We start from the raw sequence: 55697 nt of genomic DNA on the forward strand, positions 1-55697 counted from the left end.
CCAGGGTCAGGGCGCTAAGGGCGATACTGGCAAGTTTCAGGGCCTGGCGTCGCAGCATGTCAGTCACCGTCGTTGGCATTGAAGCCCAGCTGAATGTTCAACGCTTTGCAGCTCGCCTTCGTGCAGGCGGTGAACCACGTTGAGGCTGTCGTAGATATCGTTCAAGGTCTGCTTGCCAGCGTCGTCCGCAAGCAGCTCGCCAAGGGGCTTGTCGTTGGCGGCCAGCAGCTTCAGCGCGTTGGCATAGGCGGCGTCGATCTTGTCGGCGAGGGCGCTCTGGTCCTTGCTGAGCAGGCCGCGCAAGCCGCGGTTGTCGACCCCGACCCAGACCGCCTGGGCGGCTTTCAGGCTGGCTTCCAGGCTCTTCATCGAAGAGTGGCTGCGCCAGGCTTCGGCCTGCAGCGGCTGGGCGATGCCCTTGCTCTGGCGGCCCATCGGTGCGCCGAGCTTTTTCTTCAGGGTGTCCAGTGCGGTGACCTGGGCGCGGAGCAGATCGGCGATCGCCTCGTGCGAGTCAGCATAGCGCTGGTTGGGGAACTTGGTCATCTGCGAAAGCATGCCGTCGGTGCTGTTCCAGCCCTTGAGGATCTCTTCGGCGAGGGCCTTCTGGTGTTCGCTGATGGCCACCAGCAGCGGGCAGTAGCGGGCCTTCTGCTCAGGGGTGGCGATGTCCGGCTTGCTGTCGAAGAGGATGTACTCGTAGGCCGACAGACCGCGCACGACGACGCTGGACTTGCCCAGGGTCTCGTTGTCGATCGGCTTGTCGCCGTTGACCAGTTGCTCGACCTGACGGCCGACCAGGTTTTTCTTGTCGGGCCAGAACTGTACCTGCCACGGGCGGTTGCCTTCGGCCAGCGGGCCGACCAGCAGAGGCTGCAGCTCGGCCCAGGCTTTTTGCGCGTTGAGGAAGTCGGCGCGAGCGGCGTCCAGGGTGGTTTTGCCTTCACAGTAGGACAGGGCGCTGGCGGCCAGCTGGCGGTCAGCTTCGACCCAGCGGCTGTAGGTCGGCAAGATCACCTGCTTGGCGATTGCCGCCGAGGTGACGGCCTGCGGGTCTTGCGGCGAGCAAGCACCGAGGGCGATTGCGGCGAGGCTGGTGAACAACAGTTTGGGTCGGAACATGCCCGGCTCCTTGCGCGTTAAAGTGAATTCAGAAAAGCCAGCAACGCGGCGCGTTGCTCGCATTGAAGGTCAAGACCTGGTCGCGCGCCGCCTGCGCTTCGCCGCCATGCCAGAGCACGGCTTCGAGCAGGTTGCGGGCGCGCCCATCGTGCAGTAACTGAGTGTGGCCGCTGACCGTTTCGGTCAGGCCCAGGCCCCACAGCGGCGCTGTGCGCCAGTCCTGGCCACCGGCGGCGAACTCGCTGCGTTGGTCGGCCAGGCCGGGGCCCATGTCATGCAACAGCAGGTCGCTGTAGGGGCGAATCAGCTGGTTGGCCAGCTCCGGCTCGACGCCTGCGCTGGCCGTGGTGAACTGCGGCGTGTGGCAGCCCTGGCAGCCGGCCTGGAAAAACAGGTTCTTGCCGGCCAGCACCTGTGGTGCGTCGACGTTGCGGCGGGCCGGCACGGCCAGGTTGCGGGTATAGAAGGTGACCAGGCGCAGATATTGTCGCTGACCTCTTTCTCGCCGTCGGCGCCGTCACCGTTGGGCGCGGCCAGGCAATCGGTCTGGGCCAGGGTGCAGTCGTCATGGGGCTTGAGCGTGCTGGTCAGGCCCATGTCGCCGGCAAAGGCATGCACGTTCTGCTGGTTGACGTTGGGCTGCCCGGCTTTCCAGCCGAAGCGGCCGAGCACGGTCTTACCCTGGGCGTCATCCCAGACCTGATTGGCGCGCCCACGAATGCCGTCGCCGTCGCGATCGTCCGGGTCGGCGTTGGCCAGAATCGCCGCTTCGGGGATTGCCTCAAGCAAACCCAGGCCGATCATCGGCGGCGCGATCCGCGCCGAGAAACGCGTGTCGGGGTGCAGCGGGCCGTAGCCGAGCTGGGTGATCTGCAATTGCGGCGGCGCAATTCCACCGTGTGGCCGTCGGCGAAGGGTACGGTCTCGCTGCTGTAGCTGACGCGGACCTTGCCCTCGGGCTTGATGCCGGGATGGCCATGTCCTGCAACTGCGTGCCGTAGACCGGCTCCGGGACCACGCCCAGGCGTTCGATTTCCTTGGCGTAGGCGGGCTGGTCGGGGATCGACAGCCTTACCAGCATCGACACTGCGTTGCTGTCGTCGAGTTCCGGCGGGTGCCCGCGGCCGTCGCGGACGTGGCAGTTCTGGCAGGCGTTGGTGTTGAACAACGGGCCGAGCCCGTCACGCGCTGTGGTGGTCGCCGGAGCGATTACCCACGGGTTGCGGAAAAAGCTGTTGCCCACGGCAAAGTCCAGCCGCCGTTCGGGGCTGAGGTTGGCAGAGGGTAGGGAGAAGGCCTGGCGATCGCTGCGCAGGACGGTTGCCTTGCCACCGGACAGGGCCTCGCCTGGTTCGGCCTGAGTGAAACGCGGGGCGTCGTCACAGGCGACCAGAACAGCGGCCAGCAGCAGGGGGCTTAGGCGGAGCAAGGACATCAACAATCCTGGGCTTGGGCAGAAAAACCGGCGTGCAAGCTTAGCAGGACGGGATTGTTTGAATAAGAGCAATTTGCAATTACTGGATGAAATCGTTGTCAGGTTGCTGCTGCAATTGGGGCCGCAAAGCGGCCCCAATAGAGTAGGTTTACAGCCCGAATCAGAACTCGTGATCAGCAGTATCCGGATTCAGGTTGGCAATCCCCAACTTGCCCGCGGCCTGCTCGATCGCACCGGTCTGCTTGACCAGCGAAGCAATCGCATCACGCACGATCTGTTGCCGGCAGCATTGTCGGCAGCGATCAGCTGATCGTAGTGCTCACCCTTGAGGGCATGATCGACGATCACCTGGATCTTGGCCCTCGGTGGCCTCCAGGTCAGCTTTCAAGGTGGCGTCGGTAGCCGGGTCAACCTTGGCCACCAGCGACGACAGGCTCGGGCCGGTCAGCTTGCTGCCGTCGGCGCGGGTGTACTCGCCCAGGTAGACGTTACGAATACCCTTGGCATCGTAGAAGTGCGAGTAGTGGGTGTTGTCGCTGAAGCGTCGTGTTCGTCTTCCGGCGAGTTGGCTTCCAGCGAAACCTTCATGCGCTCGCCCGCCAGTTCACCCAGCGACAAGCTGCCCATGCCGAACAGCATCTTGCGCACGCCGGTCGTTGACCGGCTCCGCTTCCAGGGTGGCGCGGTAGTTGTCGGCAACGGTTTGGTGCCCAGTTGCCGACCATCTCTTCGAGTCTTTGACCAGCAGGTCGGTGACCGCCTTGAGATAGGCACGGCGACGGTCGTTGTGGCCACCGGTGGCGCCAGCGCCTTCCAGGTAGTCAGACGCCGGACGGTTGCCCGCACCTGGGCCGGTGCCGTTCAGGTCCTGGCCCCAGAGCAGGAATTCGATTGCGTTGGTAACCGGTTGCGACGTTGGCCTCGGAGCCGCCCAGCTCATTCAGGCTGGCGATTTCTCCGGGGTCAGGTCCTTGACGTCGATCTTGTCTTCGCCAACCTGGATTTCGGTGTTGGCAATGATGTTGGCGCTGGCGGCAGGGTTTGCCCAGCGCATGCTCGTAGCTCTTGTCGACGTAGTCGATCAGGCCTTCGTCCAGTGGCCAGGCGTTAACCTGACCTTCCCAGTCATCGATAATGTGTTGCCGAAGCGGAACACTTCGCTCTGCAGGTACGGCACGCGGGCAGCGACCCAGGCATCCTTGGCGGCTTGGCAGGGTTTCGTCGTTAGGCGTGGCGAGGAACGCGTCGATCGCGCTTTGCAGGGTCTTGGCGGTGCTCAGCGAGTCGCTGTAGACGGCCGAGACGAGCTCTGCATAGTGCTTGACCACGCCTTGCCAGCCGCCTCGTCGATCGCCCGGCCGGTCGCGGCGGTGGTGCTGGCGGCAGCAGGTGCCTGGGCTTGCGGAGCGGCGGCCTTGTCATTTTTGCCTTCGCCGCAACCGGCGAGGGCGATAGCGATGGCCAGCAGACTGGCGGAGGCCAGAGGCATACGATCATTGTTGGTTTCCTGCGTGGTGGTTTGGACGTGTGCCGTGGCACGCGAAACCGTGACATCATGCGAAAGATTTGCATTGCTGTAAAGGGGGGGGCAGTGAATTCATGAAAATGCCCGCGGTGGGGCATTTTCCTGTTCTGGCGGGGTTTACAGCACTGAGACCTGATTGCGCTGGGCCTGCTTGAGGTAGGCAGTCAGCTCGCGCGCGACAGCGGCTTGCTGTAGTGATAGCCCTGCCCTCATGGCAGCCCTGGGCAATGATGTAGGTCTCCTGCTCGGCGGTTTCCACGCCTTCGGCGATGACCTGCATGCCAGGCTCTTGCCGAGCTGGATGATGGCGCGAACGATGGTGGCGTCATCGTCGTCATCGAGCAGGTCCTGGACAAAACTCTTGTCGATCTTGATCTTGTCCAGCGGCAGCGATTTCAGGTAGCTGAGCGAAGAATAACAGTGCCGAAGTCGTCAATCGCAATCAGCGCACCTGAGCGACGCAGGCTCAGCAGGTGCTGGGCGCGGTGCTGATGTCTTCCATCAGGCCGGTTTCGGTGACTTCCAGCTCAAGGCTGCGTGGCGGCAGGCGATAGGCCTGCAGCAGGTTGTTGACCACCGCGGCAGCTCGTTGTGGTGCAGTTGCACGGTCGACAGGTTGACCGCCATGCGCAGCTCGCCAAAGCCCTGATCATGCCATTCGCGCAGTTGCCGGCAGGCCTGGTCGAGGACCCATTCGCCGATCGGGATGATGTGGCCATTCTGCTCGGCCAGCGGGATGAACTGGTCGGGCGGGACCATGCCCAGCTGCGGATGCTGCCAGCGCAGCAGGGCCTCGACGCCGACTACGCTGTGGTCGCGGTAGCTGATCTGCGGCTGATAAACCAGGTACAGCTGGTTGCGCGGCAGGGCTTCGCGCAGGTCCTTTTCCAGTTCGCGGCGTCGGCGCATTTCGCTGTCGACGCTGGCGATGTAGAACTGGTAGCGATTGCGCGAGCGCGCCTTGGCCAGAGTCATGGTCTGCTCGGCCTTTTGCAGGAGCTTTTCGGTGCTGTCGCCGTCCTCCGGGAACAGGGTGATGCCGATGGTCGCGCGCAGGCGGATTTCCTGCTGCTCGAGGGCAAACGGCGCCTCCAGGTCGTCGAGGATGCTCTGGGCCAGCTCGGCCGCCTCGTAAGGCTGCTCGATGTCGGCCTGGACTAGCGCAAACTGGTCGCCGCCCAGCCGGGCCAGGGCGCCGAGGCGGCCACTGTGTGCGCGCAGACGGTCGGCGAGGGCCAGCAGCAACTGGTCACCGACCTGATAACCGAATTGTTCGTTGATGCCTTTGAAGTCATCCAGACCTACGCACAGCACCGCCACTCGGCGCTGCAGGCGGCCGCCATCGACGAGGATCTTATCCAGTTGCTGCTGCAATTGCTGGCGGTTGGGCAAGCCGGTCAGAAAGTCATACTGAGCCATACGTTGCAGGCTGTTCTCGGCTTCATGGCGCAGGTGGGTATTGCGCTCGATCGAGGCCAGCACTGGTTGGCGGTGTTGACCCACAAACCCAGTTCATTCTTTTCGTGGCCTTTGACCACGGAATCTGATGCTGGCTGGGCCGATCAGGGTTGATCTGGGTAAGGTGCTCGATGATCTTCGACAGCGGCTTGGTCAGCAGCCAGTGGTAGACCAGGTACAGCACCAGGCCCATGGCCAGCGCTCGTAGTACACCGGAGATGAAGATGATCACGGCGTTGATCAGGAATTCTTTGCCATAGGCGGCAGTGTCGAGGTGATGCTGAGGTCGCCGTAATACTCGCTGTAGGGGCGCGGCCGACCAGTTGCGTGGTGTAGGTGCGTTCCTGACCGAGCAACAGATCGGTCAGCCAGCGCATCGACATGTCGCGCAGCGGTCGCGATTTCTCTGCGAGCATGGTTTCGTTGGGGTGGCCGATCGAGGCCATGCGCACCGAGTCATCCTGGAACAGGCTTCCATGACCTGCATGCCCATTTCCCGGTCGAGGCTGTAACCGCCTGCGTCGACGGGTCACGGAACATGTCGAGGATGCGCTGGGCATCGCTGTTCACCGCCTGACGCGTCTTGTAGGTGTCGTAGACGATCTGCGCACAGCTAAGGACGACGCCAACCGCTAGCGCCGACAGCAGCACTACCCTGAGCAACTTGACCGATAAGCTGTTCCGCAATTGCAGCTTCAATGGGATTCCTTAATCCATGCGCATGCCATTATTTTGCCAGTAGTTGTGGCAAGACACTATCGACCCTTGTTGCATGCTACTGTATCGGTTGCGCAGGCTTGCTACTTTAGTGCTATACGCAACTTTCCCAGAGATTTGATGTTAGCGCGCTATGCGGGCGGATCAAGCTGGATTTGCAGCGGTGCGAGCGGGCATAAAAAAACCCGGCGAGTGCCGGGTTTTTTTTGTGCCAAAGCGAAGTCGATCAGGCCTTGAAGGTCTGGCCTTCGAACTGCTCGGCAACGAACTTCCAGTTGACCAGGTTCCAGAACGCCTCGACATACTTAGGACGGACGTTGCGGTAGTCGATGTAGTAAGCGTGCTCCCAGACGTCGCAGGTCAGCAGCGGAGTGTCGCCGTTGGTCAGCGGGTTGCCGGCGCCGATGGTGCTGGCCAGTGCCAGGGAACCGTCAGCTTTCTTCACCAGCCAGCCCCAACCGGAACCGAAGGTGCCGACCGAAGTCTTGGTGAACTCTTCCTTGAACTTGTCGAACGAACCGAAAGCGGCGTTGATGGCCTCGGCCAGTGCGCCAGTCGGTTGGCCGCCGGCGTTTGGTGCCAGGCAGTTCCAGTAGAAGGTGTGGTTCCAGACCTGAGCGGCGTTGTTGAAGATGCCACCCGAAGAGGTCTTGACGATCTCTTCCAGGGTCTTGCCTTCGAATTCGGTGCCTGGGACCAGGTTGTTCAGGTTCACGACATAGGTGTTGTGGTGCTTGTCGTGGTGATACTCCAGGGTTTCCTTGGAGATGTGCGGCTGCAGGGCATCATGGGCGTACGGCAGCGGCGGCAATTCAAAAGCCATGGTGGATCTCCTGATTCAGGTCTAATTCGCGGTTTGCGCAAGGCCGATCACGGGCGGCCCGAGGTACGTCGGCGAGTTTGTACTCTTTGCGACGCAAGCCTTGGATCATATCACCAGCCCCGCGCATAACCACGCAACAACTATAGGGACAAATAGTTGCAGCGCCGGCGCCAGTGGCATTCAGCCCAGAATCAGCTGCGCGGCCACCGCAAACATCATCACTGCCACCATCAGGTCGAGCAGGCGCCAGGTCGCCGGCCGTGCCAGCCACGGTGCCAGCCAGGCTGCGCCGAGGGCGAGGGTGAAGAACCACACCAGTGAGGCGCTGGCCGCCCCTGCTACGTAAGCGCTGGGCACGGTTTGCTGGGCGCCCAGGGAGCCGATCAGCAGCACCGTATCCAGGTACACATGGGGGTTGAGCAGGGTCACTGCCAAGGCGCTGAGCAGCACCGCCCGGCGCGAGCGGGAGCCCTGGCCTTGCTCCTGCTCCAGGCTTTGTTTGGAGCAGGCCCGTTGCAAGGCCTTGGCCCCGTACCAGATCAAGAACGCCGCGCCGCCCCAACGCGCAGCAGCCAGCAACGTCGGGTTCTGCGCCAGCACCGTGGCCAGTCCGAACACTCCGGCGGCAACCAGCAGGGCGTCGCAGACCACGCAGAGGATGGCCACCGGCAGATGGTGTTCACGGCGCAGGCTCTGCGCCAGGACAAACGCGTTTTGCGTGCCGATGGCCATGATCAGGCCAAAGGCAACCAGCATGCCGTTCGTATAACTTTGCCACATAGCGCAGACACTCCACTGCCACCAACCGATTGGCTGGCGCTGATTGCTTGATCGAATGCTGGTCATTGTGCCGATCTGCGTTGTATAAGAAAACCAATAAAGCTGATCAGGCATTAGAGAAATCGATGTTCGACTACAAGCTCCTGGCGGCCCTGGCGGCGGTCATCGAACAAGGCGGTTTCGAGCGCGCAGCACAAGTGCTTGGCCTGTCGCAATCGGCCGTGTCGCAGCGGATCAAGCTGCTCGAAGCGCGGGTCGGCCAGCCGGTACTGGTGCGCGCCATGCCGCCGAGCCCGACCGAAGTCGGCCGGCAACTGCTCAACCATGTGCAGCAGGTGCGCCTGCTCGAGCGTGACCTGCAGCGCCAGGTGCCGGCGCTGGACGAAGGCGGTATGCCGAACGTCTGCGCATTGCGCTCAATGCCGATAGCCTGGCGACCTGGTGGGCCGGTGCGGTGGGCGCGTTTTGCGCCGAACAGCCGGTGTTGCTGGACCTGGTAGTCGAGGATCAGGACGTCGGCCTCAAGCGCATGCGCGCCGGTGAGGTTGCGGCTTGCCTGTGTGGCAGCGAGCGCCCGGTGGCCGGCGCGCGCAGCCAGCCACTGGGCGCCATGCGCTATCGCGCCTTGGCAAGCCCGGCATTCATGGCCCGGCATTTTCCGCAGGGCTTCGACGCCAGCCGGCTGGCGCGGACCCCGGCGATCGTGTTCGGCCCGGATGACTTCCTTCAGCACCGTTATCTCGCATCGCTAGGCATTGCCGATGGATTTTTGCATCACCTGTGCCCGTCCTCGGAGGGCTTTCTGCGCATGACCGAAGCCGGCCTGGGCTGGGGCCTGGTGCCGGAGCGGCAGGTGACTGCGCAGCTGCAGTGTGGCGAACTGGTGGAAATCTGCGCCGATACTCCGATCGATGTGCCGCTGTACTGGCATCATTGGCGCAATGGCGGGCAACTGCTCGCCCAATTGACCGAGCACCTGCGCCAAATGGCGCCAGGTTGGCTAGTGCCGTTGTAGCCGGTCGCGACGTCAACTGCATCTGAAATCTGGCAAGGCGGAGTGTTACATGCGAATTCTGGTCACCGGCGCGAGCGGCTTTATCGGCGGGCGCTTTGCGCGTTTTGCCCTGGAGCAGGGCCTTGAGGTCCGGGTCAACGGGCGGCGTGCCGAAGGCGTGGAGCATTTGGTCAAGCGCGGCGCGCAGTTCATCCCGGGTGACCTCGGTGATGCCGAGCTGGCCCGGCGTCTGTGCCAGGGCGTCGATGCCGTGGTGCATTGCGCGGGCATGACCGGCGCCTGGGGGCGCTACCAGGATTTCCATCAGGGCAATGTGGTGGTCACCGAAAACGTCGTTGAAGGCTGCCTCAAGGAACATGTGCGCCGGCTGGTACACCTGTCGTCGCCGTCGATCTACTTCAATGGCCGCTCCCGCCTGAATGTGCAGGAACAGCAGCTGCCGCGGCGCATGCATGACCATTACGCCACGACCAAATTTCTCGCCGAGCAGAAGGTCTTCGGCGCGCAGGAGTTCGGCCTCGAAGTGCTCGCCCTGCGCCCACGGCTGGTCACCGGGGCCGGCGATGCGAACATCTTCCCGCGCTTGCTGCAGATGCAGCGCAAGCGCCGCCTGGCGATCATCGGCAACGGCCTGAACATGGCCGACTTCACCAGTGTGCACAACCTCAACGAAGCGTTGCTCAGCGCACTCTTTGCAGATGATGAGGCGCTCGGCCAGGCCTACAACATCAGTAACGGCCAGCCGCTGCCGCTGTGGGATGTGGTCAATTACGTCATGCGTCAGATGCAGTTGCCGCAGGTCACCCGCTACCGCTCCTACGGCCTGGGTTACAGCCTGGCAGCACTCAACGAAGCGGCGTGCATGCTCTGGCCTGGCCGCCCGCAGCCAACCTTGTCACGCCTGGGTATGCAGGTCATGAGCAAGGACTTCACCCTCGACATCAGTCGGGCCCGGCAGCATCTGGATTACCGGCCTCAGGTCAGCCTGTGGAGCGCGCTCGACGAGTTCTGCGGCTGGTGGAAGAACGTCCCGCACAACCGCTGAAGCGCGCGCCTTGATGATGGTCATCAACGTAACGCGCTGGCGGTTTATACTGTGTCTCTTTGCTATGACTGTGGTTGAAAGCCCCCATGCGTAACGATCTTCGCGACGACTTCGACGACGTGCCAACATTGCGTGCCGGCACCCGAGATGACGATGAACTGCTCCCCGAGCACGTGGCGCGCAGCCGCCAGAAAGCCGCACGGCCGACCAACACCGCGCCGCTCTGGGCTTTGCTGGTGGCCTCGTTCATCGCCCTGGCCGGGCTCGGCTGGTGGAGCTTCCAGCAGATTTCGCTGATGGAGCAGCAACTGGTCGCGACCCAGGAGAGCTTTGCCCGCATCAGCGAGGAAGCCGCCGGCCGGCTGCAAGCGATCAGCGGCAAGGTCGAAGCCAGCGATGCCAGCGTCAACACCGGCAGCGAAGCCTTGAAACTGCAGATTCGCCAGTTGCAGGCCAGCCTGGCCGAGCAGGGCAAGCAGCAGCAGGGCGTGGCCGGTCAGGCCGGCGACCTCGGCAAGCGTCTGGAACAGGTGCTGGCCGATACCCGCGACCAGCAAAAAGCTGTAACTGAATTGCAGACCCAATTGCAGGCGCAGTTGAAGGCGGTGAATGCCGAGTTGGCGGCGCTGAAGGCGGGCCAGCTGGATGGCGGCAAGCTCGACAACGAGCTCAAGAGCCTGAACAGCGAGATTGCCGCGCTGAAGAAGCAGGGCAACCCGAGCGCGGCGATCAGCAGTCTGGAGCAGGACGTGCTGGTGCTGAAGAGCCAGATCGACAATCGCCCCGCAGCAGCGGCCAGCAGCGGTGCCTCGGTGCAGGAATTCGACGCTTTCAGGGGGCAGACCACGCGCAGCCTGAACACCCTGCAGAACCAGGTGCAGAACCTGCAACAGCAGATCAACGCCCGGCCATAGCCGTAATGCTGATGGGGGGCCGCGCAAGGCGGCCCCATTCATCTGCTTACAGCCGTGGATAGTCGATATAGCCCACCGCGCCACCGCCATAGAACCCCTCCGGCCGCGCCTCGTTCAACGGCGCATCGGCGGCCAAACGTGCTGGCAGGTCCGGGTTGGCAATGAACGGCACGCCAAACGCCACGGCATCGGCCAGGCCACCGGCAAGGGCAGCGTTGGCGCTGGCCTTGTCGAAGCGTTCGTTGACGATGTACGGCCCACCGAATGCTTGCTTGATCTGCGCGCCGAGGCTGTCGTCGGCGAGTTTTTCCCGCGAGCAGATAAACGCGATACCGCGTTTGCCCAGTTCGCGGGCGACGTAGGTGAAGGTCTCGGCGCGGTCAGCATCGCCCATGTCATGGGCATCGGCGCGTGGCGCCAGGTGCATGCCGACGCGCTGGGCGCCCCACACTTCGATCACCGCATCGGTCACCTCCAGCAGCAGCCGGGCACGGTTCTCCAGTGAACCGCCGTAGTTGTCGTTGCGCTGGTTGGTGCTGCTTTGCAGAAACTGATCCAGCAGGTAGCCGTTGGCGCCATGAATCTCGACGCCATCAAAGCCCGCCGCCTTGGCGTTCTCGGCACCGATCCTATAGGCCTCGACAATGTCGGCGATCTCTTCGCTTTCCAGTGCCCGCGGGGTTGGGTAGTCGGCCAGCGGACGCACCAGGCTGACATGGCCCTTGGGCTGGATCGCGCTGGGCGCAACCGGCAGTTCACCGTTGAGGTAGCTGGGGTGGGAGATGCGCCCGACGTGCCACAGCTGCAGGAAGATCCGCCCGCCGGCAGCATGCACTGCCTTGGTCAGGCTGTGCCAGCCGCGCACCTGGTCGTTGGACCAGATGCCGGGGGTGTCCGGGTAGCCAACGCCCATTGGCGTCACCGAAGTCGCCTCACTGAGAATCAGCCCGGCGCTGGCGCGCTGCACGTAGTACTCGGTCATCAGCGCATTGGGCACGCGGCCTTCGTCGGCGCGGCAGCGGGTCAGCGGCGCCATGATGATGCGGTTGGGCAACTGCAGGTCACCCAGCAGCAGTGGATCGAATAGCGTAGTCATCGGTTCAGCCTCGCAAAGGTTCAGTTGCCAGCGGTGGCCAGCTCGGCATCGTTGCCGCGCTGGTTGAAAGTGATGAGGGTGACGATCAGGGCCAACAGCGCCAGGGCTGCGGCGGCCAGTGGTACGCGGGTCAGGCCCAGACCATGGGCGATCACGCTACCGCCGACCCAGGCGCCGAGGGCGTTGCCCAGGTTGAAGGCGCCGATGTTCAAGGTCGACACCAGGTTCGGTGCAGCCTTGCCGTAGGTGACCACGTTGACCTGTAGTGCCGGCACGGCGGCAAAGGCAGCTGTGGCCCACAGGAACAGGGTGATTTCAGCGGGGATCACGGCGCTGCTGGTCCAGCTGAACACCGTCGAGATCACCGCCATGGCCACAAACACGCCAATCAGAGTTGCGCCCAGACGGCGGTCGGCGAGCTTGCCGCCGATGATGTTGCCCAGGGTCAGGCCAAGGCCGATCAGCAGCAAGGTCCAGGTCACGCCGCTGGGCGAAACCCCGGTGACATCACCCAACAGCGGCGCGACATAAGTGAACAGGGCGAACATCGAGGCCGAGAACAGCACGGTCATGCTCAGCGACAACCAGATACCGGCCCCTTTCAGCGCGGCCAGTTCAGCGCGCATGTCGACCGCCTCCTCGTCATGTTGCAGCGGCAGGTAGCGGATCAGGCCGATCAGCGCGATCACACCGATCACGGTCACTGCCCAGAAGGTCGAACGCCAGCCGGCGACCTGGCCCAGCGCAGTCCCCAGCGGCACGCCGAGCACGTTGGCCAGGGTCAGGCCGGTGAACATCAAGGCTACGGCGGAGGCACGGCGATTGGCCGGTACCAGGCTGGCGGCGACCACCGAACCGATGCCGAAGAAGGCCCCATGGCACAGCGCGGTGACTACACGGGCGAACATCAACAGGTTGTAGTCAGCGGCGACGGCGCACAGCAGGTTGCCGACGATGAACACGCCCATCAGCGTGACCAGCGCGGCCTTGCGTGGCAGGCGGGCGGTGGCCAGGGCCATGAACGGTGCGCCGATGGCGACGCCCAGGGCATAGCCGGTAACCAGCCAGCCAGCACCAGGGATGGACACGCCGAGGTCGCTCGCCACTTCGGGCAGCAGGCCCATGATGACGAATTCGGTGGTGCCGATGGCGAAGGCGCTCAGCGCCAGCATCAAGAGTGGAAGGGGCATCGCTGAATCCTCGTCAGAGCGTTTCGCTCAGTTGCTTGAGAAACGCCTGGATCGCGTCCTCGTTGCGTTTGAAAAAGTGCCACTGGCCGATTTTCTGGCTGCTGATCAGGCCTGCGCGTTGCAGGGTGGCGAGGTGGGCCGACACGGTGGATTGCGAGAGGCCGCAGCGTTGGTCGATCTGGCCGGCGCAGACACCGTGCTCGATGCTGTGCTGTTGATCGGGGAACTGGGTGGCCGGGTCCTTGAGCCAGCCGAGGATTTCGCGGCGGACTGGGTGGGACAGGGCTTTGATGGTTTCGTCGAGGTCCAGGGGCATGGGGGAGGCTCTTGGGGTAGGGCGCTATATCGCGATAGGACGAAATATAAATCGGTATTTCGCGATATACAAATATGATGTTGGTCTTAGCTCGGGTCGAATCGCTATATCGGGTTATAACGATATTGGGGGTCAGTAAAACACCACAAAAACCAGACAAGCCCGCAGCCAGCTATCCATCATCCCAAGCCGACCCACCCGCAGAAACCCTATACTGCCCCCATGAACTACCTAGCCCACCTCCACCTAGGCGGCCAACAGCCGCAACAACTACTCGGCAGCCTATACGGCGATTTCGTCAAAGGCACCCTGCACGGCCGTTTCCCGCCCACCCTGGAAGCTGCCATCCAGCTCCACCGCTGGATCGACAGCTACACCGACAGCCACCCCATAGTGCTAGCCGCACTGGCCCGTTTCCCGCGGGAGCGGCGGCGCTACGCCGGAATCGTGCTCGACGTATTTTTCGACCATTGCCTGGCGCACCACTGGCACGACTACGCCGCCCAGCCGCTGACCGAGTTTACCCAGCGCTTTTACCAGGTCCTGCTCGCCGAGCCCGAGCTGCCAGGCCGGCTCGCGCATATCGCTCCGATGATGGCCGCGGACGACTGGCTGTCCGCGTACGGCGATTTCGCTACGCTGGAGTACGTATTCCGAGGCATAGGCCGGCGCCTGTCGCGCCCCGAAGGCTTGGCGGGAGTAATGCCCGAACTGGAGGCGCTGTACCAGCCGTTGCTGGAAGACTTCAGAGCGTTTTATCCACAGCTGCAGGCGTTCGCCAGCGCCCGCTGGCCCCGCTGATCAAGCCGCTCGCGCTTGCCGGCGTGGGGCCAACTCGGCTTGCTCGTGGCCGAACAGGGCGCCATGAATGGCTTGTTGTGCCTGAAACGCCAGCTGCGCGCGCTCCTTGCCGACGCTGCTGATCGGCGCCAGCAACTGAATGCGTACCTGCCCACGCGGTTGGGCAAACAAGCGCAGCAGGTGTGAAACCAGGTCGTCATCGCCAACGAAAGGTGCAATTGGATCAACCTCACCACTGCGCCAGTACTGAATCGCCACCGGTTGCAGTGGGGTAGCGCCATCGATGGCGCCGGCCAGCAGGCGGCCGTGGAAGGTGCGCAGGCTGCGGCCATCGGTAGTGGTGCCTTCCGGGAAGATCAACAGCGGCAGGGCGTCGCCCAATTGCTGGCTGATCTGCTCGCGCAGGCCTTGGGCGTCACCGCCACCGCGGCGGATGAACAGCGTCCCGGCCTGCTCGGCAAGCCAGCCGGCCAGCGGCCAGTGACGGACTTCGGCCTTGGACAGAAATGATAGCGGGGTGAGCATGCCGAGCAGCGGAATGTCGGTCCATGACACATGATTGCCGACCCACAGCATCGGCCGCTGCGGCAGCTCGCCGAGCACCTCGACCTGAAATGGCAGCGCGCCGACCAGGCGCTGCATGTACCAGCGGCTCCAGCGCTGGCGCAGAGCCAGCGACACCGGCACACGCAGACGCTGGCCAAGCGCGGTAACGCTGGCCATGGTCATGCCGATCAGCAGCACCCACAGCAAACGTGCCAGGCGGGCGGCGACCCGCAGCCTCAGCATCACACCGCTGCCTTGAAGTGGCGGGCGTAGCGCGGGCAGAGGTCGTCGCGTTTGAGCAGGATGAACACGTCGGCGACCTGGAAGTCCTCGTCCCAGCACGGTTCGCCGCAGATCTTCGCGCCCAGGCGCATGTAGGCCTTGAGCAGCGGGGGCATTTCGGCAATCACGTTGTTCGGCAGGGCCAGAGTCGGCAGCGGTTTTTTCGGCTCGGCGCGCAGGTTTTCGGTGCACAGGTAGCGTTCACGCAGGCGCTGCATGATCGCGTGGGCCTGCACGCCGCCATCCTGCATGGGGATGCTCGCGCAGCCCATCAGGTAGCTGTAGCTGCCTTCGTTGAGCACCTCGGCCAGCTCGCCCCAGAGCACGGCGATGGTGCCGCCGTTGCGATAGGCCGGGTCGACGCAGGTGCGGCCCAGTTCAAGGATCGGCCCCTGCAATTGCAGCAGGCCGTGCAGGCTGAACTCTTCTTCGCTGTAGAAACGCCCGAGGCTGCTCGCGGCTTGGTGGTCGAGCAAGCGGGTGGTGGCAACCAGGCGGCCAGTGCTCAGGTCACGCACGCCGATATGGCGGCAGTGGATATCGAAATCGTCCATGTCCAGGCCCTGTTCGGCGCCCTTGAGCTTGGCCATGAGTTCACCGCTGAACACCTTGAAACGCAGGGCCTGAGCTTCTTGCAGGGCCGCAGCGCCTAGCAGGCGCTCGGCTTGCAGACGGCGTTCAGTGCTGGTGTCGCCTGAGCGAGCGATCTGGGTCATTGCGAGTCTCCATTGGCCAACCATGTGCGGGGCTGCCGGTCGGCTTTGTTGTGCAGGGTCAGCCTAGGTAGGGGGGGTGTCACCTCGGTGAATCTTTGGTGATGCTTGCGTGACAGCCACCGCTGGCCGTACCTGAGGGGCCGCGAGACTGCTGCTTGCTGCACCGAAGGCGGGCGGGTAATGTTCACGGCTTTGTTTCACGGAATTTCCCATGCCCATGCTTGCCCGTCTGCTTCCCGCCCTGTTCCTGGCGTTGTGCCTGCCCGCTCATGCCAATTGGCACCTGGACGGTGAGTCTTCGCGCTTGTCGTTCGTCACCGGCAAAAACGGCGAGATCACCGAAGTGCATCGCTTTCTGGTGCTGCACGGCAGCGTCGATCGCAAGGGCGCAGCCGGCCTGCGGATCGAGATGGATTCGGTCAGCAGTGGTATCCCGCTGCGTGACGAGCGCATGCGCGATGGCCTGTTCGAGGTCGACCAGTTCCCCGAAGCGAAGGTCAAGGCGCAGATCGACCTGCGCCCGATCGACAACCTCGCCAACGGCGCGCAGATCGAATTGCGCCTGCCGCTGACCGTCACCCTGCACGGCCACTCGCACAGCTACAACGCATTGCTGATGGCCACGCGCCTGGACGAGCGGCGCTTTCAGGTGGTGACCCTTGAACCGTTGATCCTGCGCGCCGCTGACTATGGCCTGCTGCCTGGGCTCGAGAGCCTGCGCAAGTTCGCCAAGCTGAAGTCCATCAACCCCTCGGTACCGGTCAATGCGGTGCTGATCTTCAACGCCCGCTGATATGCCAGGGCCGGTCTTTCCTTGGCGCGACGGTAATCATTTCGAGCTGCTGATCGACGGCCCCGATTTCTTCCCGCGGATGTTGCACCTTATTGCCGAGGCCGAGCGCCAGGTCGATCTGGAGCTGTATCTGGTCGAGGCCGGCACGTGCGCCGAGGCAGTGGTCACTGTGCTGGAGCAGGCCGCCCGGCGCGGCGTGCAGGTGCGCTGCCTGTTTGATGACTACGGCTCGCTGGCCTTCACCACTGCGCTGCGCCAGCGCTTGCTTGGCGCCGGTGTGCAGTTGAGCTGGTACAACCGCCTGCACTGGCGCCGCGGCGTGCGCAATCTGTACCGCGATCACCGCAAGATTCTCCTGGTCGACAGCCGCTGGGCGGTAGTCGGCGGCACGGGCGTCACCGATGAGTTCTGGCAGCCGCAGGCCGAGCGCAGCGAATGGCATGAAGTGATGGTGCAGATCCAGGGACCGGTGGTCAGCGACTGGCAGCTGTTGTTCGATCGCCAATGGCATGCCAATGACCGTCGCACCGCCTGGCGACCGCCAGCTGGTTTCGGTCTCCCACGCCTGCCCAAAGTGCCGGTGCAAGGGCAGGGCATGGGCCGGGTGGCTTACGCCGATGCCCGGCAACACCGCGACATCCTGCATTCGCTGGTGCGTGCCCTGAACAGCGGGCAGCAGCGCATCTGGCTGGCGACGCCGTATTTTTTGCCGACCTGGAGTGTGCGTCGTTCTCTGCGTCGGGCTGCTTCGCGCGGCATCGACGTGCGCCTGCTGCTGACCGGGCCGCGCACCGACCACCCCTCGGTGCGCTACGCCGGGCACCGCTATTACCCACGCTTGCTGCGCGCTGGCGTGCGCATCTTTGAATACCAGCCGTGCTTCCTGCACCTGAAGATGGTCGTGATCGATGACTGGGTCAGCGTCGGTTCGTGCAACTTCGACCACTGGAACCTGCGCTTCAACCTGGAGGCCAACATCGAAGCGCTCGACCCCAGCCTGACCGCAGCAGTCAGCGCCAGTTTCGAGCGCGACTTTGCCCTCAGCGAGGAGGTTGATCTGGCCCACTGGAACGCGCGGCCGTTGTGGCGGCGAGTCAAGCAACGGATCTGGGGCTGGATGGACCGGCTGGTGGCCAACCTGCTGGATCGGCGCAATTGAGATGAACGGCGCATATCGGTAAGCGCCGAAGCGGTCTATCGTGCTCTGATTGATCCCAGGCTAGGCAAGGAGCGGTGGCGATGACAGGCAAGAAGATTCTCATGCTGGTGGGCGACTATGTCGAAGACTACGAAGCGATGGTGCCGTTCCAGGCGCTGAGCATGGTCGGCCACACCGTGCATGCGGTGTGCCCGGAGAAAATCGCGGGGCAGACGGTGCGTACCGCTATCCACGACTTCGAAGGCGAGCAGACCTACAGCGAAAAACCCGGGCACAACTTTGCCCTCAACTTCGACTTCGTCCAGGCCCGCGCCGAAAGCTACGACGCCTTGCTGATCCCGGGCGGCCGCGCACCTGAGTACCTGCGCCTGAACGAGCAGGTGCTGGCGCTGGTGCGGGCTTTCGACGAGGCGCGCAAGCCGATTGCCGCGGTGTGCCATGGCGCCCAGCTGCTGGCAGCGGCAGGCGTGCTGCGTGGTCGCGAGTGCAGCGCGTACCCTGCCTGCGCGCCGGAAGTGCGTCTGGCCGGAGGTACTTTCATCGATATCGCGGTGGATCAGGCCCACGTCGAGGGCAATCTAGTTACCGCGCCGGCATGGCCGGCGCATCCCGCCTGGCTGGCAGCGTTCCTGAAAGTGCTGGGCACTCGGATTTCTTGAATCGGCCGCTGTGCAGGGGGCGAGGCTGACAGCAAAAAGCGGCAGTTATGTAGGAAATATCCTTTTAGCAGTGGCTATTGTCCGCAAAACCCAGCGCCTGGCGTATCATTAGCCCCCTAACGGCAACCCCAAAACCAGGACCGCTCGCGCATGCTCGCCCTTCTTATCCAGACGCTGAACATCACTGCACCGGTGTTCGCCATGCTGTTCATGGGCGTATTGCTCAAACGTTTGCACCTGATCGACGACAACTTCACCAAGGTTGCCTCGACGCTGGTGTTCAACGTGTGCATGCCGGCGCTGCTGTTCCTTGGCATCTACCATGCCGATCTGGATGCAGCGATCAAACCCGGTGTGCTGGTCTACTTCACCGCAATTACCCTGATCGGCTTCGCCTTGTCCTGGGGCCTGGCGATCTGGCGCGCGCCGCTGGCCGAGCGCGGCATCTACACCCAGGGGGCTTTTCGCGGCAACAACGGCGTTATTGGCCTGGCCCTGGCGGCCAGCCTGTACGGTGATTACGGCATTTCGCTGGGCGCGGTGCTCGCCGGCCTGGTGATCCTCCTGTACAACTCGCTGTCGGCGGTGGTGCTGGCGGTGTACAGCCCGGACCTCAAGTCCGATCCGTGGAGCATCTGCAAAAGTGTTTTCAGCAACCCGCTGATCATCAGCGTGCTGCTCGCCACACCCATGGCCTACGCCCAGGTGCCGCTGCCGAACTGGCTGCTGACCTCGGGCGACTATCTGGCGCAGATGACCCTGCCACTGGCGCTGATCTGCATTGGCGGCACCTTGTCGCTGGCGGCGCTGCGCGACAGCGGCAAGCTGGCGGTGGATGTCAGCCTGGTGAAGATGGTCTGGTTGCCGCTGATCGGCACCCTCGGCGCCTGGCTGTGTGGTTTCCGCGGTGCCGAGCTGGGCATCCTGTTCCTGTACATCGGCAGCCCTACCGCTGCCGCCAGCTATGTCATGGCCCGCGCGGCCAATGCCAATCATCAGTTAGCGGCGGCGATCATCGTCATCACGACCCTGATGGCGGCGATTACCACCAATATCGGCATCTTCATCTTGCAGTGGGGCGGCTGGATCTAGATCCTTGCTGCCTGAACAGAACAACAACAGCAACAACGCTGCCACCTGACCTAAGGACACTCCATGCAAGACCAGAACTCGCCCGAGCGGTTACAGCGCGGCCTGAAAAATCGCCATATCCAGCTGATCGCGCTGGGCGGGGCCATCGGCACCGGGCTGTTCCTGGGCATTGCCCAGACCATCCAGATGGCCGGCCCATCGGTGTTGCTCGGTTATGCCATTGCCGGCCTGATGGCCTTCCTGATCATGCGTCAGCTTGGCGAAATGGTGGTGGAAGAGCCGGTTGCCGGCAGCTTCAGCCACTTCGCCCATAAATACTGGAGCGAGTTTGCCGGCTTTGTCTCGGGCTGGAACTACTGGGTGGTCTATGTGCTGGTAGGCATGGCCGAGCTGACCGCAGTCGGCATCTATGTGCAGTACTGGTGGCCGGACTTCCCGACCTGGGCCACGGCAGCGATCTTCTTTGTGGTGATCAACCTGATCAACCTGACTCAGGTCAAAGTCTACGGCGAGATGGAGTTCTGGTTCGCTCTGGTCAAAATAGTGGCGATTGTCAGCATGATCGGCTTTGGCGCCTGGTTGCTCACCAGCGGCCAGGGTGGCCCGGATGCCAGCGTCGCCAACCTGTGGCAATACGGTGGCTTCTTCCCCAATGGCGTCGGCGGTTTGATCATGGCTCTGGCGGTGATCATGTTCTCGTTCGGCGGCCTGGAGCTGGTCGGTATCACCGCCGCCGAGGCGGAAAACCCGCGGGTGAGCATTCCCAAGGCGACCAACCAGGTGGTGTACCGCATCCTGATCTTCTACATCGGTGCGCTGGCGATCTTGCTGTCGCTGTACCCGTGGCAGAAGGTGGTGCAGGGCGGCAGCCCGTTCGTGATGATCTTCCATGAGCTGGACAGCAACCTGGTCGCGACCATCCTCAACGTAGTGGTACTGACCGCGGCGCTGTCGGTGTACAACAGCTGCGTGTACGCCAACAGCCGCATGCTGTTCGGCCTGGCCAGCCAGGGCGATGCACCGCGTCAATTGCTCAAGGTCAGCCGTCGCGGCGTGCCGCTGACCGCGTTGGGTGTGTCGGCAGCGGCCACCGGTTTGTGCGTGGTGATCAACTACCTGATGCCGGGCGAAGCCTTCGGCCTGTTGATGGCGCTGGCGGTATCAGCGCTGGTGATCAACTGGGCAAGCATCAGCATCACCCACCTGAAATTCCGCAAGGCCAAGATCGCTGCCGGCGAAACGCCGTTCTACCGCAGCTGGGGTCATCCGATCACCAACTACCTGTGCCTGGCGTTCATCGTGCTGATCCTGGTGGTGATGTACCTCACTCCGCCGATCCGCATCTCGGTGATGCTGATCCCGCTGTGGATTGCCGCACTGGGCATTGCGTTCAAGCTCAAGAAGCAGCGTCAGGCCAAGCGCTGAGGTGTTTGCTGCAAGGCCTGCGCGGCTAAACCTGCGCAGGCCTCAGTGCTGACGTCGCCAGGCGCGCACGGTGGTGTAGAGCAGCGTCAGGGCGAGCAGCGGCAGCACGTAGAACAGCATCAGTTTCTCCAGCTTGCCCGCCAACGGCATGCCGGTGGTGAAGGTCACCACATGCAGGCCGTAGGCCAGGTACAGGCAGAGAAACACCAGCCCCTCGGCGCGTGTGACGCGGTAGCCGGAGTAGAACACCGGCAGGCTCAGGCAGGCGACGCCGAGCATTACCGGCAAGTCAAAGGCCAGCGCATTCGGTGAGATCGACAGCGGGGCAGGGGTGACCAGCGCGGTCGCACCCAGCACTGCCAGCAAATTGAACAGGTTGCTGCCGATCACCGTACCTACCGCCACTTCGCGCTCACCGCGCAGCGCCGCAACCAGCGCAGCGGCAAGCTCCGGCAACGAGGTGCAGACGGCGACTACGGTCAGCCCAATGATCCGTTCCGACAGGCCAAGGTCAGTGGCCACTTCCACTGCGGCTTCCAGCAGCAGATGGCCGCCAATGCTGAGCAATACCAGGCCCAACGCGGTCTGCCCCACAGCACCGCTCCAGAAGCGCAGGCGGCTGACCTCGAGGGCATTCGGTGCCGGATAAGTACGCGCGTAGTGGCGCGATTGGTGCCAGAGGATCAACAGATAACCGAGCAGCCCGAGCAGTAGCAGCGCGCCTTCGAAGCGGCCCAGCTGGCCGTTGGCCGCGAGCAGGTAGACCAAGGCGCTGGCGGCCACCATCAACGGGATGTCCAGACGCACCAGTTGGCGCGACACGCGCAGCGGGATGATCAGCGCGGTAAAGCCGAGAATCACCAGCACATTGAAGATGTTGCTGCCGATCACGCTGCCGACAGCGACGTCAGGCGCACCTTGATAGGCCGCTTGCAGGCTGACAGTCAATTGCGGCGCGGTACTGCCGAAGGCAACCAGGCTCAAACCGATGATCAGCGGCCGCACATGCAGGCGCGTGGCCAGGCGCAGGGCGGCGCGCACCAGCAGTTCGGCGCCAAGCACCAGCAGGACAAGGCCCACAGCCAATTGCAGGAGGCTGAAGGTGGGTAGGGTGGCGAGGTCGAAAATGGTCAGGCTCCCGTTGGCTCAGTCGCTCAGACCTTGTACCCGCACTCGCGCGGTTCCGCTACGGATCATGCCGATTTTTTCTGCGGCCGCGCGGGACAGATCGATCAAACGGCCACGGCTGTGTGGTCCGCGGTCATTGATGCGCACCACGACGCTGCGATGGTTGGCCAGGTTGGTGACCAGCACCCGGCTGCCAAAAGCGAGGCTGCGGTGGGCGGCGGTAAGGCCGTGTTGGTTGAAGGGCTCGCCACTGGCGGTCCGTTTGCCATGGTGGCGCGAACCGTAATAGGAGGCGGTGCCGGTCTTGTCGTAACCGCTAGGGTCGATATCGTGACTGGCGCAGCCGGCCAGCAGGGAGAAAAGCGCAAGTGCGCCAAGGGTATGCCGCATGCTCGCGTACGCTCCGCAAAGAATGAGTTGCGCGGTGCACGGCCATGGCTGGCCGTGCACCGCGCAGGGCTTAGCCTTCGAGCTTGGCCTTGAGCAGTTGGTTCACCTGCCCCGGGTTGGCCTTGCCTTTGGAGGCTTTCATCGCCTGGCCGACGAAGAAGCCGAACATCTTGCCGCGCTTGGCTTCATCGGCGGCGCGGTACTGTTCGACCTGCTCGGCATTGGCTGCCAGCATTTCGTCGAGCATGGTCTCGATTGCACCACTGTCGGTGACCTGCTTGAGGCCCTTGCTGTCGATGATGCTGTCGGCGTCGCCTTCGCCTGCGGCCATCGCTTCGAACACGGTCTTGGCAATCTTGCCGCTGATGGTGTTGTCGCGAATACGCAGGAGCATGCCGCCCAGTTGCTCGGCGCTGACCGGCGCCTGGTCGATCTCGACACCGAGCTTGTTGAGCAGGCTGCCCAGCTCGACCATGACCCAGTTGGCGGCGAGCTTGGCGTCGCCACCAATGCGCACCACGGCCTCGAAGTAGTCGGCCTGTTCGCGGCTGGCGGCCAGCACGTTGGCGTCGTAGGCCGACAGGCCGTACTGGCTCTGGAAGCGTTCGACCTTTTGCGGTGGCAGCTCTGGCAGGCTGGCGCGGATGCTCTCGAGCAGGCTGCTCTCGATCACCACCGGCAGCAGGTCAGGGTCGGGGAAGTAACGGTAGTCGTTGGCTTCCTCCTTGCTGCGCATGGAGCGGGTCTCATCCTTGTTCGGGTCGTACAGGCGGGTTTCCTGGATGACCCGGCCGCCGTCTTCGATCAGCTCGATCTGGCGCTGGATTTCGCTGTTGATGGCGCGCTCGATGAAGCGGAACGAGTTGACGTTCTTGATCTCGCAGCGAGTGCCGAACTCGACCTGACCCTTCGGCCGGATCGACACGTTGCAGTCGCAACGCAGCGAACCTTCGGCCATGTTGCCGTCGCAGATGCCCAGGTAACGCACCAGCGCGTGGATCGCCTTGACGTAGGCCACGGCTTCCTTGGCGCTGCGCATGTCCGGCTCGGAAACGATCTCCAGCAGCGGCGTGCCGGCCCGGTTGAGGTCGATGCCGCTGGCGCCGTTGAAGTCTTCGTGCAGGCTTTTGCCGGCGTCTTCTTCAAGGTGCGCACGGGTGATGCCGACGCGCTTGATGGTGCCGTCTTCAAGGGCGATGTCGAGGTGCCCCTTGCCGACGATCGGCAGGTCCATCTGGCTGATCTGATAGCCCTTGGGCAGGTCAGGGTAGAAGTAGTTCTTGCGCGCGAACACGTTGCGCGGGCCGATCTCGGCTTCGATGGCCAGGCCGAACATGCACGCCATGCGCACGGCTTCCTGGTTGAGCACCGGCAGTACGCCAGGCATGCCCAGGTCGATCAGGCTGGCCTGGGTGTTCGGCTCGGAGCCGAAGGTGGTAGCGCTGCCGGAGAAAATCTTCGACTGGGTGGCGAGCTGGGTATGAATCTCCAGCCCGATCACAACTTCCCATTGCATGTGTGAATTCCTCAGAAGCCGGTAGGGGCGCGGGTGTGCCAGTCGGTGACTTGCTGGTAGCGGTGCGCGACGTTGAGCAGGCGGCCTTCCTGGAAGTACGGCGCCAGCAGTTGCACGCCGACGGGCAGGCCGTCGACGAAACCGGCTGGCATCGACAAGCCGGGCAGGCCGGCCAGGTTGGCGGTGATCGTGTAGACGTCTTCGAGGTAGGCGGAGACCGGGTCGTTGCTCTTGGCGCCAAGCTTCCAGGCCGGGTTGGGCGTGGTTGGGCCGAGAATCAGGTCGACGTCTTCGAACGCTGCCATGAAGTCGTTCTTGATCAGGCGGCGAATCTTCTGCGCCTGCAGGTAGTAGGCGTCGTAGTAACCGGCCGACAGCGCGTAGGCGCCAACCATGATCCGACGCTGTACTTCAACGCCGAAACCTTCACCGCGCGAGCGCTTGTAGAGGTCGGTGAGATCCTTCGGATCTTCGCAGCGATAGCCAAAGCGCACGCCATCAAAGCGCGACAGGTTGGACGAGGCTTCAGCGGGGGCGATCACGTAGTACGCCGGGATGGCGTGTTGCATGTTCGGCAGGCTGATCTGCTTGACCACCGCGCCGAGCTGCTCCAGTTCCTTGACGCTGGCATGCACCAGGTCGGCGATGCGCGAGTCGAGGCCGGCACCGAAGTACTCCTTCGGCAGGCCGATGCGCAGGCCTTGCAGCGGCGCGTTGAGGTTGGCGCTGTAATCCGGCACTGGCTCGTCGATGCAGGTCGAGTCCTTGGCGTCGAAGCCGGCCATGCCTTGCAGGAGCAGGGCGCAGTCTTCGGCAGTACGGGCCATCGGGCCGCCCTGATCGAGGCTCGATGCATAGGCGATCATGCCCCAGCGCGAAACACGACCGTAGGTCGGTTTCAGGCCGGTCAGGTTGGTCAGCGCCGCCGGTTGGCGGATCGAGCCGCCGGTATCGGTGCCGGTTGCCACCGGCAGCAGGCGTGCCGCCACGGCTGCTGCCGAACCACCGGACGAACCACCCGGCACGTGCTCGAGGTTCCACGGGTTCTTCACCGGGCCGTAGTGGCTGGATTCGTTGGCTGAACCCATGGCGAATTCGTCCATGTTGGTCTTGCCCAGAGTGACCATACCGGCCTCGGCCAGCATGCTGACCACGGTGGCGTCATACGGCGCGGTGAAGTTGTCGAGCATCTTCGAGCCGCAACTGGTGCGTACGCCCTGGGTGCAGAACAGGTCCTTGTGGGCGATCGGCGCGCCCAGCAGAGGGCCGGTTTCGCCAGCGGCGCGACGGGCGTCAGCAGCGCGCGCCTGATCCAGCGCGCGTTCTTCGGTGACGCTGATGAAGCTGTTCAGTTGCGGATCGAGTTGCTTGATCCGACCCAGCAGGCTCTGGGTCAGCTCTTCGGATGAAAACGACTTGTCGGCGAGTCCGCGGGCGATCTCGGCCAGGGTCAATTGATGCATGGCAGGTGCTTTCCCTTACTCGATGACTTTTGGAACCAGGTACAGACCGTTCTCGGTCGACGGGGCGATGGCTTGATACGCGTCACGCTGGTTGCTTTCGGTAACTTGGTCGGGGCGCAGACGTTGGCTGGCCTCCAGGGGGTGGGCGAGCGGTTCGATACCGCTGGTGTCGACAGCTTGCATCTGGTCGACCAACCCGAGGATGCTGTTCAAGGCATCGGTGATGCGCGGCAGTTCGCCTTCATTCAGCCCCAGTCGGGCCAGATGGGCGATCTTTTCCACGTCGGAGCGTTGCAGCGCCATGGGGAATCTCCAGAAAAACCAAACGGAATTAGTTCCGCGATGAGGAACATGCCGGCATTTTGGCGGTCATACAGCCGCGATCATCTGCAGGCTTGCTCGGAAAAACTGCCAATTTAACATATTGGCTCCTTGCCCAAAATCCCTGCCATTGTTAGAGTTTGCCGCACTTTTTTACCCACGCTTTCCCCAGGGTCACTTTCCCATGTTCAAGAAACTGCGTGGCATGTTTTCCAGCGATCTGTCTATCGACCTGGGTACTGCCAACACCCTTATTTACGTGCGTGAGCGCGGTATCGTCCTGAATGAGCCCTCGGTTGTTGCCATCCGTACCCACGGCAACCAGAAAAGCGTCGTCGCCGTCGGGACTGAAGCCAAACGTATGCTGGGCCGTACGCCCGGCAACATTGCAGCCATTCGTCCGATGAAAGACGGCGTCATCGCCGACTTCAGCGTTTGTGAAAAAATGTTGCAGTACTTCATCAACAAGGTTCACGAAAACAGCTTCCTGCAGCCCAGCCCACGTGTGCTGATCTGCGTGCCGTGCAAATCGACCCAGGTCGAGCGCCGCGCGATCCGTGAATCGGCGCTGGGCGCCGGTGCACGTGAAGTGTTCCTGATCGAGGAGCCAATGGCTGCGGCCATCGGTGCCGGCCTGCCGGTCGAAGAAGCGCGTGGCTCGATGGTCGTCGATATCGGTGGTGGTACCACTGAAATCGCGCTGATCTCGCTCAACGGTGTGGTCTACGCCGAATCGGTACGGGTTGGCGGCGATCGCTTCGACGAAGCTATCGTTACCTACGTGCGCCGCAACTACGGCAGCCTGATCGGTGAATCCACTGCCGAGCGCATCAAACAGGAAATCGGCACCGCCTACCCAGGTGGTGAAGTACGTGAAGTCGACGTACGTGGCCGTAACCTGGCCGAGGGCGTGCCGCGTGCCTTTACCCTGAACTCCAACGAAGTGCTCGAAGCGCTGCAGGAATCCCTGGCGACCATCGTCCAGGCGGTCAAGAGCGCCCTTGAGCAGTCGCCGCCGGAACTGGCCTCGGACATCGCTGAGCGCGGTCTGGTGCTGACCGGTGGTGGCGCGCTGCTGCGCGACCTCGACAAGCTGCTGGCGCAGGAAACCGGCCTGCCGGTGATCGTCGCCGAAGACCCGCTGACCTGTGTGGCTCGTGGCGGTGGTCGTGCGTTGGAAATGATGGACAAACACGCAATGGATCTGCTCTCGAGCGAGTGATTCACGGCGCTGTTCAACGTCCGGTAATGATCGCCTGGTTTACAGGTAGCACTCGCAGTGCTACCTGTATGCGCTGGGTTGGCGTCCGTGGGGCGCTGTTTCCGTCAATTCGCAGCAGGCCGGTGCTCCGCTTCATGTCCAGTCACCTCCTGAATCGTCGTCCACGAGGAACGGCCCATTAAACCGCTTTTCTCCAAGGGCCCTTCGCTGGGCGTTCGTCTGCTGGTACTGGTGGTGCTCTCGGTTGCCTTGATGGTGGTCGACTCGCGCTTCGCCCTGCTCAAACCAGTGCGTAGCCAGATGGGCCTGGTGCTGATGGAGTCGTATTGGCTCACAGACCTCCCGCAGCGCGTATTTCAGGGTGTCGCCAGCCAGTTCGGCAGCCGCACCGAGCTTGCCGCCGAGAACGAAAAACTCAAGACCGAAGCCCTGCTGTTGCAGGGGCGCTTGCAAAAGCTGGCGGCCCTGACCGAGCAGAACGTGCGCCTGCGCGAGTTGCTCAACTCGTCGGCGCTGGTCAACGAGAAGGTTGAAGTGGCCGAGCTGATCGGCGTCGACCCCAATCCGTTCACCCACCGTATCCTGATCAACAAGGGCGAGCGCGACGGCGTCTTCCTCGGCCAGCCGGTGCTCGATGCCCGCGGCCTGATGGGCCAGGTGGTCGAGCTGATGCCTTACACCTCGCGGGTACTGCTGCTCACCGACTCCACCCACAGCATTCCGGTGCAGGTCAACCGCAACGGCTTGCGCGCCATCGCCAGTGGTACCGGTAACCCGGAGCGGCTTGAGCTGCGCCATGTTGCCGACACTGCCGATGTCAAAGAGGGCGACTTGCTGGTGAGCTCGGGCATGGGTCAGCGCTTCCCGGCCGGTTACCCGGTGGCCACGGTCAACGAAGTGATCCACGATTCCGGTCAGCCGTTCGCGATCGTGCGCGCCATCCCTACTGCGGCGCTCAACCGCAGCCGCTATATGCTGCTTGTGTTCAGCGACCGCCGCACCCCGGAGCAGCGTGCGACCGAGGCAGCCATGGCCCAGGAAGAAGCTGATCGGCAGGGTACGGCGCAGCCGCCAGCCGCAGCTGCTACCGAGCAAGCCACGCCTGCTGCCAGCGCGCCAGCAAGCACTGCGCCCGCCACCCCGGCTGCTCCTGCGGCAACGCCAGCGGCACCCGTCAATCCGGCTGCGACGCCTGCTGCGTCGCCCAGCCAACCGCGGAGGCAATGATGGCCAGTTCGCGCAGTAGAAACGGTTGGGTCATCTGGCTCAGCTTCGCCATCGGCCTGTTGCTCAGCGTCTCGCCGATGCCGCAGTTCATGGAAGTGTTCCGGCCGATGTGGCTGGCCCTGCTGGTGTCATTCTGGGTACTCAACGTACCGAACAAGGTTGGCATGACCACCGCCTTCGTGCTGGGCCTGGCAGAGGATGTGCTGTACGGCACCCTGCTGGGGCAGAACGCGCTGATCCTGACCCTGATCGCCTTCCTGGTGCTGTCGTTGCAGCAGCGCCTGCGCATGTTCCCGCTGTGGCAGCAGAGCCTGGTGATCCTGGTGATCTTCGGCATCGCCCAGTTGATCCAGTTGTGGCTCAGTGCCCTGACCGGCAATCGCCTGCCGACCCTGGCGCTGGTGTGGTCGGCAGTCATCAGTGCGCTGCTCTGGCCGTGGATCAGCTTTGCCTTGCGCGACCTGCGCCGCCGCCTGCACATCAACTGACCGGCATCGCCGCGCCTGACAGGGATATGTCCACATGAAGCCACTCTATCTCGCCTCTGGCTCGCCGCGTCGTCGTGAACTGTTGACCCAGATTGGCGTGCCGTTCACCACCGTCAGCGCACCCATCGATGAAACCCCGCTTGCCGAGGAAAACGCCGAGGCTTATGTCGAGCGCCTGGCTCGCGCCAAGGCAGCTGCCGGACTGGCCCATATCACGGGTGCTGGTGTGGTACTCGGTGCCGATACTGCGGTGGTGCTTGATGGGCGCATTCTCGGCAAGCCTGAAAGCCGCGAACACGGCCTGGCTATGCTCGCTGAACTGGCTGGGCGCGAGCATCAGGTACTTACCGCAGTTGCTCTGGATGATGGCCAGCAGGTCCGAAGCCTGTGCGTCGCCAGCACCGTACGTTTTCGCTCGATCGGCCCTGACGAGGCCAGCCGCTATTGGGCCAGCGGAGAGCCGCTGGACAAAGCCGGCGGCTATGCCATCCAGGGTTTGGCCGCGATTTTTGTCACCGCACTGAGCGGCAGCTATTCGGCCGTGGTCGGCCTGCCGCTCAGCGAAACCGCCGATTTGCTCGGCCAGTTCGGCATCCCCTGCTGGCAACTGCCAGCAGCTCAGGCAGAGGGTTGAACGCAGCGCTAGCCAGGGATCGGTCAGCGATCCATCATAACCCCAGACCTTTGATGAGAACCTGCCATGAGTGAAGAGATCCTGATCAACATCACGCCGATGGAATCGCGCGTGGCAGTGGTTGAAAACGGTGTTCTGCAGGAGGTGCATGTCGAGCGCACACTGCGCCGCGGTATCGTTGGCAATATCTACAAAGGCAAGGTGGTGCGGGTTCTGCCGGGCATGCAGGCAGCCTTCGTCGATATTGGCCTGGACCGCGCGGCGTTCATTCATGCCTCGGAGATTTCCCAGCGCGAAGGCTCGGCGGTCGAGACCATCACTGCGCTGGTGCATGAAGGCCAGTCACTGGTGGTGCAGGTCACCAAGGATCCGATCGGCACCAAGGGCGCGCGGCTGACTACTCAGCTGTCGATTCCGTCGCGCTATCTGGTGTACATGCCGCGTAGCAGTCACGTCGGTATTTCGCTGAAGATCGAGGACGAAGCCGAACGCGAGCGCCTCAAGCAGGTGGTCAACAGCTGCATCGAGCAGGAAAACGTCAAGGACGCCGGCGGCTTCATCCTGCGCACCGCTGCCGAAGGCGCTCGCCAGGACGACATCCTCCAGGACATCCGCTACCTGCGCCGGCTGTGGGAGCAGATCGCCAGCCAGATCCAGACCTGCGGTGCACCGACGGTCATTTACGAAGACCTCGGCCTGGCGCTGCGGACCTTGCGTGACCTGGTCAACCACAAGATCGAGAAAATCCGCATCGACTCGCGGGAAACCTTCCAGAAAACCACGCAGTTCGTCGGTGAACTGATGCCGGAGATTGCCGACCGCCTCGAACACTATCCGGGCGAGCGGCCGATCTTCGACCTGTATGGTGTCGAAGACGAAATCCAGCGTGCGCTCGAGCGCAAGGTGCCGCTCAAGTCTGGTGGCTACCTGGTGGTCGATCCGGCCGAGGCGATGACCACCATCGACGTCAATACTGGCGCCTTCGTCGGCCATCGCAACCTCGAAGAAACCATCTTCAAGACCAACCTCGAGGCGGCCACGGCGATCGCCCGCCAGCTGCGCCTGCGCAACATCGGCGGGATCATCATCATCGACTTCATCGACATGGAAGACCAGGAGCACCAACGCCAGGTGCTGCGCACCCTGGAAAAACAGCTCGAACGTGATCACGCCAAGACCAACATCATCGGCATCACCGAGCTGGGTCTGGTGCAGATGACCCGCAAGCGCACCCGCGAGAGCCTTGAGCAAGTCTTGTGCGAGCCGTGCGCCGGCTGCCAGGGCCGCGGCAAGCTGAAAACCGCCGAAACCATCTGCTACGAAATCTTCCGCGAGATCCTCCGTGAAGCGCGGGCTTATCAGGCCGAGGGCTACCGTGTGCTGGCCAACCAGAAGGTGGTCGATCGTCTGCTCGATGAAGAGTCCGGTAACGTTGCTGAGCTGGAAGCGTTCATCGGCCGCACCATCCGCTTCCAGGTCGAGACCATGTACTCCCAGGAACAATACGATGTGGTGCTCCTCTGACGCGTCCTGAAAACCATCGCCGGTTGGCGAAAGTCGCGCTTGCAGCCATAGTTAAAGCACGTTTTGGAGGGCCATGGCCATGGAGCGTCTGACCCGCGTTCTGAGCGCCTTGACCCGTTGGGGGCTGGGCTTGTGTGCCTTGCTGGCGGTGCTGGTGGCGCTGTATGTGAGCATCGGCCGGCAACTGGTGCCGCTGGTGGCAGAGTATCGCGCCGACGTTGAGAGCAAGGCTGAGCAGGCCCTCGGCCTGCCGGTACATATCGGCGCACTGGAAGGCCGCTGGAGTGGCCTGGCACCGGTGCTGCGTGTGCGTGATCTGCAGCTGGGCGAGGGCGCCGATGCGCTGCGCCTGGATGACGTCAAGGCCGTGCCTGATCTGTGGGGCAGCCTCAAGGCCCGCGAAGTGCGCCTGGCGCGCATCCAGCTGGGCGGCCTGCAGTTGATTCTGCGCGAGGACGAGCAGGGCTCCTGGGCGCTGGAAGGCCTGCCCAAGCAGGACGACACCCCGCTCGACCCGGTGCAGTTGCTGCAGCGCTTGCAGCAGCTGGGGCGGATCGACGTATTCGATAGCCAGGTCACACTGCACCCCTGGCAGCGCGATCCCCTGACCCTGACTTACGTCAGCGTTGGCTTGCAGGCCGGCGCCTCGCGCCAGGCGCTGGATGCACGGGCGACCCTGCCCGATGGGCAGCCACTGGCGCTCAATCTGCGTAGCCGGGCCACGGCTGATAACTGGCGCGATGGCTCCCTGGACGGCTACCTGAGCCTGCCGCAAAGCGACTGGTCGCACTGGCTGCCACCCAAGCTGCTTGGCCAGTGGCGCGCCGAAGCACTGCGCGCGGGCGGCGAATTCTGGGTAGGTGTGCGCAAGGGCCAGTTGCAGCACGCAAGCGTGCGCCTCAACGCGCCGCACCTGCGCGGTGCCTACAGCAGCCGCAAGCCCGTCAGCCTGGATGACCTTGCCTTGTCCGCCTGGCTGCAGCGTGGTGAGGACGGTTACCAGCTAGTGCTCGACTCGCTGGCGGCTAGCATCGGCAAGCAGCGTTGGGAAACCCACCTGCAAGCCCGACAGCACAGCGCTTCGACACCTCTCGAAGAATCCTGGCAGGTCCAGGCCGACACCCTCGACCTGACCCCTCTGACCCCCTTGATCAATGCTTTGGCGCCGTTGCCGGACAACCTCATGGCGGTGGTCGACGGGCTCAAGGTGACCGGCGCGCTGCATAACGTGAAGCTGGATATCCGGCCCAAGGCCGAAGGTGATCAGCGCCTGCAGTTTGCCGCCAACCTGGACCGCGTCGGCTTCAACGCCTACCACGGTGCGCCGGCGGCGGGGAACGTCAGCGGCAGCATCAGCGGCGACCTCGGTCATGGCGAATTGCGCCTGGATACCGATGCGTTCATGCTGCATCTGTATCCGATCTTCGCCAAACCCTGGCATTACCAGAAAGCCAATGCTTTGCTCACCTGGCGCCTGGATCAGGAGGGCTTCACCCTGATCGCACCGTACCTCAAGGTACTTGGCGAAGAAGGCAAGATCGCCGGCGACTTCCTGATCCGCCTGCTGTTCGAGGAAGGCCGCGAAGACTACATGGACCTTCGCGTCGGCCTGACCGAAGGCGATGGTCGCTACACCGCCAAATATCTGCCCGAAGTCCTTAGCCCGGCCCTCGATGAATGGCTGCGCAGTGCCATCGTCAAGGGCACTGTGGATGAGGGCTACTTCCAGTATCAGGGTTCGCTGAACCACGATGCCACCCCCGAAGCGCGCAGTATCAGCCTGTTCTTCAAGGTGCGTGACGCGGCGCTGGACTTCCAGCCCGGCTGGCCTCAGGTGCAGCAGGTGGCCGGCGATGTGCTGATCGAAGACAGCGGCGTGCGCATCAAGGCCCGGCAAGGCCTGTTGCTCGACACCAAGGTCAGCGATGTCACGGTGAACATCCCCCACGTTGACGCTGGCCAGGACAGCCATCTGTACCTGACCGGCAACTTCGCCGGCCCGCTCGGCGATGGCCTGAAGATCCTCCAAGAGGCGCCGATCGGCACTGCTGATATTTTCGCTGGCTGGGAAGGTGAAGGCCCGCTCAACGGCAAGCTCAACCTCGATATCCCAATGGCACACCGCAAGCTACCCAAGGTCAAGGTCGACTTCAGCACCGCTGATGCGCGCCTCAAGGTCGAGCCGCCGGAGCTGCAACTGAGCAAGCTCAAGGGCGATTTCACCTTCGACCTGGACAAGGGCCTGAGCGGCAACAACATCAGCCTGCAGGCCTTTGGCAAACCGGTCACCGCGCAAATCGTCGCCGAGGGCCAGCCCGGTCAGATGCAGACCCGCATCAATGCCTCTGGCCAGGTCGCGTTGAAGACCTTGACCGACTGGCTGCAGGTCAAGCAGGCCTTGCCTGCCAGCGGCGAGATTCCCTATCAGCTGCAGCTGAGCCTGGGCAGCCGGGACAATCGCCTGACCGTCGATTCTTCGCTCAAAGGCCTCAGCATCGACTTGCCGGCGCCCTTTGCCAAGGCTGCCCAGGATACCCGTGACAGCCGCTTCAGCATGACCCTGCAAGGTAACGAGCGACGCTTCGATGCCCGTTATGGGGACAGCACACGCTTCGCCTACGCAGCGCCCGGCGGCAAGCTTGACCAAGGCCGCGGCGAGCTGCTGCTGGGCGCGGGCGAGCCACAGCTGCCTGGTGGCAAGGGCCTGCGCGTGCGTGGCCGGCTCGACACGCTCGATCTTGAAGCGTGGCAGCAGCAGGCACAGCGCCTGGCCGGCGATGACCCCGGTGGCAGTGCCCGGCAGACCCTGCAAAGCGTCGATCTGAGCATCGGCCAGATACAAGCTTTCGGCACCCAACTGAACCAGGCCGTGGTCCGCCTGGCCCGTGTCGCCAGTGCCTGGGACCTGCGCCTGGACAGCCGCGAGGTGATCGGCAACGCACGCATTCCGGATGCCAAGGCGCAGCCCATGGTGGTCAAACTGCAGAGCCTGCGCCTGCCACCGGCCGATCCAGCGCAAGCGCAGGACGACAATGCCCCCGACCCGCTGGCCAGTTTCGACCCGCGCAAGGTCCCTGCGCTGGACCTGAGCATCGACAAGCTGTATCGCGGTGATGACCTGTTCGGTTCGGTAGCGCTGAAATTGCGACCGACCCCGCGCGGCGTGTCTTTCAATGGCGTCGACCTGCTGATCAAGGGCCTGCACATCGACGGTAATGGCGCCTGGGAAGGTCCGCCGGGCAGCACTGCGAGCTGGTACAAGGGCCGCCTGGATGGCAAGAACCTGGCCGATGTGCTGCAGGGCTTTGGCTTTGCGCCAACGGTAACCAGCCGCGACTTCCATCTGGATGTCGATGGCCGCTGGCCTGGCTCGCCGGCCTGGATCGACACCAAGCGCTTCTCCGGCAGCCTCGATGCGTCGTTGCGCAGTGGTCAGTTCGTCGAGGTCGAGGGCGGCGCCCAGGCGTTGCGCGTGTTCGGCCTGCTCAACTTCAACTCGATCGGTCGGCGCCTGCGCCTGGACTTCTCCGACCTGTTCGAGAAGGGTCTTGGCTATGACCGGGTCAAGGGCCTGCTGGTGGCTAGTGAAGGCGTTTACGTGACCCGTGAGCCGATTACCGTCACCGGGCCGTCCAGCAACTTCGAGCTCGATGGCACCATGGACATGGTGCGTGATCGCATCGCTGCCAACCTCCAGGTCACCCTGCCGGTCACCAACAACCTGCCGTTGGCGGCGTTGATCGTCGGCGCGCCGGCCATTGGTGGTGCGCTGTTTCTGGTCGATCAATTGATTGGTGATCGAATTTCGCGCTTTGCCAGCGTGCACTATCGCGTCGATGGCTCGTGGAAAGAGCCTAAGATCACCTTTGTGAAACCTTTCGAAAAGTCTCGCTAGGAGTGCCGATGAAAGCAGCGGTGATTCAGATGGTCAGCCAGGACGATGTGATGGCCAACCTGCAGCGGGCCGGTGTATTGCTCGAGCAAGCCGCTGCCGCCGGCGCTCGGCTCGCGGTGCTGCCGGAAAACTTCGCTGCCATGGGCCGGCGCGATGCCGCTGCGATCGGCCTGGCCGAGGCGCGTGGCGAAGGGCCGATCCTGCCATGGTTGAAACGCACCGCTCGCGCCCTCAAGTTATGGATAGTTGCCGGCACCTTGCCGTTGCCCCCGCTCGGCCAGCCGGACGCCAAGGCGCATGCCTGTTCGCTGCTGATCGACGAGCACGGTGAGGTGGTCGCACGCTACGACAAGCTGCACCTGTTCGATGTCGATGTGGCCGACAACCGCGGTCGTTACCGTGAATCGGATGACTATGCCCACGGCAGCCAGGTGGTGGTGGCCGACACGCCGCTGGGCAAGGTAGGCCTGTCGGTCTGTTATGACCTGCGCTTCCCTGAACTGTACAGTGCACTGAGGGCGGCCGGCGCGGAGTTGATCACGGCCCCCGCAGCATTTACTGCGGTGACCGGTGCGGCGCATTGGGAGGTACTGATTCGCGCCCGAGCCATCGAAACCCAATGCTATCTGTTGGCGGCGGCCCAGGGCGGAATCCACCCCGGCCCCCGCGAAACCCACGGTCAGGCGGCGATCGTCGACCCCTGGGGGCGCATCATCGCCCAGCAGGCTCGCGGTGAAGCGGTGCTGCTGGCCGAGCGCGACATAGATCAACAAGCGTCCATCCGGGCGCGGATGCCGGTGATTACGCACCGGCGCTTTTTCTCGCAGGACGCTTTGCGGCCTGCGCACACCTCGGAGTGACTATGAGCCAGATGTTAACCACCGTCAGCGACCAGCTGCTTGCCCCGGGCGGACTGACCCTGGACAGCCTGCAGGCTGTACTGGGCGAGTTGGCCGGGCCCGGCATCGATGCTGCCGATCTGTACTTCCAGGGCCAGATTTCTGAAACCTGGGCGCTGGAAGACGGCATCGTCAAAGAAGGCAGCTTCAACCTCGACCAAGGCGTTGGCGTGCGCGCCCTGTCTGGTGAGAAAACCGGCTTCGCCTACAGCAATGCGATCAACCTCGAAGCCCTGACCTCGGCCGCACGCGCCGCCCGGTCGATCTCGCGTGCCGGCCAGAACGGCACGGTGCAGGCGTTTCGCAGCCAGGATGTGACCCAGCTGTACACCCCGAACAACCCGCTGGATGTGCTCAGCCGTGCCGACAAGGTCGAACTGCTCAAGCGCGTCGACGTCGCCACGCGGGCCCTTGACCCGCGCATCCAGCAGGTCAGCGTGAGCATGGCCGGGGTCTGGGAGCGGATTCTGGTGGCCGCTGCCGATGGCGGCCTGGCTGCCGACGTGCGTCCGCTGGTGCGCTTCAATGTCAGTGTGATCGTCGAGAAGGACGGCCGCCGTGAACGTGGCGGGCAGGGCGGTGGTGGGCGGACCGACTACCGCTTCTTCACCGAGGAGCGGGTCATGGGCTATGCCCGTGAAGCCCTGCGCCAGGCGCTGGTCAACCTCGAAGCCAAGCCGGCGCCGGCCGGCACCTTGCCAGTGGTGCTTGGCCCGGGCTGGTCCGGCGTGCTTCTGCACGAGGCGGTCGGCCATGGCCTGGAAGGCGATTTCAACCGCAAGGGCAGTTCCGCCTACAGCGGGCAGATCGGCCAGAAGGTTGCCTCCAGCCTGTGCACCATCGTCGATGACGGCACTCTGCAGGATCGTCGCGGCTCGCTCAGCGTCGACGACGAAGGTACGCCAACCGAGTGCACCACGCTGATCGAGAACGGCATCCTCAAAGGCTACATGCAGGACAAGCTCAACGCGCGCCTGATGGGCATGGCAGTGACCGGTAACGGCCGCCGCGAATCTTACGCGCACCTGCCGATGCCGCGTATGACCAACACCTACATGCGCGCAGGCGAGAGCGATCCCGAAGAGATCATCGCTTCGGTCAAGAAGGGCATCTACTGTGCCAACCTGGGCGGTGGCCAGGTCGATATCACCAGCGGCAAGTTCGTCTTCTCCACCAGTGAGGCGTATCTGATCGAAGACGGCAAGATCACCGCGCCGGTCAAGGGGGCGACGTTGATTGGCAATGGGCCGGAGGCGATGAGCCGGGTATCGATGGTCGGTAACGACCTGGCGCTGGACAGCGGCGTCGGTACCTGTGGCAAGGATGGTCAGTCGGTGCCGGTGGGCGTTGGCCAGCCGACCCTGAAGCTGGATGCGATCACCGTCGGCGGTACCGGCGGGTGAGCGTAGTGCGCAGCAAGCGCGCCTCCACCACGGTGGGGGCGGGCTTGCCGCGCACGAGGCATTACCTAGCGCAGGCCGCGCTGAGCTTCGTCAAGTTCGCGGATGTACTTGAACACCTTGCGCGCAGCAGCCGGCGGCTTGTCCCGGGCTTTTTCGTGCTGGGCATGGCGGATCAACGAGCGCAGTTGCTGACGGTCGGTTTCAGGGTATTCCTGAACAAACCGCTCAAGGTCCTCGTCGTTGCCGTCGACCAGCCGATCGCGCCAGCGCTCAAGGCCGTGAAAGCGTTCGTTGTACTGGCGGGTAGAGCTGTCGAGTTGCTCGATCACCGCAAGAATTGCGTCGGTGTCCTGGTCGCGCATCAGCTTGCCGACGAACGACATATGGCGTTTGCGGGCGATGTGCGCGGTGTGCTTGCTGGCATCGGCCAAGGCCTTGCGCAGCGGGTCGGTCAAGGGCAGGCGCGCCAGGGTGTCAGGCTTGAGCGTCGTCAGGCGCTCGCCGAGTTCAACCAGTGCATGTAGCTCGCGCTTGATCTGGGTTTTGCTTTTTTCGCCATCGAAGGCGTCGTCGTATGAATCAACCATGGTGGCCGTCCGCTAGAAATCGCCGCCATGATAACCAGTCGGGGGCCAATTGTCCGGCCCGGTCGTAGAATGACCCTAGCCGTAAGCAGAATTTGAGTGGAGAAGACCATGAGTGCAGTCCAGAGCATAGGCCCGAAGGACCTGCCGGCCTTGCAGGAGCAAGTCGAGGCGATCGTTGCCGAAGCGCGCCGCCAGGGTGCCAGCGCCTGCGAGGTGGCGGTGTCGCTGGAGCAGGGTTTGTCGACCACGGTGCGTCAGCGCGAGGTCGAGACGGTCGAGTTCAACCGTGACCAGGGCTTTGGCATCACCCTCTATGTCGGCCAGCGCAAGGGCTCGGCGAGTACCTCGGCCAGCGGCCCGGAGGCCATTCGCGAAACCGTTGCTGCAGCCCTGGCGATTGCCAAGCACACCTCGGAAGACGAATGCGCCGGGCTGGCCGATGCCGCCCTGATGGCCCGCGATATCCCTGAGCTTGACCTGTATCACGATTGGGACATCAGCCCCGAGCAGGCCATCGAGCAGGCACTGGCCTGTGAGGCCGCTGCTTTTGATGCCGATCCGCGGATCAAGAATGCCGACGGCACCACCCTCAACACCCATCAGGGCTGCCGTGTTTACGGCAACAGCCATGGCTTTATCGGCGGCTATGCTTCGACCCGGCACAGCCTCAGTTGCGTGATGATTGCCGAAGCCGACGGGCAGATGCAGCGCGACTACTGGTATGACGTCAACCGCCAGGGCGAACTGCTGGCCGACCCGCGCAGCATTGGCCTGCGTGCAGCGCAACGTGCCGCAAGCCGCCTGGGTGCGCGCCCGGTGCCGACCTGCGAAGTGCCGGTGCTGTTCTCTGCCGAGCTTGCCGGTGGCCTGTTCGGCAGCTTTCTTGGGGCGATCTCGGGCGGCAACCTGTACCGCAAGTCGTCGTTCCTCGAAGGCTCGCTGGGGCAGCGCCTGTTCCCTAGCTGGCTGACCCTGGATGAACGCCCGCACTTGCCGCGGGCACTGGGCAGCGCGGGGTTCGACGGCGATGGCCTGGCCACCTACGCCAAGCCGTTCGTCGAAAACGGCGAACTGGTGGCGTACCTGCTCGGTACCTATTCAGGGCGCAAGCTGGGCTTGCCAAGCACTGCCAACTCGGGGGGCGTGCACAACCTGTTCGTCACCCATGGCGTCGAAGATCAAGCTGCATTGATTCGGCGCATGGGCCGTGGCCTGTTGGTAACCGAGCTGATGGGACATGGTCTGAACATGGTCACGGGTGATTACTCTCGTGGCGCAGCGGGCTACTGGGTCGAAAACGGCGAGATTCAGTTCGCTGTGCAGGAAGTGACCATTGCCGGCAATATGAAGGACATGTTTCAGCAGATTGTGGCGATTGGCAGCGATCTTGAAACCCGCAGCAATATCCACAGCGGCTCTGTGCTGATCGAGCGCATGACGGTCGCGGGCAGCTAAAACCCTCCGTTGTGCCAGTTGCACATCCCGGACCCGGCCATCGCGCCGGGTCTTTTGTTTTTGCCTTCGGGGTTGAAGTGATTCTATTTATCACTTAATAATGAATATCATTACACAGTCCGGCAGTGATGATATTCATGAATACCGTACTCCATGAGTTGCCCTACCTGGAAAACTGGCGTTGGCTGAGCCGGCGCATTCGCTGCGCGCTCGACCCCGACGAGCCGCGACTGATCGAGCATTACCTGGCCGAAGGTCGCTACCTGGTGTGCTGCACCGCGACCTCGCCATGGACCGTCGCCCTCACTTCCCTGCGCCTGCTGCTGGATACCGCCAGCGACCGCATGCTGCCCTGGCACTGGCGCGCGCAGTGCCTGGACCAGGCCTGGCGGCCGCTGCTGGACCTGCGCAGCCTCGATCGCCTCGAGCAGAACCAGCGCTGGCAGCCCTATGCCATGCAGCTCGCCAATTGCGTGCTGCTGCCTTCGATTTCCCCCGACGAACTGTTGCAAGGAATTGACCATGAGTAATACCCGTATCGAGCGTGACAGCATGGGTGAACTGCAGGTGCCGGCCCAGGCCCTGTATGGCGCTCAGACCCAGCGCGCGGTCGATAACTTCCCGATCAGCGGCCAGCGCATGCCGGTGCAGTTCATCCGTGCACTGTTGCTGGCCAAGGCGGCAGCGGCCAAGGCCAACGTCGAACTCGAGCAGATCTCGCCGGCGCAAGGCCAGGCCATCGTCCAGGCGGTCGAGCAGTTGCTGGCCGAGGATTTCATTCAGCACTTCCCGGTCGACGTTTATCAGACGGGTTCTGGTACCAGCTCGAACATGAACGCCAACGAGGTGATTGCCACCTTGGCCAGCCGCGTCCAGGGCGAGCCAGTCAACGCTAATGACCACGTCAACTGTGGCCAGAGCAGCAACGACATCATCCCCACTACCATCCATGTCAGCGCTGCGCTGGCCGTGCACGAGCAGTTGCTGCCGGCACTGCGCCACCTGGTGCAGGTGATCGATGCCAAGGCCGTCGAGGTGCATCAGTACGTCAAGACCGGCCGCACTCACCTGATGGATGCCATGCCGGTGCGCATGAGCCAGGTATTGGCTGGCTGGGCGGCACAGATCCGCGCTGCCTTGAGCCATCTTGAAGCGACCCTGCCGAGCCTGCAGGCGCTGGCCCAAGGCGGCACTGCGGTAGGTACCGGGATCAACGCTCACCCGCAGTTCGCCGCCGGTTTCGCCCGCCAGCTGAGCGGCCTGACCGCGATCGAATTCACCCCCGGTGACAATCTGTTTGCCCTGATCGGTTCGCAGGACACTGCCGTGGCGCTGTCTGGCCAGCTGAAAACCACCGCCGTTGCCCTGACCAAGATCGCCAACGACCTGCGCTGGATGAACTCCGGCCCGCTGGCGGGCCTGGGCGAGATCGAACTGCAGGCCCTGCAGCCTGGCTCTTCGATCATGCCGGGCAAGGTCAACCCGGTGATTCCCGAGGCGACCGCCATGGTGGCTGCACAAGTCATCGGCAACGACGCCACCATCGCCGTGGCCGGACAGTCGGGCAACTTCGAACTCAACGTGATGCTGCCGGTAATCGCTCGCAATCTGCTGGAGAGCATCGAGCTGATGGCCAACGCCAGCCGCTTGCTGGCCGACAAGGCCATCGCGACCTTCAAGGTCAATGAAAGCAAGCTCAAGGAAGCCCTGGCGCGCAACCCGATTCTGGTCACCGCGCTGAACCCGATCATCGGCTACCTGAAGGCCGCCGAGATCGCCAAGACCGCTTACAAGCAAGGCCGGCCGATCATCGACGTGGCGTTGGAGCACACCGACCTCTCGCGTGACCAGCTCGAAGCCTTGCTTGACCCGGAAAAACTCACCGCTGGCGGTATCTGACCGTCCAGGAGGCACGTCATGCAGCACTGGAAACGCACCACCGATCACGCCAACCGGCTGTTTGCCCAAGGCGACTGGGTCGACGCTCGGGAGTATTACCTGCAAGCGCTGGCCCTGGCCCAGGTGCTGCTCGAGCGCTGGCATGACGTTGACGAGGCGGTTGCCGCACTGGTCATCGCCCATCACAACCTGGCCGATCTGCACCTGCGCCTGAACCAACCCCACGAAAGCGCGGATTACCTCTGCGCTGCCCATCAGCGCCTGCTGCAGGCCAGCCACGAGCCACGACTGCCGCAGCCGCTACGCGAGGCGGCACTGCGCCACAGCGCACGTACCTACACCGAGCTGCTCAATTTCATTGCCGAGTACGGCCAGTACCCGCGCACCGCGCGCTTGCTCAACCGCCAGGCTGGCGCGGCGAGCGAGCTGATTGCTGCGCCGGAAGTTGCACCTCACTCACATAATTACGGAATCCACTGACATGCCGCATACCTTGCCTGCACTGCCGTACGCCTACGATGCGCTGGAACCGCACATCGACGCCCAGACCATGGAAATCCACCACAGCAAGCATCACCAGACCTACATCAACAACCTCAACGCGGCCATCGAGGGCACCGAGTGGGCTGAGTGGCCGGTGGAAAAACTGGTTGGCGCGGTCAAGCAATTGCCTGAAAAGTTGCAGGCAGCGGTGATCAACCAGGGCGGTGGCCACGCCAACCACAGCTTGTTCTGGACTGTTATGGCGCCCAATGGCGGCGGCGTGCCGCAAGGCGAGGTGGCCAAGGCCATCGAGCAGCAATTAGGTGGCTTTGATGCTTTCAAGGAGGCTTTCACCAAGGCTGCGCTGAGCCGCTTCGGCAGTGGCTGGGCCTGGCTCAGCGTGACCCCGACCAAGCAACTGGTGGTCGAGAGCAGCGGCAACCAGGACAGCCCGCTGATGCACGGCAACACGCCGATCCTCGGTCTGGACGTGTGGGAGCACGCCTACTACCTGAAGTACCAGAACCGCCGGCCTGAATACATTGGCGCGTTCTACAACGTGGTCGATTGGGCCGAAGTGGAACGCCGCTATCAGCAAGCCTTGAAGTGAGCCTAACCGGTATGCGCTCGCAGGTGATGTCTGTCAGCAGTGTGCGCCTGTTTCGTCTGGCGCTGGGGACTGTGCTGTTGCTGGTCGGGACTGCGCTGCTGGTGGCACGCGGGATCGATTGGCTGGGCCTGGAGCCGCGCATGCTGCGGGCTCTGGAGGGCGGTGCACTGTGCGCTCTGGGTACTGCGCTGGGCGCGGTGCCGGTGTTGGTGATCCGCAATATGCCGGTGGCGGTGGCTGACACCTTGCTCGGCTTCGGCGCTGGAGTGATGCTGGCAGCGACTGCGTTCTCGCTGATCATGCCGGGCCTGGCCGCTGCAGAGGCGATCGGTTTCAGCCCATGGGGCGCCGGTGGGCTGATCAGTTTTGGCCTGCTGTTCGGCGCGCTTTGCCTGTTTCTGGTCGACCTCAAGGTCTCGGGTGCTTCACCCGAAGCCTTGGTCGGTAACGGCAATCAGCCGGTTATCGCGGCGCGGATCTGGTTGTTCGTGATTGCCATCATTGCCCATAACATTCCTGAAGGGATGGCCATTGGCGTATCGGCCGGTGGCGGCATGCCGGACGCCGACAGCCTGGCCATGGGCATCGCCCTGCAGGATGTGCCGGAAGGTCTGGTGATCGCCTTGGTGCTGGCCGGGGCGGGGATGTCGCGCCTCAAGGCTTTCTTGATCGGCGCGGCCTCGGGCCTGGTCGAGCCGCTGGCAGCAGTGATCTGCGCGTGGCTAGTGAATGTTGCCGAACTGCTGTTACCGTTGGGCCTGGCCTGCGCGGCGGGAGCGATGTTGCTGGTGGTGACGCAGGAGATCATTCCGGAATCACGCAGCAACGGCAACTATCGCCTGGCAAGCCTGGGGCTGTGCGTGGGCTTCTGCCTGATGATGGTGATGGACACGGCCATGTCGTGACCGTTTGCTGGTCCAGCGCTGCGGCAGCGCTGGGCCTGGCAGCGGCGGGGCGTTATTCGCCTTCGTCGAAGTAGTTGTTGATCAAATCCACCACGGCCTGGAGTGCCTCGTCTTCCTGCTCGCCCTCGGTGAACAGGTGCACCTGAGTGCCCTTGCCCGCTGCGAGCATCATCACCGCCATGATGCTTTTGCCATCGACCAGCTTGTCTGGCGCCCGGCCGACCCTCACCTGGCAAGGAAAGCGCCCGGCCACGCCGACGAACTTGGCGGCCGCTCGGGCGTGCAGGCCCAGCTTGTTGATGATGGTGATTTCGCGGGCGGGCATGTTCGGGTAAATCCTGTGGGCTAGAGGTCGCGGTGGCGGACCTGGACGTTTTTCAAGGATTGCTGCAGAACCTGGCCGAGGCGCTCGGTCAGGTACACCGAGCGATGGTGGCCGCCGGTGCAGCCGATGGCGATGGTGACATAGGCACGGTTGCTGGCGGCGAAGCGCGGCAGCCATTTGAGCAGATAGCTGGAGATGTCCTGGAACATCTCTTCGACATCCGGCTGCGCAGCCAGGTAATCGATGACTGGCTGATCCAGGCCTGAGTGCTCGCGGATTTCCGGCTTCCAGTACGGATTGGGCAGGCAGCGCACGTCGAACACCAGGTCGGCGTCTACCGGCATGCCCCGCTTGAAGCCAAACGACTCAACTAAAAACGCCGTACCCGGCTCGGGTTGGTTGAGCAGGCGCAGCTTGATCGAATCGCGTAGCTGGTAAAGGTTGAGGTTGGTGGTATCGATCTTCAGGTCGGCAAGGTCGGCAATCGGCCCGAGCATATCGCTCTCGACCCGAATGGCTTCGGCCAGCGAGCGATTGGCGTTGGTCAGTGGGTGACGGCGGCGCGTTTCGGAGAAGCGCTTGAGCAGGGTGTCTTCGTCAGCGTCCAGGTACAGCACATCGCACTGGATGTGCCGTGCGCGGGCATCCTCGAGCAGCTCGGGGAAGCGTGACAGATGGCCTGGCAGGTTGCGCGCATCAATCGAGACAGCAACCTTGGGCTGCATCAGCTCGGTATTGATCAACGCGTTTTCAGCCAGCTGCGGCAGCAACCCGGCGGGCAGGTTGTCGATGCAGTAGAAGCCATTGTCTTCCAGCACGGCAAGTGCAGTGCTCTTGCCGGAGCCAGAGCGGCCGCTGACGATGATCAGGCGCATGCTCAGCTCCCGTTTTGCACGTCCAGGACGACCTGGTACAAGGCCTTGTTGTCTCTCGCAGCGCGCAGACGCTTACGCACATCTTCGCGATCGAGCATGCTGGCAATCTGGCGCAACAGCTCAAGGTGAGCATCGGTGGCAGCTTCGGGCACCAGCAGGACGAACAGCAGGTCCACGGGGGCGCCATCGATGGCGTCGAAATCGATTGGATGATCCAGGTGGAGCAGGGCGCTGACCGGATTGGCGCAGCCCTTGAGGCGGCAGTGCGGAATGGCGATGCCATTGCCGAACCCGGTGGAGCCCAGTTTTTCGCGGGCGATCAGCTTCTCGAAGACTTCTTGCTGGTCGAGCTCGCTGACTTCGCTGGCTACGACCTTGGCGATTTCTTCGAGGGCGCGTTTCTTACTGCTGACGCCCGGCACGTTCACCAGGGAACGGCCGGGGGTCAGGATGGTTTCAAGTCGGATCATGGATGAGGGGGATCAGCGAGCAGCTGCACCTTGCAGGAGACTTTGCTGTTTTTCCTTGTGTTTTTTCAGTTGGCGGTCGAGCTTGTCAGCCAAATTGTCGATGGCTGCATACATGTCTAGATCTTCGGCATTGGCAACCACTTCGCCGCCCGGAATCTGCAGAGTCGCTTCGATCTTCTGCTGCAGTTTCTCGACTTTCATGATCACCGTAACGTTGGTGATCTTGTCAAAGTGCCCTGCGAGTCTCTTCAGCTTCTGCTCGACGTAGTCGCGCAGTGGTGGGGTTACTTCTACATGGTGTCCACTGATGTTGACTTGCATACAGCTTCTCCTTTGTTGCCCGTGCATAAAGAGGCAGGTCTTGCACCTGCCACAAAAACGCTGTGGCACATCCCGGGGCTACATCAGTCGCTTGCGTTCACTCGACGGTGCTATGCCGAGCGACTCGCGGTACTTGGCGACGGTGCGACGGGCTACCTGGATGCCTTGTGCCTCCAGTAAACCAGCGATCTTGCTGTCACTCAATGGCTTTTTCTGATTTTCCGCTGCAACCAGTTTCTTGATGATCGCGCGGATCGCCGTGGACGAGCATTCACCGCCTTCGGAGGTGCTGACGTGGCTCGAGAAAAAGTATTTCAACTCAAAGATGCCACGCGGAGTGTGCATGTACTTCTGGGTGGTGACGCGGGAGATGGTCGACTCATGCATGCCCACTGCTTCGGCGATGTCATGCAGCACCAACGGTTTCATCGCCTCGTCGCCGTACTCGAGAAAATCGCGCTGGTGCTCGACGATCTGCGTGGCGACCTTCATCAAGGTCTCGTTGCGGCTCTGCAGGCTCTTGATGAACCAGCGCGCTTCCTGCAACTGGTTGCGCATGAAGGTGTTGTCGGCGCTGGTATCGGCGCGGCGGACAAAGCCTGCATATTGCGGGTTGACCCGCAGGCGCGGCATGGCCTCCTGGTTCAGCTCGACCAGCCAGCGGTCGGTGTCCTTGCGCACGATCACGTCAGGCACCACGTACTCCGGCTCGCTCGACTCGATCTGCGAACCAGGCCGCGGATTGAGGCTCTGCACCAGCTCGATGACCTGCCGCAGCTCGTCTTCCTTGAGCTTCATACGGCGCATCAGCTGGCTGTAGTCGCGGCTGCCGAGCATATCGATGAAGTCGCTGACCAGGCGCTTGGCCTCGGTCAACCAAGGCGTATTGGCCGGCAACTGACGCAGCTGCAGCAGCAGGCACTCGCCCAGGTTGCGTGCGGCAACGCCGGCGGGTTCGAACTGTTGAATACGGTGCAGCACGGCCTCGACTTCATCGAGCTCTATGTCGAGCTCCGGGTCAAAGCCTGCGCAGATTTCTTCGAGGGTGTCTTCCAGATAGCCTTGCTGGTTGATGCTGTCGATCAGCGTTACTGCAATCAGGCGATCGGTATCGGACATCGGCGCCAGGTTCAGTTGCCACAGCAAGTGGCTTTGCAGGCTCTCGCCAGCAGAGGTGCGGGTGGTGAAGTCCCACTCGTCATCGTCGTTGCTGGGCAGGCTGCTGGCGCTGGTCTGGTAGACATCTTCCCAGGCGGTGTCGACCGGTAGTTCGTTGGGAATGCGCTCGTTCCAGTCGCCTTCTTCAAGGTTCTGACTGGCGGCGCTGCCTTCCTGCAGGCTGCCATCCTGAAAACCGCTGTCCTGGAAGCTGTTCTCCAGGTTTTCGGCGCTTGGCTTGCTTTCGGCACTGTCGGCCAGCGGGTCGCTGTTGTCGAAGTCTTCGCCATCTTCCTGGCGTTCGAGCATCGGGTTGGATTCCAGCGCTTCCTGAATTTCCTGTTGGAGGTCCAGGGTCGAGAGCTGAAGCAGACGAATGGCCTGTTGCAACTGCGGGGTCATCGTCAGTTGCTGGCCCATTTTTAGGACGAGCGATGGTTTCATAGCTTGGGCTTAATACCTTGTCCGCCGGCGCATCTGCGCCATCCACTACACGAAGGGCGCCGCGGCGCCAATTTCAAGCAAGTTATATGCCTTAATTTGTAGCGTTTGCCTAGAGCACTGTAACACTTAAGCTGTTTTAGCTTGCTGCTGCCAGTGCCCAGGCAAGGGCCTCAGAGCCGGAACTCGTGGCCCAGGTAGACTTCCTTGACCAGATCGTTGGCCAGAATGGTCTCGGCATCGCCTTCGGCGATCAGTTGACCATCGTTGACGATGTAGGCTGTCTCACAGATATCCAGCGTCTCGCGGACGTTGTGGTCGGTGATCAACACACCGATACCCTTGGCCTTGAGGTGATGAATGATCTGCTTGATGTCACCTACCGAGATCGGGTCGACGCCAGCGAACGGTTCATCCAGCAGAATGAACTTGGGTGCGGTGGCCAGGGCGCGGGCAATCTCGACACGGCGGCGTTCGCCACCGGAAAGGCTCATGCCGAGGTTGTCGCGGATGTGGCTGATATGGAATTCCTGCAGCAGGCTTTCCAGCTCCTTGCGACGGCCGTCACGGTCGAGTTCCTTGCGCGTTTCGAGGATCGCCATGATGTTGTCGGCAACCGACAGCTTGCGGAAAATCGACGCTTCCTGCGGCAGGTAGCCAATCCCGGCACGGGCGCGGCCGTGCATGGGTTGGTAGCTGACGTCATTGTTGTCGATCAGCACGCGGCCTTGATCGGCCTGAACCAGGCCGACGATCATGTAGAAGCAGGTGGTCTTGCCGGCACCGTTGGGGCCGAGCAAGCCGACGATCTGGCCGCTGTCGATCGACAGGCTGACGTCGCGAACCACCTGGCGGCCCTTGTAGCTCTTGGCCAGATGCTGGGCTTTGAGAGTCGCCATTTACTCGGCCTTCTTCTTCGGCTGGATCACCATGTCGATGCGCGGACGCTTGGTCGTGGCGGCGCCACCGGCATTGCCTGCGGTTGCGACCTGCGACTTGGTGTTGTAGACGATCTTCTCGCCTTCGGTGGTGTTGCTTTCATTCTCGACCTTGGCGCGGTCGGTCAGAATCACCGTGTCTTTTTGCGCCTGGTATTGAATGGTCACGGCCCAGCCTTTCATCTTGTCGGGCTTGGCGGCGTCCTGCTGTTGCTCGAAGTAGGCCAGGTTGCCCACCGAAGTCACCACGTCGATGTCGCCATTGGCGGCACGGGTCATGGTCACGGTGTTGCCTTTGATCATCATCGAGCCTTGGGTGATGATCACGTCGCCGCGGTAGGTAGCTACGCCTTGTTTGTCATCCAGGTGAGCGTCGTCGGCCTGGATACGAATTGGCTGGTCACGATCGTTCGGCAGGGCCAAGGCGCTCGCGCTTCCCAGTGCTGCGCTCAGGCTGAGCAAAAAAGGGAGGGTTTTAACGAGCCTCATACTGTCCTCTTACGTTGGACAGCAGGTCCATCCTGCCGTCTTTCAAATACGCTTTCATGCCAACGCCGGTGGTGGTGCCGCCGGCGCCGTCGATTCTAACGGCTTGCTCGGTCTGCGCATATTGCTTCTGCGGGAACACCGTCATGCGCGTGCTGGTAATGATGGTTTCGCGTTGTTTTTCGTCGGTGCGAGCAACCCGTACCTTGTCGATCAGCTCGACCTCGGTGCCATCCGGGTTGACCTCGGCACGCACGCTCTGGACATGCCAGGGATACGCGGTGCCGCGATACATGTGCAGGTCTGGCGTGGTCAGCAGTGTGACTTCGCTGGCCTTGAGGTGCTCGACCTTGTCGGCGGTCATTTCATATTGCATCTTGCCGTCAGGCAAGAACTGCACGCTGTGGGCATTGATCGCATAGTAGTCGATGGCGCTTTCGTCGGCCTGGGCCTGTGGCTTGTCGAGGAAGCTCTCGGGGCTGACGTTCCAGTAGCCGACCGCTACCAGCAGGGCAGCGATCAGCCCCAGCAGCGCGATGTTTTTAGCTTTTTTGCTGAACATGTGCGGCCTTACAGGTAGTTGGCGTTGGCAGCGTCCAGGGTACCCTGGGCCTGCATGATCAGTTCACAGAACTCGCGGGCAGCACCTTCGCCGCCGCGGGCCTGGGTTACCCCGTGGGCGTTCTGGCGGACGAACACGGCAGCGTTGGCTACGGCCATGCCCAGGCCGACCCGGCGAATCACTGGCAGGTCGGGCAGGTCGTCGCCCAGGTAGGCGACCTGCTCATAGCTTAGGCCCAGTTCAGCGAGCAGGCCGTCCAGAACCACCAGTTTATCCTCGCGGCCCTGAAACAGGTGCGGGATGCCGAGGTTCTTCGCCCGACGCTCGACCACCGGGGTCTTGCGCCCGCTGATGATTGCCGTGGTCACACCCGAGGCCATGAGCATCTTGATGCCCTGGCCGTCGAGGGTGTTGAAGGTCTTGAATTCGCTGCCGTCTTCAAGGAAGTACAGGCGGCCGTCGGTGAGCACACCGTCGACGTCGAAAACGGCCAGCTTGATGGCTTTGCCGCGTTGCAGGATGTCTTCGCTCATGGCATCTCCGTTCATCACATGACTCCGGCGCGGAGCAGGTCGTGCATGTTCAGCGCGCCGGTCGGGCGATCGTGCTGATCGACCACGACGAGGGCGCCGATCTTGTGGTCTTCCATGATCTTCAAGGCTTCAGCGGCGAGCATCTCGGCGCGGGCAGTCTTGCCGTGCACGGTCATCACCTCATCGATCAGGGTGGTGTGTACATCGATATTGCGGTCCAGGCTGCGGCGCAGGTCGCCGTCAGTGAACACGCCAGCCAGGGTACCGTCGTTTTCCAGCACGACGGTCATGCCCAAACCTTTACGGGACATTTCCAGCAGCGCTTCCTTGAGCAGGGTGCCACGTCGCACCTGCGGCAGCTCGTCGCCCGAGTGCATGACGTTTTCGACCTTGAGCAGCAAACGTCGGCCAAGGGCGCCGCCGGGGTGCGAGAAGGCGAAATCCTCGGCCGAGAAGCCGCGGGCCTCAAGCAGGGCGATCGCGAGGGCGTCGCCGAGCACCAGCGCTGCGGTGGTCGAGGAAGTTGGTGCCAGGTTCAGCGGGCAGGCTTCCTGCGCCACGCGCGCATCGAGGTTGGCCTCGGCCGCTTGCGCCAGCTGTGAATCGGGGTTGCCGGTGAGGCTGATCAGCTGAATGCCAAGGCGCTTGATCAATGGCAGCAGGGTAACGATCTCGGCAGTGCTGCCGGAGTTGGACAGCGCCAGGATCACGTCATCACGGGTGATCATGCCCATGTCACCGTGGCTGGCTTCGGCCGGATGGACAAAAAATGACGGCGTACCGGTACTGGCCAGGGTCGCCGCGATCTTGTTGCCGATATGCCCGGACTTGCCCATGCCAACCACGACCACACGGCCTTTGCTGGCCAGAATCAGTTCGCAGGCCTTGACGAAATTGTCGTCGATACGCGGCAACAGGCCCTCAACAGCCTCGAGTTCCAGGCGCAAAGTGCGCTGGGCAGATTGGATCAGCTCGCTGGATTGGCTCATGTCGAAAAGCAATGCCTGATGAAAAGGCGCCGATTATAGCCGCAATGTGCGAAAGGCTCATCACTGGATTGTCATAAGCCTGCCGCGGCCGCCTGTCATTCGCCTGAATGACGCTGCGATAGCCTTGGGGCGGGCTCGCCTGCGGTGCTATAGTTCGCCGCTGATTCGGCCCGGGTGGGGCGTGTGTGCCTTCACGATGAGGGCAGGCGTCCATTGGACGAGGCTGTATTGCAAGGAGTCTAGATGAGTGTGGATAGCGCCTACGCGGTCGAGTTGAAGGGGGTTACCTTCAAGCGCGGTTCGCGCAGCATTTTCAGTAATGTCGACATCCGCATTCCACGCGGAAAGGTCACTGGCATCATGGGGCCATCGGGGTGCGGCAAGACCACCCTGTTGCGCCTGATGGGCGCCCAGCTGCGCCCCGCCAGCGGCGAAGTGTGGGTGGCCGGGCAGAATTTGCCGACGCTGTCGCGCAGTGATCTGTTCGATGCACGCAAGCAGATGGGCGTGCTGTTTCAGAGCGGTGCATTGTTCACCGACCTCGACGTGTTCGAGAACGTTGCCTTCCCGCTGCGGGTGCACACCGAGCTGTCGGAAGAGATGATCCGCGACATCGTCCTGATGAAACTGCAGGCCGTTGGCCTGCGCGGCGCCATCGACCTGATGCCCGACGAACTCTCCGGCGGCATGAAGCGGCGGGTGGCGTTGGCGCGGGCAATTGCCCTCGACCCGCAGATTCTCATGTACGACGAGCCATTCGTCGGCCAGGATCCTATCGCGATGGGTGTTCTGGTGCGTTTGATCCGTCTGCTCAACGATGCCCTTGGCATTACCAGTATCGTCGTGTCGCACGACCTGGCGGAAACCGCGAGCATCGCCGACTACATCTACGTAGTGGGTGATGGCCAGGTGCTGGGTCAGGGCACTCCGGACGAGCTGATGGGCTCGGACAATCCGCGCATCCGCCAATTCATGAAGGGCGATCCGGACGGACCGGTACCTTTCCATTTTCCTGCGCCTGACTACCGCGCCGATCTGCTGGGGACGCGTTGATGCGCCGAAGATCCTTACTTGAACGCGTACGCCTGCTCGGTCGCTCGGCCATCGATGTAGTGGCAGTACTGGGTCGTTCGTGCCTGTTCCTGGGCCATGCCCTGGTCGGCCGGGGCGGGCTTGGCGGTGGCTTCCAGCTGCTGGTCAAGCAGCTTTATTCAGTCGGCGTGCTGTCGCTGGCGATCATTGTCGTCTCCGGCATGTTCATCGGCATGGTGCTGGCCCTGCAGGGCTACAGCATCCTCACCAAATACGGCTCCGAGCAAGCGGTCGGGCAGATGGTTGCTCTGACGCTGTTGCGCGAACTCGGCCCGGTCGTCACTGCGCTGCTGTTTGCCGGTCGCGCCGGCTCTGCGCTGACTGCCGAAATCGGCAACATGAAGTCGACCGAGCAGTTGTCGAGCCTGGAAATGATCGGCGTCGACCCACTCAAGTACATCGTTGCACCGCGGCTGTGGGCCGGCTTCATTTCGCTGCCGCTGCTGGCGCTGATGTTCAGCGTGGTGGGGATCTGGGGTGGCTCGTGGGTGGCAGTCGACTGGCTGGGTGTCTACGAAGGCTCGTTCTGGGCCAACATGCAGAACAGTGTTTCATTCACCGATGACGTGCTCAACGGCCTGGTCAAAAGCCTGGTGTTTGCCTTCGTCGTGACCTGGATTGCCGTTTTCCAGGGGTATGACTGTGAGCCCACTTCAGAGGGGATCAGCCGTGCCACCACCAAGACCGTGGTCTATGCCTCGTTGGCAGTGCTGGGTCTGGACTTTATTCTGACCGCCTTGATGTTTGGAGATTTCTGATGCAAAACCGCACCCTGGAAATCGGTGTCGGCCTGTTCCTCCTGGCCGGGATCCTGGCGTTGCTGCTGCTGGCCCTGCGTGTCAGCGGGCTGTCGGCCAGCCCGACCAGCGATACCTATAAAGTTTACGCGTACTTCGACAATATCGCCGGTTTGACGGTCAGAGCTAAAGTGACCATGGCCGGTGTGACCATCGGCAAGGTCACGGCCATCGATCTGGATCGCGATTCCTACACCGGTCGGGTCACGCTGCAGCTGGACAAGAACGTCGATAATCTGCCGGTCGACTCCACTGCATCGATCCTGACCGCCGGGTTGCTCGGCGAGAAGTACATCGGTATCAGCGTGGGTGGTGAGGATCAGGTGCTCAAAGATGACAGCACCATCCATGACACCCAGTCTGCCCTGGTACTGGAAGATCTGATTGGCAAGTTCCTGCTCAATACCGTTGGCAAAGAACCGAAAGAAGCCAACCCAGCTAATTAAGGAGTTTCCATGATCTCGATCCTGCGACGCGGTTTGCTGGTCCTGCTGGCGGCTTTCCCCCTGCTGACCACCGCTGCACCTGGGCAAACCGCCCGAGAAGTGATTCAGACCACCACCGATCAGTTGCTCAGCGACCTCAAGGCCAACAAGCAGCAATACAAGGCTGACCCGCAGGCGTTCTACGATGCTCTCAACAGCAACCTCGGCCCGGTGGTCGACGCTGATGGCATCTCCAAGAGCATCATGACCGTCAAGTATTCGCGCAAGGCTACGCCTGCGCAGATGCAGCGCTTCCAGGAGAACTTCAAGCGCAGCTTGATGCAGTTCTATGGCAATGCCTTGCTCGAGTACAACAACCAGGGCATCACCCTCGACCCTGCCAAGGGCGATGAAGGTGATCGCACCAGCGTGGGCATGAAGGTCACCGGTACCAATGGTTCGATTTACCCGGTGCAATACACCATGGTCAAACTGGATGGCGAGTGGAAGGTGCGTAACGTCATCGTCAACGGCATCAACATCGGCAAGCTGTTCCGTGACCAGTTCGCCGACGCCATGTCGCGCAATGGCAATGACCTGGACAAGACCATCGACGGCTGGGCAGGTGAAGTGGCCAAGGCCAAGCAAACCGCCGACAGTTCGCCGGAGAAGGCAGTCAAATGAGTGAAACCAGCGTAAGCATGGCCGAGCCGGGCGTGCTGCGTCTGGCTGGCGTGCTGGACTTTCGCACGGGCCCCGCCCTACGCAAGCAGGGCAAGGCACTGATTGCCGCCTGTGGTGAGCAGCAGGTAATGCTGGACTGCTCGGCGGTAGTCAAGTCGAGCAGTGTCGGCTTGTCGTTACTGCTGGCATTCATGCGTGATGCGCAGGCCGCAGGCAAGTCCTGGGCACTGCGTGGCATGCCTGATGACATGCGTGAAATCGCCGAGGTCTATGACCTCGACGAAGTGTTGGCGGGCTGATTGCCCGGCAAGGTGAAAAGGCCCCTCGGTCAGCGTGCCCATTGATGGGCTTCGCAGGCGAGGGGCTTTTTTGTATGATGGCCGACCCGCGCGCACAGGGCGCCGATTGAGGTTGAGCATGCAGGCCGTAGAAGTTAAGAGCTTCCTTGAAGCGAAATTGCCCGGAACCCGGGTCGAAGTTGAAGGCGAAGGCTGCAACTTCCAGTTGAACGTGATCAGCGACGAGCTGGCGGGGCAGAGCCCGGTAAAGCGTCAACAGGCGATCTATGCTCACCTGAATCCGTGGATTGCCGATGGCAGTATCCACGCGGTAACCATGAAATTTTTCAGCAGCGCAGCCTGGGCTGAGCGCACCTGAGCCAACTTGGCGGCGAGATCCTAATGGACAAACTGATTATTACTGGCGGCCCTCGTCTCGATGGCGAGATCCGCATTTCCGGGGCAAAGAACGCTGCCCTGCCGATCCTTGCAGCAACGCTGCTGTGCGATGGTCCAGTGACCGTCGGCAACCTGCCGCACCTGCACGACATCACCACCATGATCGAGCTGTTCGGGCGCATGGGCATCGAGCCTGTGATCGATGAGAAGCTGGCAGTCGAAATCGATCCGCGTGCAATCAAGACACTGGTTGCGCCGTACGAGCTGGTCAAGACCATGCGCGCCTCGATTCTGGTACTGGGGCCGATGGTTGCCCGCTTCGGCGAGGCTGAAGTTGCCCTGCCTGGCGGTTGCGCGATCGGTTCGCGTCCGGTTGACCTGCACATCCGCGGCCTTGAGGCCATGGGTGCAAAAATTGAAGTCGAAGGCGGCTACATCAAGGCCAAGGCGCCTGAAGGCGGCCTGCGCGGTGCGCACTTCTTCTTCGACACGGTGAGCGTGACCGGCACCGAAAACATCATGATGGCTGCTGCTCTGGCCCGCGGCCGCAGCGTTCTGCAGAACGCCGCACGCGAACCGGAAGTGGTCGACCTGGCCAACTTCCTGATCGCCATGGGTGCCAACGTCCAGGGCGCGGGCACCGACACCATCACCATCGATGGCGTCGAGCGTCTGCACTCGGCCCACTACCGGGTCATGCCTGACCGTATCGAAACCGGCACCTACCTGGTGGCGGCTGCCGTCACTGGCGGTCGGGTCAAGGTCAAGGACACCGATCCGACCATCCTTGAAGCAGTCCTCGAGAAGCTCAAGGAAGCCGGCGCCGATATCACCACCGGCGAAGACTGGATCGAGCTGAACATGCACGGCAAGCGGCCCAAAGCCGTCAACCTGCGCACCGCCCCGTATCCGGCGTTCCCGACCGACATGCAGGCGCAGTTCATCTCGCTCAACGCCATTGCCGAAGGCACTGGAGCAGTGATCGAGACGATCTTCGAAAACCGCTTCATGCATGTTTACGAAATGCACCGCATGGGCGCGCACATCCAGGTCGAAGGCAACACTGCCATCGTTACCGGGGTCAAGACCCTCAAGGGCGCGCCAGTGATGGCCACCGACCTGCGTGCCTCGGCGAGCCTGGTGTTGTCGGCTCTGGTTGCCGAGGGCGACACCTTGATCGATCGCATCTACCACATCGACCGTGGTTACGAGTGCATCGAAGAGAAGCTGCAAATGCTCGGCGCGAAGATCCGCCGCGTACCGGGCTAACCTGCCCAGGCGCATGGACGCGCCAACGAATTCAATGCAGCCGGGCTTTGCTCCCGGCTGCTGTAGCCGCTTAAGGACCGACGTTTGCCATGTTGACCATCGCGCTATCCAAAGGCCGCATTCTCGACGATACCCTGCCGTTGCTGGCCGAAGCCGGTATCGTGCCCACCGAGAACCCGGACAAGAGCCGCAAGCTGATCATCCCCACGACTCAGGATGACGTGCGCCTGCTGATCGTGCGCGCCACCGACGTGCCGACCTATGTCGAGCATGGGGCGGCCGACCTCGGTGTGGCTGGCAAGGACGTGCTCATGGAGTACGGCGGCCAGGGCCTGTATGAGCCGCTGGACCTGCAGATCGCCTGCTGCAAGCTGATGACCGCCGGTGTTGTCGGCGCACCCGAGCCTAAGGGCCGTCTGCGTGTGGCCACCAAGTTCGTCAATGTTGCCAAGCGTTACTATGCCGAACAGGGCCGTCAGGTCGACATCATCAAGCTGTACGGCTCGATGGAGCTGGCGCCGCTGATCAACCTCGCCGACAAGATCATCGACGTGGTCGACACCGGCAATACCCTGCGTGCCAACGGCCTCGAGCCGCAAGAGCTGATCGCCATGGTCAGCTCGCGTCTGGTAGTGAACAAGGCTTCGATGAAGATGCAGCATGCGCGCATCCAGAGCCTGATCGACACCCTGCGCCA

General features: G+C 62.8%; 53 protein-coding genes and 5 pseudogenes (1 of these 58 running past the window's edge). 31 read left to right on the forward strand and 27 right to left on the reverse strand.

Features of this window, described 5'->3' with window-relative positions; genetic code table 11:
- Nucleotides 1–59 precede the first annotated feature (59 nt).
- The 6 genes and pseudogenes from K3F44_RS00005 to K3F44_RS00035 form a co-directional block, all read right to left on the reverse strand.
- Nucleotides 60–1122 (reverse strand): annotated as a pseudogene (locus K3F44_RS00005) (imelysin family protein).
- A 17-nt stretch (nt 1123–1139) separates the two neighbouring features.
- Nucleotides 1140–2563, reverse strand: a pseudogene (locus K3F44_RS00010) (di-heme oxidoredictase family protein).
- A 154-nt stretch (nt 2564–2717) separates the two neighbouring features.
- A pseudogene (locus tag K3F44_RS00020) lies at nt 2718–4046 on the reverse strand (imelysin family protein).
- Between the two features lie 153 nt (nt 4047–4199).
- Nucleotides 4200–6239: pseudogene (locus tag K3F44_RS00025) on the reverse strand (putative bifunctional diguanylate cyclase/phosphodiesterase).
- A 244-nt stretch (nt 6240–6483) separates the two neighbouring features.
- Entirely contained in the window at nt 6484–7080 is a 597-nt protein-coding gene (locus K3F44_RS00030; RefSeq protein ID WP_101316779.1) for a superoxide dismutase, read from the reverse strand.
- Between the two features lie 180 nt (nt 7081–7260).
- On the reverse strand, nt 7261–7860 hold the full coding sequence (locus tag K3F44_RS00035) for a LysE/ArgO family amino acid transporter (RefSeq protein ID WP_188035446.1): 600 nt from the start codon (nt 7858–7860) through the stop codon (nt 7261–7263).
- A gap of 125 nt (nt 7861–7985) precedes the next feature.
- On the opposite strand from K3F44_RS00035, the pseudogene K3F44_RS00040 reads away from it, so the two are divergent.
- The 3 genes and pseudogenes from K3F44_RS00040 to K3F44_RS00050 all read left to right on the forward strand — a co-directional run bounded on the left by K3F44_RS00040 (nt 7986) and on the right by K3F44_RS00050 (nt 10834).
- Nucleotides 7986–8875, forward strand: a pseudogene (locus tag K3F44_RS00040) (LysR family transcriptional regulator ArgP).
- A gap of 49 nt (nt 8876–8924) precedes the next feature.
- The gene (locus K3F44_RS00045; RefSeq protein ID WP_101316785.1) at nt 8925–9920 is read left to right on the forward strand and encodes an NAD(P)-dependent oxidoreductase; all 996 of its coding nucleotides are present in this window, start codon (nt 8925–8927) and stop codon (nt 9918–9920) included.
- Between the two features lie 86 nt (nt 9921–10006).
- Nucleotides 10007–10834, forward strand: a complete 828-nt coding sequence (locus K3F44_RS00050) for an ATPase (protein WP_150570810.1) — start codon at nt 10007–10009, stop codon at nt 10832–10834.
- A gap of 46 nt (nt 10835–10880) precedes the next feature.
- Here K3F44_RS00050 and K3F44_RS00055 read toward each other — a convergent pair whose 3' ends face one another.
- From K3F44_RS00055 to K3F44_RS00065, 3 genes are read right to left on the reverse strand one after another with little or no spacing between them, the layout of a single operon-like run.
- Complete coding sequence (locus tag K3F44_RS00055; RefSeq protein WP_101316789.1) at nt 10881–11930, reverse strand: alkene reductase; 1050 nt, start codon at nt 11928–11930, stop codon at nt 10881–10883.
- 20 nt (nt 11931–11950) lie between these two features.
- Entirely contained in the window at nt 11951–13120 is a 1170-nt protein-coding gene (locus K3F44_RS00060; RefSeq protein WP_220633138.1) for an MFS transporter, read from the reverse strand.
- A gap of 13 nt (nt 13121–13133) precedes the next feature.
- On the reverse strand, nt 13134–13436 hold the full coding sequence (locus K3F44_RS00065) for a helix-turn-helix transcriptional regulator (protein ID WP_101316793.1): 303 nt from the start codon (nt 13434–13436) through the stop codon (nt 13134–13136).
- A gap of 222 nt (nt 13437–13658) precedes the next feature.
- Here K3F44_RS00065 and K3F44_RS00070 point away from each other — a divergent pair, with 222 nt between their 5' ends.
- Nucleotides 13659–14237 (forward strand): ACP phosphodiesterase, encoded by a 579-nt coding sequence (locus K3F44_RS00070; RefSeq protein ID WP_188035448.1) that lies wholly within the window; start codon nt 13659–13661, stop codon nt 14235–14237.
- On the opposite strand, the gene K3F44_RS00075 is transcribed toward K3F44_RS00070, so the two are convergent.
- Nucleotides 14238–15026 (reverse strand): 1-acyl-sn-glycerol-3-phosphate acyltransferase, encoded by a 789-nt coding sequence (locus K3F44_RS00075; RefSeq protein ID WP_101316797.1) that lies wholly within the window; start codon nt 15024–15026, stop codon nt 14238–14240.
- On the reverse strand, nt 15026–15781 hold the full coding sequence (olsB, locus tag K3F44_RS00080; protein WP_101316799.1) for an L-ornithine N(alpha)-acyltransferase: 756 nt from the start codon (nt 15779–15781) through the stop codon (nt 15026–15028). The genes K3F44_RS00075 and olsB overlap by 1 nt, the downstream gene beginning before the upstream one ends.
- A gap of 211 nt (nt 15782–15992) precedes the next feature.
- Between olsB and K3F44_RS00085 the strand changes: the two genes are divergently transcribed.
- The 5 genes from K3F44_RS00085 to K3F44_RS00105 all read left to right on the forward strand — a co-directional run bounded on the left by K3F44_RS00085 (nt 15993) and on the right by K3F44_RS00105 (nt 20909).
- Nucleotides 15993–16574: a YceI family protein gene (locus tag K3F44_RS00085; protein ID WP_101316802.1), complete on the forward strand. Its 582-nt coding sequence runs from the start codon at nt 15993–15995 to the stop codon at nt 16572–16574.
- Nucleotide 16575: 1 nt separating this feature from the next.
- Entirely contained in the window at nt 16576–17733 is a 1158-nt protein-coding gene (locus tag K3F44_RS00090) for a phosphatidylserine/phosphatidylglycerophosphate/cardiolipin synthase family protein (RefSeq protein WP_220633139.1), read from the forward strand.
- A gap of 80 nt (nt 17734–17813) precedes the next feature.
- The gene (locus tag K3F44_RS00095; RefSeq protein WP_101316806.1) at nt 17814–18392 is read left to right on the forward strand and encodes a DJ-1/PfpI family protein; all 579 of its coding nucleotides are present in this window, start codon (nt 17814–17816) and stop codon (nt 18390–18392) included.
- Nucleotides 18393–18542: 150 nt separating this feature from the next.
- Nucleotides 18543–19484 carry an AEC family transporter gene (locus tag K3F44_RS00100; protein WP_101316808.1) on the forward strand — a complete coding sequence of 314 codons (942 nt, stop codon included), beginning with the start codon at nt 18543–18545 and terminating at the stop codon, nt 19482–19484.
- A 63-nt stretch (nt 19485–19547) separates the two neighbouring features.
- Complete coding sequence (locus K3F44_RS00105) at nt 19548–20909, forward strand: amino acid permease (RefSeq protein ID WP_101316810.1); 1362 nt, start codon at nt 19548–19550, stop codon at nt 20907–20909.
- Between the two features lie 42 nt (nt 20910–20951).
- Here the strand turns inward: K3F44_RS00105 and K3F44_RS00110 are convergent, their stop codons facing one another.
- From K3F44_RS00110 to gatC, 5 genes are all read right to left on the reverse strand, one after another.
- Nucleotides 20952–21995 (reverse strand): calcium/sodium antiporter, encoded by a 1044-nt coding sequence (locus K3F44_RS00110; protein WP_101316812.1) that lies wholly within the window; start codon nt 21993–21995, stop codon nt 20952–20954.
- A 60-nt stretch (nt 21996–22055) separates the two neighbouring features.
- Nucleotides 22056–22427, reverse strand: coding sequence for a septal ring lytic transglycosylase RlpA family protein (locus tag K3F44_RS00115; RefSeq protein WP_220633140.1), 372 nt, complete (start codon nt 22425–22427; stop codon nt 22056–22058).
- Nucleotides 22428–22497: 70 nt separating this feature from the next.
- Complete coding sequence (gene gatB / locus K3F44_RS00120) at nt 22498–23943, reverse strand: Asp-tRNA(Asn)/Glu-tRNA(Gln) amidotransferase subunit GatB (RefSeq protein ID WP_103436164.1); 1446 nt, start codon at nt 23941–23943, stop codon at nt 22498–22500.
- Between the two features lie 11 nt (nt 23944–23954).
- Nucleotides 23955–25406, reverse strand: coding sequence for an Asp-tRNA(Asn)/Glu-tRNA(Gln) amidotransferase subunit GatA (gatA, locus tag K3F44_RS00125; RefSeq protein WP_220633141.1), 1452 nt, complete (start codon nt 25404–25406; stop codon nt 23955–23957).
- Nucleotides 25407–25421: 15 nt separating this feature from the next.
- The gene (gene gatC, locus K3F44_RS00130) at nt 25422–25709 is read right to left on the reverse strand and encodes an Asp-tRNA(Asn)/Glu-tRNA(Gln) amidotransferase subunit GatC (RefSeq protein ID WP_101316820.1); all 288 of its coding nucleotides are present in this window, start codon (nt 25707–25709) and stop codon (nt 25422–25424) included.
- A 202-nt stretch (nt 25710–25911) separates the two neighbouring features.
- On the opposite strand from gatC, the gene mreB reads away from it, so the two are divergent.
- The 8 genes from mreB to tldD all read left to right on the forward strand — a co-directional run bounded on the left by mreB (nt 25912) and on the right by tldD (nt 37019).
- Nucleotides 25912–26949, forward strand: a complete 1038-nt coding sequence (gene mreB, locus K3F44_RS00135) for a rod shape-determining protein MreB (RefSeq protein ID WP_003255163.1) — start codon at nt 25912–25914, stop codon at nt 26947–26949.
- 207 nt (nt 26950–27156) lie between these two features.
- Nucleotides 27157–28176: a rod shape-determining protein MreC gene (mreC, locus tag K3F44_RS00140; protein ID WP_219855908.1), complete on the forward strand. Its 1020-nt coding sequence runs from the start codon at nt 27157–27159 to the stop codon at nt 28174–28176.
- On the forward strand, nt 28176–28664 hold the full coding sequence (gene mreD, locus K3F44_RS00145; RefSeq protein WP_101316824.1) for a rod shape-determining protein MreD: 489 nt from the start codon (nt 28176–28178) through the stop codon (nt 28662–28664). The genes mreC and mreD overlap by 1 nt, the downstream gene beginning before the upstream one ends.
- A gap of 34 nt (nt 28665–28698) precedes the next feature.
- Nucleotides 28699–29298, forward strand: a complete 600-nt coding sequence (locus K3F44_RS00150) for a nucleoside triphosphate pyrophosphatase (RefSeq protein ID WP_188035451.1) — start codon at nt 28699–28701, stop codon at nt 29296–29298.
- A 66-nt stretch (nt 29299–29364) separates the two neighbouring features.
- Nucleotides 29365–30822, forward strand: a complete 1458-nt coding sequence (gene rng / locus K3F44_RS00155; RefSeq protein ID WP_101316828.1) for a ribonuclease G — start codon at nt 29365–29367, stop codon at nt 30820–30822.
- A gap of 73 nt (nt 30823–30895) precedes the next feature.
- Nucleotides 30896–34717 (forward strand): YhdP family protein, encoded by a 3822-nt coding sequence (locus K3F44_RS00160; RefSeq protein ID WP_220633142.1) that lies wholly within the window; start codon nt 30896–30898, stop codon nt 34715–34717.
- Nucleotides 34718–34725: 8 nt separating this feature from the next.
- Complete coding sequence (locus K3F44_RS00165) at nt 34726–35577, forward strand: carbon-nitrogen hydrolase family protein (protein WP_101316832.1); 852 nt, start codon at nt 34726–34728, stop codon at nt 35575–35577.
- A 2-nt stretch (nt 35578–35579) separates the two neighbouring features.
- Nucleotides 35580–37019, forward strand: coding sequence for a metalloprotease TldD (gene tldD / locus K3F44_RS00170; protein WP_103436172.1), 1440 nt, complete (start codon nt 35580–35582; stop codon nt 37017–37019).
- Between the two features lie 65 nt (nt 37020–37084).
- On the opposite strand, the gene yjgA is transcribed toward tldD, so the two are convergent.
- Nucleotides 37085–37606 carry a ribosome biogenesis factor YjgA gene (gene yjgA / locus K3F44_RS00175; protein WP_101316835.1) on the reverse strand — a complete coding sequence of 174 codons (522 nt, stop codon included), beginning with the start codon at nt 37604–37606 and terminating at the stop codon, nt 37085–37087.
- A 108-nt stretch (nt 37607–37714) separates the two neighbouring features.
- On the opposite strand from yjgA, the gene pmbA reads away from it, so the two are divergent.
- The 6 genes from pmbA (at nt 37715) to K3F44_RS00205 (ending at nt 42958) form a co-directional block, all read left to right on the forward strand.
- On the forward strand, nt 37715–39061 hold the full coding sequence (pmbA, locus tag K3F44_RS00180) for a metalloprotease PmbA (RefSeq protein ID WP_101316837.1): 1347 nt from the start codon (nt 37715–37717) through the stop codon (nt 39059–39061).
- Between the two features lie 128 nt (nt 39062–39189).
- Complete coding sequence (locus K3F44_RS00185; protein ID WP_178080747.1) at nt 39190–39591, forward strand: FagA protein; 402 nt, start codon at nt 39190–39192, stop codon at nt 39589–39591.
- A complete protein-coding gene (locus tag K3F44_RS00190) occupies nt 39584–40960 on the forward strand; it encodes a lyase family protein (RefSeq protein ID WP_220633143.1) in 1377 nt (458 codons plus the stop codon). The genes K3F44_RS00185 and K3F44_RS00190 overlap by 8 nt, the downstream gene beginning before the upstream one ends.
- 18 nt (nt 40961–40978) lie before the next feature.
- Nucleotides 40979–41440 carry a hypothetical protein gene (locus K3F44_RS00195; protein ID WP_101316843.1) on the forward strand — a complete coding sequence of 154 codons (462 nt, stop codon included), beginning with the start codon at nt 40979–40981 and terminating at the stop codon, nt 41438–41440.
- Between the two features lies 1 nt (nt 41441).
- On the forward strand, nt 41442–42053 hold the full coding sequence (locus tag K3F44_RS00200; protein ID WP_150572060.1) for a superoxide dismutase: 612 nt from the start codon (nt 41442–41444) through the stop codon (nt 42051–42053).
- 11 nt (nt 42054–42064) lie between these two features.
- Nucleotides 42065–42958 (forward strand): ZIP family metal transporter, encoded by an 894-nt coding sequence (locus tag K3F44_RS00205; RefSeq protein WP_188035470.1) that lies wholly within the window; start codon nt 42065–42067, stop codon nt 42956–42958.
- A gap of 52 nt (nt 42959–43010) precedes the next feature.
- Here K3F44_RS00205 and K3F44_RS00210 read toward each other — a convergent pair whose 3' ends face one another.
- From K3F44_RS00210 to K3F44_RS00255, 10 genes are all read right to left on the reverse strand, one after another.
- Nucleotides 43011–43283, reverse strand: a complete 273-nt coding sequence (locus tag K3F44_RS00210) for an HPr family phosphocarrier protein (protein ID WP_101316850.1) — start codon at nt 43281–43283, stop codon at nt 43011–43013.
- Nucleotides 43284–43303: 20 nt separating this feature from the next.
- Nucleotides 43304–44158, reverse strand: coding sequence for an RNase adapter RapZ (gene rapZ / locus K3F44_RS00215; protein WP_101316852.1), 855 nt, complete (start codon nt 44156–44158; stop codon nt 43304–43306).
- 2 nt (nt 44159–44160) lie between these two features.
- Nucleotides 44161–44628, reverse strand: coding sequence for a PTS IIA-like nitrogen regulatory protein PtsN (ptsN, locus tag K3F44_RS00220; RefSeq protein WP_101316854.1), 468 nt, complete (start codon nt 44626–44628; stop codon nt 44161–44163).
- A 12-nt stretch (nt 44629–44640) separates the two neighbouring features.
- Nucleotides 44641–44949, reverse strand: a complete 309-nt coding sequence (hpf, locus tag K3F44_RS00225; RefSeq protein WP_101316856.1) for a ribosome hibernation-promoting factor, HPF/YfiA family — start codon at nt 44947–44949, stop codon at nt 44641–44643.
- A gap of 78 nt (nt 44950–45027) precedes the next feature.
- Nucleotides 45028–46551, reverse strand: a complete 1524-nt coding sequence (locus K3F44_RS00230) for an RNA polymerase factor sigma-54 (protein ID WP_101316858.1) — start codon at nt 46549–46551, stop codon at nt 45028–45030.
- A 170-nt stretch (nt 46552–46721) separates the two neighbouring features.
- Entirely contained in the window at nt 46722–47447 is a 726-nt protein-coding gene (gene lptB, locus K3F44_RS00235) for an LPS export ABC transporter ATP-binding protein (protein WP_220633144.1), read from the reverse strand.
- A complete protein-coding gene (gene lptA, locus K3F44_RS00240) occupies nt 47448–47975 on the reverse strand; it encodes a lipopolysaccharide transport periplasmic protein LptA (protein WP_101316862.1) in 528 nt (175 codons plus the stop codon). It abuts the gene before it with no gap.
- Nucleotides 47962–48534 (reverse strand): LPS export ABC transporter periplasmic protein LptC, encoded by a 573-nt coding sequence (gene lptC / locus K3F44_RS00245; protein WP_101316864.1) that lies wholly within the window; start codon nt 48532–48534, stop codon nt 47962–47964. The genes lptA and lptC overlap by 14 nt, the downstream gene beginning before the upstream one ends.
- A gap of 8 nt (nt 48535–48542) precedes the next feature.
- The gene (locus K3F44_RS00250; protein ID WP_101322952.1) at nt 48543–49067 is read right to left on the reverse strand and encodes an HAD family hydrolase; all 525 of its coding nucleotides are present in this window, start codon (nt 49065–49067) and stop codon (nt 48543–48545) included.
- Between the two features lie 14 nt (nt 49068–49081).
- Nucleotides 49082–50056, reverse strand: a complete 975-nt coding sequence (locus K3F44_RS00255; RefSeq protein ID WP_101316866.1) for an SIS domain-containing protein — start codon at nt 50054–50056, stop codon at nt 49082–49084.
- 243 nt (nt 50057–50299) lie between these two features.
- On the opposite strand from K3F44_RS00255, the gene K3F44_RS00260 reads away from it, so the two are divergent.
- The 8 genes from K3F44_RS00260 to hisG all read left to right on the forward strand — a co-directional run.
- Nucleotides 50300–51109: an ATP-binding cassette domain-containing protein gene (locus K3F44_RS00260; protein ID WP_101316869.1), complete on the forward strand. Its 810-nt coding sequence runs from the start codon at nt 50300–50302 to the stop codon at nt 51107–51109.
- Nucleotides 51109–51906: a lipid asymmetry maintenance ABC transporter permease subunit MlaE gene (gene mlaE / locus K3F44_RS00265; RefSeq protein WP_101316871.1), complete on the forward strand. Its 798-nt coding sequence runs from the start codon at nt 51109–51111 to the stop codon at nt 51904–51906. The genes K3F44_RS00260 and mlaE overlap by 1 nt, the downstream gene beginning before the upstream one ends.
- Nucleotides 51906–52391 carry an outer membrane lipid asymmetry maintenance protein MlaD gene (gene mlaD, locus K3F44_RS00270; protein WP_101316874.1) on the forward strand — a complete coding sequence of 162 codons (486 nt, stop codon included), beginning with the start codon at nt 51906–51908 and terminating at the stop codon, nt 52389–52391. The genes mlaE and mlaD overlap by 1 nt, the downstream gene beginning before the upstream one ends.
- Nucleotides 52392–52400: 9 nt before the next feature.
- Entirely contained in the window at nt 52401–53054 is a 654-nt protein-coding gene (locus K3F44_RS00275) for a phospholipid-binding protein MlaC (protein WP_101316876.1), read from the forward strand.
- On the forward strand, nt 53051–53353 hold the full coding sequence (locus K3F44_RS00280) for a lipid asymmetry maintenance protein MlaB (RefSeq protein WP_101316878.1): 303 nt from the start codon (nt 53051–53053) through the stop codon (nt 53351–53353). Before K3F44_RS00275 ends, K3F44_RS00280 begins: the two co-directional genes overlap by 4 nt.
- A 118-nt stretch (nt 53354–53471) precedes the next feature.
- A complete protein-coding gene (locus K3F44_RS00285; protein ID WP_101316880.1) occupies nt 53472–53711 on the forward strand; it encodes a BolA family protein in 240 nt (79 codons plus the stop codon).
- Between the two features lie 23 nt (nt 53712–53734).
- Complete coding sequence (gene murA, locus K3F44_RS00290) at nt 53735–55000, forward strand: UDP-N-acetylglucosamine 1-carboxyvinyltransferase (RefSeq protein WP_101316882.1); 1266 nt, start codon at nt 53735–53737, stop codon at nt 54998–55000.
- An 89-nt stretch (nt 55001–55089) separates the two neighbouring features.
- A protein-coding gene (hisG, locus tag K3F44_RS00295) for an ATP phosphoribosyltransferase (RefSeq protein ID WP_101316884.1) crosses the window boundary here: on the forward strand, nt 55090–55697 show its 5' portion. 28 nt of this gene lie beyond the right edge of the window; the window shows 608 of its 636 coding nt (coding positions 1–608); it begins with the start codon at nt 55090–55092; its stop codon lies beyond the right edge, outside the window.

Origin of the sequence: Pseudomonas sp. S07E 245 (genome assembly GCF_019599025.1) — a bacterium.
GTDB lineage: Bacteria > Pseudomonadota > Gammaproteobacteria > Pseudomonadales > Pseudomonadaceae > Aquipseudomonas > Aquipseudomonas shirazensis.

Excerpts from the sequence above, each read along its gene's own strand:
- K3F44_RS00030 (WP_101316779.1), bottom strand. The coding sequence starts at position 7,080 with ATGGCTTTTGAATTGCCGCCGCTGCCGTACGCCCATGATGCCCTGCAG.
- K3F44_RS00035 (WP_188035446.1), bottom strand. The coding sequence starts at position 7,860 with ATGTGGCAAAGTTATACGAACGGCATGCTGGTTGCCTTTGGCCTGATC.
- K3F44_RS00045 (WP_101316785.1), top strand. The coding sequence starts at position 8,925 with ATGCGAATTCTGGTCACCGGCGCGAGCGGCTTTATCGGCGGGCGCTTT.
- K3F44_RS00050 (WP_150570810.1), top strand. The coding sequence starts at position 10,007 with ATGCGTAACGATCTTCGCGACGACTTCGACGACGTGCCAACATTGCGT.
- K3F44_RS00055 (WP_101316789.1), bottom strand. The coding sequence starts at position 11,930 with ATGACTACGCTATTCGATCCACTGCTGCTGGGTGACCTGCAGTTGCCC.
- K3F44_RS00060 (WP_220633138.1), bottom strand. The coding sequence starts at position 13,120 with ATGCCCCTTCCACTCTTGATGCTGGCGCTGAGCGCCTTCGCCATCGGC.
- K3F44_RS00065 (WP_101316793.1), bottom strand. The coding sequence starts at position 13,436 with ATGCCCCTGGACCTCGACGAAACCATCAAAGCCCTGTCCCACCCAGTC.
- K3F44_RS00070 (WP_188035448.1), top strand. The coding sequence starts at position 13,659 with ATGAACTACCTAGCCCACCTCCACCTAGGCGGCCAACAGCCGCAACAA.
- K3F44_RS00075 (WP_101316797.1), bottom strand. The coding sequence starts at position 15,026 with ATGCTGAGGCTGCGGGTCGCCGCCCGCCTGGCACGTTTGCTGTGGGTG.
- olsB (WP_101316799.1), bottom strand. The coding sequence starts at position 15,781 with ATGACCCAGATCGCTCGCTCAGGCGACACCAGCACTGAACGCCGTCTG.
- K3F44_RS00085 (WP_101316802.1), top strand. The coding sequence starts at position 15,993 with ATGCCCATGCTTGCCCGTCTGCTTCCCGCCCTGTTCCTGGCGTTGTGC.
- K3F44_RS00090 (WP_220633139.1), top strand. The coding sequence starts at position 16,576 with ATGCCAGGGCCGGTCTTTCCTTGGCGCGACGGTAATCATTTCGAGCTG.
- K3F44_RS00095 (WP_101316806.1), top strand. The coding sequence starts at position 17,814 with ATGACAGGCAAGAAGATTCTCATGCTGGTGGGCGACTATGTCGAAGAC.
- K3F44_RS00100 (WP_101316808.1), top strand. The coding sequence starts at position 18,543 with ATGCTCGCCCTTCTTATCCAGACGCTGAACATCACTGCACCGGTGTTC.
- K3F44_RS00105 (WP_101316810.1), top strand. The coding sequence starts at position 19,548 with ATGCAAGACCAGAACTCGCCCGAGCGGTTACAGCGCGGCCTGAAAAAT.
- K3F44_RS00115 (WP_220633140.1), bottom strand. The coding sequence starts at position 22,427 with ATGCGGCATACCCTTGGCGCACTTGCGCTTTTCTCCCTGCTGGCCGGC.
- gatB (WP_103436164.1), bottom strand. The coding sequence starts at position 23,943 with ATGCAATGGGAAGTTGTGATCGGGCTGGAGATTCATACCCAGCTCGCC.
- gatA (WP_220633141.1), bottom strand. The coding sequence starts at position 25,406 with ATGCATCAATTGACCCTGGCCGAGATCGCCCGCGGACTCGCCGACAAG.
- gatC (WP_101316820.1), bottom strand. The coding sequence starts at position 25,709 with ATGGCGCTGCAACGCTCCGACGTGGAAAAGATCGCCCATCTGGCCCGA.
- mreB (WP_003255163.1), top strand. The coding sequence starts at position 25,912 with ATGTTCAAGAAACTGCGTGGCATGTTTTCCAGCGATCTGTCTATCGAC.
- mreD (WP_101316824.1), top strand. The coding sequence starts at position 28,176 with ATGGCCAGTTCGCGCAGTAGAAACGGTTGGGTCATCTGGCTCAGCTTC.
- K3F44_RS00150 (WP_188035451.1), top strand. The coding sequence starts at position 28,699 with ATGAAGCCACTCTATCTCGCCTCTGGCTCGCCGCGTCGTCGTGAACTG.
- rng (WP_101316828.1), top strand. The coding sequence starts at position 29,365 with ATGAGTGAAGAGATCCTGATCAACATCACGCCGATGGAATCGCGCGTG.
- K3F44_RS00160 (WP_220633142.1), top strand. The coding sequence starts at position 30,896 with ATGGCCATGGAGCGTCTGACCCGCGTTCTGAGCGCCTTGACCCGTTGG.
- K3F44_RS00165 (WP_101316832.1), top strand. The coding sequence starts at position 34,726 with ATGAAAGCAGCGGTGATTCAGATGGTCAGCCAGGACGATGTGATGGCC.
- tldD (WP_103436172.1), top strand. The coding sequence starts at position 35,580 with ATGAGCCAGATGTTAACCACCGTCAGCGACCAGCTGCTTGCCCCGGGC.
- yjgA (WP_101316835.1), bottom strand. The coding sequence starts at position 37,606 with ATGGTTGATTCATACGACGACGCCTTCGATGGCGAAAAAAGCAAAACC.
- pmbA (WP_101316837.1), top strand. The coding sequence starts at position 37,715 with ATGAGTGCAGTCCAGAGCATAGGCCCGAAGGACCTGCCGGCCTTGCAG.
- K3F44_RS00185 (WP_178080747.1), top strand. The coding sequence starts at position 39,190 with ATGATATTCATGAATACCGTACTCCATGAGTTGCCCTACCTGGAAAAC.
- K3F44_RS00190 (WP_220633143.1), top strand. The coding sequence starts at position 39,584 with ATGAGTAATACCCGTATCGAGCGTGACAGCATGGGTGAACTGCAGGTG.
- K3F44_RS00195 (WP_101316843.1), top strand. The coding sequence starts at position 40,979 with ATGCAGCACTGGAAACGCACCACCGATCACGCCAACCGGCTGTTTGCC.
- K3F44_RS00200 (WP_150572060.1), top strand. The coding sequence starts at position 41,442 with ATGCCGCATACCTTGCCTGCACTGCCGTACGCCTACGATGCGCTGGAA.
- K3F44_RS00205 (WP_188035470.1), top strand. The coding sequence starts at position 42,065 with ATGCGCTCGCAGGTGATGTCTGTCAGCAGTGTGCGCCTGTTTCGTCTG.
- K3F44_RS00210 (WP_101316850.1), bottom strand. The coding sequence starts at position 43,283 with ATGCCCGCCCGCGAAATCACCATCATCAACAAGCTGGGCCTGCACGCC.
- rapZ (WP_101316852.1), bottom strand. The coding sequence starts at position 44,158 with ATGCGCCTGATCATCGTCAGCGGCCGCTCTGGCTCCGGCAAGAGCACT.
- ptsN (WP_101316854.1), bottom strand. The coding sequence starts at position 44,628 with ATGATCCGACTTGAAACCATCCTGACCCCCGGCCGTTCCCTGGTGAAC.
- hpf (WP_101316856.1), bottom strand. The coding sequence starts at position 44,949 with ATGCAAGTCAACATCAGTGGACACCATGTAGAAGTAACCCCACCACTG.
- K3F44_RS00230 (WP_101316858.1), bottom strand. The coding sequence starts at position 46,551 with ATGAAACCATCGCTCGTCCTAAAAATGGGCCAGCAACTGACGATGACC.
- lptB (WP_220633144.1), bottom strand. The coding sequence starts at position 47,447 with ATGGCGACTCTCAAAGCCCAGCATCTGGCCAAGAGCTACAAGGGCCGC.
- lptA (WP_101316862.1), bottom strand. The coding sequence starts at position 47,975 with ATGAGGCTCGTTAAAACCCTCCCTTTTTTGCTCAGCCTGAGCGCAGCA.
- lptC (WP_101316864.1), bottom strand. The coding sequence starts at position 48,534 with ATGTTCAGCAAAAAAGCTAAAAACATCGCGCTGCTGGGGCTGATCGCT.
- K3F44_RS00250 (WP_101322952.1), bottom strand. The coding sequence starts at position 49,067 with ATGAGCGAAGACATCCTGCAACGCGGCAAAGCCATCAAGCTGGCCGTT.
- K3F44_RS00255 (WP_101316866.1), bottom strand. The coding sequence starts at position 50,056 with ATGAGCCAATCCAGCGAGCTGATCCAATCTGCCCAGCGCACTTTGCGC.
- K3F44_RS00260 (WP_101316869.1), top strand. The coding sequence starts at position 50,300 with ATGAGTGTGGATAGCGCCTACGCGGTCGAGTTGAAGGGGGTTACCTTC.
- mlaE (WP_101316871.1), top strand. The coding sequence starts at position 51,109 with ATGCGCCGAAGATCCTTACTTGAACGCGTACGCCTGCTCGGTCGCTCG.
- mlaD (WP_101316874.1), top strand. The coding sequence starts at position 51,906 with ATGCAAAACCGCACCCTGGAAATCGGTGTCGGCCTGTTCCTCCTGGCC.
- K3F44_RS00275 (WP_101316876.1), top strand. The coding sequence starts at position 52,401 with ATGATCTCGATCCTGCGACGCGGTTTGCTGGTCCTGCTGGCGGCTTTC.
- K3F44_RS00280 (WP_101316878.1), top strand. The coding sequence starts at position 53,051 with ATGAGTGAAACCAGCGTAAGCATGGCCGAGCCGGGCGTGCTGCGTCTG.
- K3F44_RS00285 (WP_101316880.1), top strand. The coding sequence starts at position 53,472 with ATGCAGGCCGTAGAAGTTAAGAGCTTCCTTGAAGCGAAATTGCCCGGA.
- murA (WP_101316882.1), top strand. The coding sequence starts at position 53,735 with ATGGACAAACTGATTATTACTGGCGGCCCTCGTCTCGATGGCGAGATC.